56 protein-coding genes (2 of these 56 only partly in view) are annotated in these 55,793 nt (G+C 68.0%); 30 read left to right on the top strand and 26 right to left on the bottom strand.

Translation table 11 applies throughout. The annotated features are described in order from the left end of the window. The 4 genes in view from KIT25_24020 to KIT25_24005 are tightly spaced (at most 51 nt apart) and all read left to right on the top strand, a layout consistent with a single transcriptional unit that may run on beyond the window. Positions 1–120, top strand: partial view of a tetratricopeptide repeat protein gene (locus KIT25_24020; GenBank protein ID UYN95044.1) — the end only. It extends 1,056 nt beyond the left edge of the window; only the last 120 of its 1,176 coding nucleotides appear in the window; the start codon falls outside the window, past its left edge; it ends in the stop codon at positions 118–120. Between the two features lie 51 nt (positions 121–171). Further along, the gene (leuC, locus tag KIT25_24015; GenBank protein ID UYN95043.1) at positions 172–1,569 is read left to right on the top strand and encodes a 3-isopropylmalate dehydratase large subunit; all 1,398 of its coding nucleotides are present in this window, start codon (positions 172–174) and stop codon (positions 1,567–1,569) included. A gap of 13 nt (positions 1,570–1,582) precedes the next feature. After that, complete coding sequence (leuD, locus tag KIT25_24010; protein UYN95042.1) at positions 1,583–2,200, top strand: 3-isopropylmalate dehydratase small subunit; 618 nt, start codon at positions 1,583–1,585, stop codon at positions 2,198–2,200. A gap of 7 nt (positions 2,201–2,207) precedes the next feature. Beyond that, complete coding sequence (locus KIT25_24005) at positions 2,208–3,068, top strand: EamA family transporter (protein UYN95041.1); 861 nt, start codon at positions 2,208–2,210, stop codon at positions 3,066–3,068. Positions 3,069–3,201: 133 nt separating this feature from the next. On the opposite strand, the gene KIT25_24000 is transcribed toward KIT25_24005, so the two are convergent. The 3 genes from KIT25_24000 to KIT25_23990 form a co-directional block, all read right to left on the bottom strand. Further along, positions 3,202–4,497: an ArgE/DapE family deacylase gene (locus KIT25_24000; GenBank protein UYN95040.1), complete on the bottom strand. Its 1,296-nt coding sequence runs from the start codon at positions 4,495–4,497 to the stop codon at positions 3,202–3,204. A gap of 943 nt (positions 4,498–5,440) precedes the next feature. Then, entirely contained in the window at positions 5,441–7,027 is a 1,587-nt protein-coding gene (locus KIT25_23995) for a DHA2 family efflux MFS transporter permease subunit (protein ID UYN95039.1), read from the bottom strand. Then, on the bottom strand, positions 7,014–8,183 hold the full coding sequence (locus tag KIT25_23990) for an HlyD family secretion protein (GenBank protein ID UYN95038.1): 1,170 nt from the start codon (positions 8,181–8,183) through the stop codon (positions 7,014–7,016). Before KIT25_23990 ends, KIT25_23995 begins: the two co-directional genes overlap by 14 nt. 222 nt (positions 8,184–8,405) lie before the next feature. Here KIT25_23990 and KIT25_23985 point away from each other — a divergent pair, with 222 nt between their 5' ends. The 3 genes from KIT25_23985 to KIT25_23975 are packed head-to-tail and all read left to right on the top strand — an operon-like array spanning position 8,406 to position 11,825. Continuing rightward, positions 8,406–10,064 (top strand): NAD(P)/FAD-dependent oxidoreductase, encoded by a 1,659-nt coding sequence (locus tag KIT25_23985; protein ID UYN95037.1) that lies wholly within the window; start codon positions 8,406–8,408, stop codon positions 10,062–10,064. Beyond that, complete coding sequence (locus KIT25_23980; GenBank protein ID UYN95036.1) at positions 10,061–10,735, top strand: hypothetical protein; 675 nt, start codon at positions 10,061–10,063, stop codon at positions 10,733–10,735. The genes KIT25_23985 and KIT25_23980 overlap by 4 nt, the downstream gene beginning before the upstream one ends. A 49-nt stretch (positions 10,736–10,784) precedes the next feature. Further along, on the top strand, positions 10,785–11,825 hold the full coding sequence (locus KIT25_23975; protein ID UYN95035.1) for a lysine-2,3-aminomutase-like protein: 1,041 nt from the start codon (positions 10,785–10,787) through the stop codon (positions 11,823–11,825). Here KIT25_23975 and KIT25_23970 read toward each other — a convergent pair. Further along, positions 11,822–12,292: a copper chaperone PCu(A)C gene (locus tag KIT25_23970; protein ID UYN95034.1), complete on the bottom strand. Its 471-nt coding sequence runs from the start codon at positions 12,290–12,292 to the stop codon at positions 11,822–11,824. The genes KIT25_23975 and KIT25_23970 overlap by 4 nt on opposite strands. An 18-nt stretch (positions 12,293–12,310) precedes the next feature. After that, positions 12,311–13,231, bottom strand: coding sequence for a transcriptional regulator GcvA (gene gcvA, locus KIT25_23965; protein ID UYN95033.1), 921 nt, complete (start codon positions 13,229–13,231; stop codon positions 12,311–12,313). A 140-nt stretch (positions 13,232–13,371) separates the two neighbouring features. Here gcvA and KIT25_23960 point away from each other — a divergent pair, with 140 nt between their 5' ends. After that, positions 13,372–13,611 (top strand): DUF1127 domain-containing protein, encoded by a 240-nt coding sequence (locus KIT25_23960; protein UYN95032.1) that lies wholly within the window; start codon positions 13,372–13,374, stop codon positions 13,609–13,611. Positions 13,612–13,784: 173 nt separating this feature from the next. Beyond that, positions 13,785–14,912 carry a methylated-DNA--[protein]-cysteine S-methyltransferase gene (locus tag KIT25_23955; GenBank protein UYN95031.1) on the top strand — a complete coding sequence of 376 codons (1,128 nt, stop codon included), beginning with the start codon at positions 13,785–13,787 and terminating at the stop codon, positions 14,910–14,912. On the opposite strand, the gene KIT25_23950 is transcribed toward KIT25_23955, so the two are convergent. Next, on the bottom strand, positions 14,846–15,397 hold the full coding sequence (locus KIT25_23950; protein ID UYN95030.1) for a Smr/MutS family protein: 552 nt from the start codon (positions 15,395–15,397) through the stop codon (positions 14,846–14,848). The two genes, KIT25_23955 and KIT25_23950, sit on opposite strands and share 67 nt — an antisense overlap. 47 nt (positions 15,398–15,444) lie before the next feature. Between KIT25_23950 and KIT25_23945 the strand changes: the two genes are divergently transcribed. The 11 genes from KIT25_23945 (at position 15,445) to KIT25_23895 (ending at position 27,516) form a co-directional block, all read left to right on the top strand. Further along, positions 15,445–16,788 (top strand): tetratricopeptide repeat protein, encoded by a 1,344-nt coding sequence (locus KIT25_23945; protein ID UYN95029.1) that lies wholly within the window; start codon positions 15,445–15,447, stop codon positions 16,786–16,788. After that, complete coding sequence (locus KIT25_23940) at positions 16,785–17,474, top strand: YggS family pyridoxal phosphate-dependent enzyme (protein UYN95028.1); 690 nt, start codon at positions 16,785–16,787, stop codon at positions 17,472–17,474. The genes KIT25_23945 and KIT25_23940 overlap by 4 nt, the downstream gene beginning before the upstream one ends. Positions 17,475–17,478: 4 nt before the next feature. After that, positions 17,479–18,318 carry a bifunctional DNA-formamidopyrimidine glycosylase/DNA-(apurinic or apyrimidinic site) lyase gene (gene mutM, locus KIT25_23935; protein ID UYN95027.1) on the top strand — a complete coding sequence of 280 codons (840 nt, stop codon included), beginning with the start codon at positions 17,479–17,481 and terminating at the stop codon, positions 18,316–18,318. 9 nt (positions 18,319–18,327) lie between these two features. Next, on the top strand, positions 18,328–19,104 hold the full coding sequence (locus tag KIT25_23930; GenBank protein ID UYN95026.1) for an enoyl-CoA hydratase: 777 nt from the start codon (positions 18,328–18,330) through the stop codon (positions 19,102–19,104). A 74-nt stretch (positions 19,105–19,178) separates the two neighbouring features. Next, a complete protein-coding gene (gene rpsT, locus KIT25_23925) occupies positions 19,179–19,442 on the top strand; it encodes a 30S ribosomal protein S20 (GenBank protein ID UYN95025.1) in 264 nt (87 codons plus the stop codon). Positions 19,443–20,012: 570 nt separating this feature from the next. After that, complete coding sequence (locus KIT25_23920) at positions 20,013–20,477, top strand: rhodanese-like domain-containing protein (protein ID UYN95024.1); 465 nt, start codon at positions 20,013–20,015, stop codon at positions 20,475–20,477. 71 nt (positions 20,478–20,548) lie between these two features. Beyond that, positions 20,549–21,952: a chromosomal replication initiator protein DnaA gene (gene dnaA / locus KIT25_23915; GenBank protein UYN95023.1), complete on the top strand. Its 1,404-nt coding sequence runs from the start codon at positions 20,549–20,551 to the stop codon at positions 21,950–21,952. 211 nt (positions 21,953–22,163) lie between these two features. Further along, a complete protein-coding gene (locus tag KIT25_23910) occupies positions 22,164–23,282 on the top strand; it encodes a DNA polymerase III subunit beta (GenBank protein UYN95022.1) in 1,119 nt (372 codons plus the stop codon). After that, on the top strand, positions 23,279–24,496 hold the full coding sequence (gene recF, locus KIT25_23905) for a DNA replication/repair protein RecF (protein ID UYN95021.1): 1,218 nt from the start codon (positions 23,279–23,281) through the stop codon (positions 24,494–24,496). Before KIT25_23910 ends, recF begins: the two co-directional genes overlap by 4 nt. A gap of 19 nt (positions 24,497–24,515) precedes the next feature. After that, entirely contained in the window at positions 24,516–26,960 is a 2,445-nt protein-coding gene (gyrB, locus tag KIT25_23900; protein ID UYN95020.1) for a DNA topoisomerase (ATP-hydrolyzing) subunit B, read from the top strand. Beyond that, on the top strand, positions 26,953–27,516 hold the full coding sequence (locus tag KIT25_23895) for a hypothetical protein (protein ID UYN95019.1): 564 nt from the start codon (positions 26,953–26,955) through the stop codon (positions 27,514–27,516). The genes gyrB and KIT25_23895 overlap by 8 nt, the downstream gene beginning before the upstream one ends. Here KIT25_23895 and KIT25_23890 read toward each other — a convergent pair. Together KIT25_23890 and KIT25_23885 are read right to left on the bottom strand one after the other, a co-directional pair. Next, positions 27,513–27,908 carry a PaaI family thioesterase gene (locus KIT25_23890; protein ID UYN95018.1) on the bottom strand — a complete coding sequence of 132 codons (396 nt, stop codon included), beginning with the start codon at positions 27,906–27,908 and terminating at the stop codon, positions 27,513–27,515. The two genes, KIT25_23895 and KIT25_23890, sit on opposite strands and share 4 nt — an antisense overlap. A 13-nt stretch (positions 27,909–27,921) precedes the next feature. Continuing rightward, on the bottom strand, positions 27,922–28,341 hold the full coding sequence (locus KIT25_23885) for a hypothetical protein (protein UYN95017.1): 420 nt from the start codon (positions 28,339–28,341) through the stop codon (positions 27,922–27,924). A gap of 109 nt (positions 28,342–28,450) precedes the next feature. Between KIT25_23885 and KIT25_23880 the strand changes: the two genes are divergently transcribed. Next, positions 28,451–29,293, top strand: coding sequence for a helix-turn-helix domain-containing protein (locus KIT25_23880; protein UYN95016.1), 843 nt, complete (start codon positions 28,451–28,453; stop codon positions 29,291–29,293). A 47-nt stretch (positions 29,294–29,340) separates the two neighbouring features. Continuing rightward, on the top strand, positions 29,341–30,309 hold the full coding sequence (locus KIT25_23875) for a hypothetical protein (protein UYN95015.1): 969 nt from the start codon (positions 29,341–29,343) through the stop codon (positions 30,307–30,309). Between the two features lie 210 nt (positions 30,310–30,519). Here KIT25_23875 and nuoB read toward each other — a convergent pair whose 3' ends face one another. The 8 genes from nuoB to KIT25_23835 all read right to left on the bottom strand — a co-directional run bounded on the left by nuoB (position 30,520) and on the right by KIT25_23835 (position 40,218). Continuing rightward, positions 30,520–31,044, bottom strand: a complete 525-nt coding sequence (gene nuoB / locus KIT25_23870; protein UYN95014.1) for an NADH-quinone oxidoreductase subunit NuoB — start codon at positions 31,042–31,044, stop codon at positions 30,520–30,522. Continuing rightward, positions 31,041–32,525: a nickel-dependent hydrogenase large subunit gene (locus KIT25_23865; protein ID UYN95013.1), complete on the bottom strand. Its 1,485-nt coding sequence runs from the start codon at positions 32,523–32,525 to the stop codon at positions 31,041–31,043. Before KIT25_23865 ends, nuoB begins: the two co-directional genes overlap by 4 nt. Beyond that, positions 32,522–33,958: a hydrogenase 4 subunit F gene (locus KIT25_23860; protein UYN95012.1), complete on the bottom strand. Its 1,437-nt coding sequence runs from the start codon at positions 33,956–33,958 to the stop codon at positions 32,522–32,524. Before KIT25_23860 ends, KIT25_23865 begins: the two co-directional genes overlap by 4 nt. Further along, positions 33,955–34,572 carry a hydrogenase-4 component E gene (locus KIT25_23855; GenBank protein ID UYN98047.1) on the bottom strand — a complete coding sequence of 206 codons (618 nt, stop codon included), beginning with the start codon at positions 34,570–34,572 and terminating at the stop codon, positions 33,955–33,957. Before KIT25_23855 ends, KIT25_23860 begins: the two co-directional genes overlap by 4 nt. 38 nt (positions 34,573–34,610) lie before the next feature. Next, positions 34,611–35,579: an NADH-quinone oxidoreductase subunit H gene (locus tag KIT25_23850; protein UYN95011.1), complete on the bottom strand. Its 969-nt coding sequence runs from the start codon at positions 35,577–35,579 to the stop codon at positions 34,611–34,613. Continuing rightward, complete coding sequence (gene hyfB, locus KIT25_23845) at positions 35,576–37,573, bottom strand: hydrogenase 4 subunit B (protein UYN98046.1); 1,998 nt, start codon at positions 37,571–37,573, stop codon at positions 35,576–35,578. The genes KIT25_23850 and hyfB overlap by 4 nt, the downstream gene beginning before the upstream one ends. A 127-nt stretch (positions 37,574–37,700) precedes the next feature. Next, positions 37,701–38,636: a nitronate monooxygenase gene (locus KIT25_23840; GenBank protein UYN95010.1), complete on the bottom strand. Its 936-nt coding sequence runs from the start codon at positions 38,634–38,636 to the stop codon at positions 37,701–37,703. Between the two features lie 19 nt (positions 38,637–38,655). After that, on the bottom strand, positions 38,656–40,218 hold the full coding sequence (locus KIT25_23835; GenBank protein ID UYN95009.1) for an alpha/beta fold hydrolase: 1,563 nt from the start codon (positions 40,216–40,218) through the stop codon (positions 38,656–38,658). Positions 40,219–40,265: 47 nt separating this feature from the next. Between KIT25_23835 and KIT25_23830 the strand changes: the two genes are divergently transcribed. Beyond that, a complete protein-coding gene (locus tag KIT25_23830; protein UYN95008.1) occupies positions 40,266–41,510 on the top strand; it encodes an MFS transporter in 1,245 nt (414 codons plus the stop codon). 147 nt (positions 41,511–41,657) lie between these two features. Here KIT25_23830 and hslU read toward each other — a convergent pair whose 3' ends face one another. After that, positions 41,658–42,968, bottom strand: coding sequence for an ATP-dependent protease ATPase subunit HslU (hslU, locus tag KIT25_23825; GenBank protein UYN95007.1), 1,311 nt, complete (start codon positions 42,966–42,968; stop codon positions 41,658–41,660). Between the two features lie 2 nt (positions 42,969–42,970). After that, entirely contained in the window at positions 42,971–43,531 is a 561-nt protein-coding gene (gene hslV, locus KIT25_23820) for an ATP-dependent protease subunit HslV (GenBank protein UYN95006.1), read from the bottom strand. Positions 43,532–43,587: 56 nt separating this feature from the next. On the opposite strand from hslV, the gene KIT25_23815 reads away from it, so the two are divergent. Then, a complete protein-coding gene (locus KIT25_23815; protein ID UYN95005.1) occupies positions 43,588–44,838 on the top strand; it encodes an FAD-binding oxidoreductase in 1,251 nt (416 codons plus the stop codon). Positions 44,839–44,840: 2 nt separating this feature from the next. Here the strand turns inward: KIT25_23815 and KIT25_23810 are convergent, their stop codons facing one another. The 3 genes from KIT25_23810 to msrA all read right to left on the bottom strand — a co-directional run bounded on the left by KIT25_23810 (position 44,841) and on the right by msrA (position 46,802). Next, entirely contained in the window at positions 44,841–45,599 is a 759-nt protein-coding gene (locus KIT25_23810) for a M48 family metallopeptidase (GenBank protein UYN95004.1), read from the bottom strand. Positions 45,600–45,615: 16 nt separating this feature from the next. After that, positions 45,616–46,038 (bottom strand): hypothetical protein, encoded by a 423-nt coding sequence (locus KIT25_23805; protein ID UYN95003.1) that lies wholly within the window; start codon positions 46,036–46,038, stop codon positions 45,616–45,618. A 101-nt stretch (positions 46,039–46,139) separates the two neighbouring features. Beyond that, entirely contained in the window at positions 46,140–46,802 is a 663-nt protein-coding gene (gene msrA, locus KIT25_23800; GenBank protein ID UYN95002.1) for a peptide-methionine (S)-S-oxide reductase MsrA, read from the bottom strand. A 76-nt stretch (positions 46,803–46,878) separates the two neighbouring features. On the opposite strand from msrA, the gene KIT25_23795 reads away from it, so the two are divergent. Genes KIT25_23795 through KIT25_23785 form a run of 3 tightly spaced genes read left to right on the top strand, consistent with a single transcriptional unit; the run spans position 46,879 to position 49,576 of the window. Then, positions 46,879–47,262 (top strand): MAPEG family protein, encoded by a 384-nt coding sequence (locus tag KIT25_23795; protein UYN95001.1) that lies wholly within the window; start codon positions 46,879–46,881, stop codon positions 47,260–47,262. A 14-nt stretch (positions 47,263–47,276) separates the two neighbouring features. Beyond that, positions 47,277–48,692, top strand: coding sequence for a 1-acyl-sn-glycerol-3-phosphate acyltransferase (locus KIT25_23790; GenBank protein ID UYN95000.1), 1,416 nt, complete (start codon positions 47,277–47,279; stop codon positions 48,690–48,692). Between the two features lie 2 nt (positions 48,693–48,694). Further along, entirely contained in the window at positions 48,695–49,576 is an 882-nt protein-coding gene (locus tag KIT25_23785; GenBank protein ID UYN94999.1) for a YihY/virulence factor BrkB family protein, read from the top strand. A gap of 98 nt (positions 49,577–49,674) precedes the next feature. Here the strand turns inward: KIT25_23785 and KIT25_23780 are convergent, their stop codons facing one another. Beyond that, a complete protein-coding gene (locus KIT25_23780) occupies positions 49,675–50,670 on the bottom strand; it encodes a D-glycerate dehydrogenase (GenBank protein UYN94998.1) in 996 nt (331 codons plus the stop codon). Between the two features lie 173 nt (positions 50,671–50,843). On the opposite strand from KIT25_23780, the gene KIT25_23775 reads away from it, so the two are divergent. Both KIT25_23775 and KIT25_23770 read left to right on the top strand, forming a co-directional pair. Next, positions 50,844–51,338, top strand: coding sequence for an SH3 domain-containing protein (locus tag KIT25_23775; protein ID UYN98045.1), 495 nt, complete (start codon positions 50,844–50,846; stop codon positions 51,336–51,338). Positions 51,339–51,715: 377 nt separating this feature from the next. Beyond that, positions 51,716–52,423: an energy transducer TonB gene (locus KIT25_23770; protein UYN94997.1), complete on the top strand. Its 708-nt coding sequence runs from the start codon at positions 51,716–51,718 to the stop codon at positions 52,421–52,423. Between the two features lie 11 nt (positions 52,424–52,434). Here KIT25_23770 and KIT25_23765 read toward each other — a convergent pair whose 3' ends face one another. From KIT25_23765 to KIT25_23750, 4 genes are all read right to left on the bottom strand, one after another. Further along, the gene (locus tag KIT25_23765; GenBank protein ID UYN94996.1) at positions 52,435–53,022 is read right to left on the bottom strand and encodes a DUF3501 family protein; all 588 of its coding nucleotides are present in this window, start codon (positions 53,020–53,022) and stop codon (positions 52,435–52,437) included. A gap of 5 nt (positions 53,023–53,027) precedes the next feature. Beyond that, positions 53,028–54,377, bottom strand: a complete 1,350-nt coding sequence (locus KIT25_23760) for a glycerol-3-phosphate dehydrogenase (protein UYN94995.1) — start codon at positions 54,375–54,377, stop codon at positions 53,028–53,030. Positions 54,378–54,473: 96 nt separating this feature from the next. Beyond that, entirely contained in the window at positions 54,474–54,893 is a 420-nt protein-coding gene (locus KIT25_23755; GenBank protein UYN94994.1) for a rubrerythrin family protein, read from the bottom strand. A 108-nt stretch (positions 54,894–55,001) separates the two neighbouring features. Further along, the gene (locus KIT25_23750; protein ID UYN94993.1) at positions 55,002–55,409 is read right to left on the bottom strand and encodes a transcriptional repressor; all 408 of its coding nucleotides are present in this window, start codon (positions 55,407–55,409) and stop codon (positions 55,002–55,004) included. A 136-nt stretch (positions 55,410–55,545) separates the two neighbouring features. Between KIT25_23750 and fabA the strand changes: the two genes are divergently transcribed. Beyond that, positions 55,546–55,793, top strand: the 5' portion of a protein-coding gene (gene fabA, locus KIT25_23745) for a 3-hydroxyacyl-[acyl-carrier-protein] dehydratase FabA (protein ID UYN94992.1). The gene runs 286 nt beyond the window's last position; 248 of the gene's 534 nt are visible here — the first part of the coding sequence; the start codon lies at positions 55,546–55,548; its stop codon lies beyond the right edge, outside the window.

The following is a 55,793-nucleotide window of genomic DNA, read 5'->3' as shown; positions in this document are numbered from 1 at the left end:
CATCTCGCGGCGCGGCTGGGCATTCCGACGACGCTGACGGCCGGACCGCGGTGGGACTGGCTCTGGGGACCCGAGCCCGGCCCATCGCCCTGGTACGCCCGCCTGGAAGTCGTGCAATAGGCTTTCCCCGGCAGCGGGCGGATGCTCATATCGCCCCTCGCGGAGGAACCAATGGCCAGGACGCTGTTCGACAAGATCTGGGACGGCCACGTCATTGCCGATCTCGGCAACGGCTTCGTGCTGCTCCACATCGACCGCACGCTGCTGCACGACATGTCGGGCGGCAAGGCGCTCGCCGAGGCCGCCGAGAAGGGCTACGCGCCGCCCCAGCCGCGCCTGATCTACGGCACGCCGGACCACACGATGTCGACCCGGCCCGGCCGCACCGACAAGACCTATCCGCCGGGCGAGCCGCTGCTGAAGTCGATGCGCGAGACGACGTCGAAGTACGGCATCAAGCTGTTCGACCTCGGCCAGGACGGCAACGGCATCGTGCACGTCGTCGGACCCGAGCTTGGCCTCACCCTGCCGGGCACGACCCTGGTGTGCGGCGACAGCCACACCTCGACGCACGGCGGCATGGGCGCGCTCGCCTTCGGCATCGGCTCGTCCGAGCTGGTACATACGCTGGCCACGCAGACCATGGTGCAACGCAAGCCCAGGCGCTTCCGCGCCAGCTTCGAGGGCAGCCTGCCCGTCGGCGTGACCGCCAAGGACATGATCCTCCACCTGATCGGCGAGGTCGGCACGGCGGCCGGCACGGGCCACGCCGTCGAATATGCCGGCTCGGCCGTGCGCAGCCTGCCGATCGAGGCGCGGCTCACGCTCTGCAACCTCACCATCGAGATGGGCGCGCGCACCGGCATGGTGGCGCCCGACGACACGACCTACGAGTATCTCGCCGGCCGCGACTACGCACCCAAGGGCGCCCTGTGGGACCGCGCCGTCGCGCACTGGCGCACGCTCCCGACCGATGCCGACGCCGAGTTCGACCGCGAGCACACGATCGACATGAGGAACGTGGCGCCGCAGATCACCTGGGGCACCAGCCCCGAGCACGTGATCGCCGTCGACCGCGCCATTCCCGACCCGGCCAAGGGTCCGGAGGAGAAGCGCGCGGCGTGGGAGGCGGCGCTGCGCTACCAGGGTCTCGAGCCCGGCAGACCGATCGAGGGCACCAACGTCGACTGGGTGTTCATCGGCTCCTGCACCAACAGCCGCATCTCCGACCTGCGCGCCGCCGCGTCGATCGCCAAGGGACGGCGCAAGGCCGACCACGTCACGGCCTGGGTCGTGCCCGGCTCGGAGCGCATCAAGCGCCAGGCCGAGGCCGAGGGGCTCGACAGGATCTTCGTCGAGGCGGGCTTCGAATGGCGCGAGCCGGGCTGCTCGATGTGCCTTGCCTCCAACGGCGAGCGGGTGCCGCCCGGCAAGCGCAGCGTCTCGACCTCCAACCGCAACTTCGTCGGCCGCCAGGGTCCCGGCGCGCGCACCCATCTCGCCAGCCCGGCGATGGCGGCGGCGGCGGCGATCAAGGGTGCGATCGCCGACGTACGCAAGATCGGGTGAGGAAGCATCGACCATGGACAAGTTCACCAAGGTGACCGGCGTCGCCGTACCGCTGATGCGCCAGAACGTCGATACCGACCTGATCATCCGCATCGAGCGGCTGGTCGACAATGTCGGCCGCGAGGGGCTCGGGCCCTACTGCTTCGAGCAGATCCGCTTCAAGCCAGACGGCAGCGAGGATCCGGACTGCATCTTCAACCAGCAGCCCTATCGCGGCGCGCCGATCATCCTCAGCCGCGAGAATTTCGGCTGCGGCTCGAGCCGCGAGGGCGCGGTGTGGGCGCTCAAGGGCATGGGCATCAAGGCGGTGATCGCGCCCTACTTCGGCGACATCTTCAACAACAACTGCTTCCAGAACGGCATCCTGCCGGTGGCGCTGCCGATCGGCGAGGTCGAGCAGCTCGCCGACGAGATGAAGGCCTCGCCGGGCAACGCGCGGATCACGGTCGATCTCGAGAACTGCCAGGTGATCTCGCCGACCGGCCGCGCGATACCGTTCCAGGTCGATGCGCGCCGCCAGCACGCGCTGCTGAACGGCCTCGACGACATCGCCCAGACCATGACGGCGAAGGACCGGATCGAGGCGTGGCAGGCCAGGGACCGGACCGAGCGGCCGTGGGTGTGGCTGTGAGCGGCGCTTGACGCCGCTCCATTCGGCGGCGGCGCTGCTGATCGCCGCGACCTGGGGCCTCAACTTCACCGCCATCCGCTTCGGCCTCGACGAACTCACGCCCTTCGCCTTCGCCACCTGGCGCTTCGTGCTGAGCGCGCTGCCGGTGCTGTTCGTGCCGAAGCCGGCGATCTCGTGGGGCACCCTGGCCGGCATCGGCGGCTTCATGTTCACCGGCCAGTTCGTCTTCCTGTTCTTCGCCATGGAGGCCGGCCTGCCGCCCGGCCTGACCTCGGTGCTGGTCCAGCTCCAGGGCCCGCTCACCGTGGTGCTGGCCGCGCTGTTCCTCGGCGAGCGCGCCACGGCGGGACAATGGAGCGGGCTCGCCATCGCCCTGGTCGGCGTCGTGCTGATCGCCCGCTCGGTCTCGGACGCAGCGCCGCTGCTCGCGGTCGGGCTGGCGCTGATGTCGGCCCTGACCTGGGCCGCCGGCAACCTCTTCTTCCGCTCGGCGCGCGGCGTGTCGCTGTTCGCCGTGACGGTGTGGGCGAGCCTGATCCCGCCGCTGCCGCTCGCCGTCGCCGGCGTCGCGCTCGACGGCTGGCAGGCGACGCTCTCGCCGATCCTCGCGCCGACCTGGCTCGGCTGGGCCGTGCTGTTCTACACCGTCGTGCCCGTGATGTGGCTCGGCTACCTGATCTGGGGAACCCTGCTGCGCGCCTATCCCGCCGCCAAGGTCGGGCCGGTGTCGCTGCTGGTGCCGTGCTGCGCCCTGGTCTTCGCCGCGCTGCTGGTCGACGAGCCGCTGACGACCGGACGCCTGGCCGGCGTCGGTGTCGTGCTGGGCGGGTTGGCGATCGGCATGTTCTCGACCCTGCGTCGCGCCTGAAGACCAACCACGAAAAACGGGAGCCGCAACGGCTCCCGTTCTCCGACGTCCCCCCAAAACTCGTGCACGCAAGCTACGCGCGCGCCTCGGTCGGGGCAATGCGGCGGGGGCCGACTGACACGATTGAAACCAATTACCCGGCCGCCTCGAGGCCGCACCATTCGGCGATGAACAGCGCCGTCGCCTGCGTGATCTGGCGCACCGAGTCGAGATTCACCCGCTCGTCGAAGCCGTGGATGTCGTCCGATCGCGGCCCATAGACCAGCGCCGGGATGCCGGCATAGAGGCCGAAGAAACGATTGTCGGCGGTGCCCGTCGAGGTCTTGTCCTCGAGCGCCGACCCGAACACCGTGCGATGCGCATCGGCCAGCACCTCGCGCACCTGCTCGTGGTTGCGCAGCACGAAGGGCTCGGCCTGGAAGCCCTCCCACGTCACGGTCGGCGGGTTGTTGCCGAGGAAGGGATCGCCGGCGGCGGTGCGGCGGATCACATCCTCGACCTCCTGCCGGCATTCCTTCAGCGTCTGCGACGGCAGCACGCCGATCCGCATGTCGAAGGTGCACCACGCCGGCACCGAGCTCGCCCAGTCGCCGCCGGCGATCTTGCCGACGTTGAAGTTCACCGGGTGATGGTGGTCGCAGAAATGGGAGTCGTGCGCCTTCTTCGCGTTCCACTGCTTCTCGAGCGTGCGCAGCGCCTGGATCAGGCGATAGGCCGATTCGATGGCGTTCGAGCCGGCGTCGGCCTTGTAGACATGCACCGGATGGCCGGTGACCTTGACCTGGAACCACATCACCCCGACCTGCGCGACGGTCAGCGCGTGCGACGACGGCTCGGGGATCAGCGCGGCGTCGGCGCGATAGCCGCGCTGCAGACAGGCGAGCGCGCCGTTGCCCGTGCATTCCTCCTCGACCACCGACTGCTGGTAGACGTCGGCCGCCGGCACATAGCCCAATCGCCGCAGCGCGCGCATCGCGAAGAGATTGAGGATGAGCCCGGCCTTCATGTCGCCCGCACCGCGGCCGTACATCCAGCCGTCGCGGATCGCCGGATCGAACGGATTGCGCGCCCACATCTCGTGCGGCCCCTCGGGCACGACGTCGATATGGCCGTTGAGGATCAGCGAGCGGCCACCCTTGCCCGAGGATGGCGAACCGGGCCGCCAGGCGCCGACGACGTTCCAGGCATCGTCGTAGTCGAGACTGTGCGGCGAATAGCCCGGCAGGTGCTTGAGGTCGTCGATCCGGATTTGCCAGCGATCGACCGACAGCCCGTCCTCCTTGAACAGGCGGGCCATCATGTCCTGCGCGGGCGCCTCGCGGAACCGGGTCGACGGGATCCTCACCAGGTCGGCGAGCACCCGGGTCTGGTCGTCGAACGCGCGATCGACGGCGTCCATGATCCTGGTCTTGAGCTGGGGGTCGAGCATGGGACGGACTTTGGCGGATGCCGGTTCGGGCGTCATGCGGGGATTTCGCCCGTCGTCGGCGACGCGGACAAGGGGGCTCCGGACGCGAGATGTCGTGGCTGCCGAATTAAAAAACGGGAATCAATTCGGCCCTCCTCCAGATGTAGCGGTCGCTCCGCCGTCCGGCCGGGTGTCCTCCCGGGTGTCCCAAAGCGTCCCACTGTCCCGGCCGCGTGGGACACCTTCGATGACGATGGCACAAGGCTTCGAGACCCGAGTGTCCCACTTGGCCCCACCCCCGTCCCATGGACACACGGTGAGACGCTGCGTGGGACACCGACGTGGACGCTTTTCGGGACACGCCGTGAGACACTTCCCGGGACGCCTCGCCACGACGCAAAAGCCCGCTGCAGAAACTGAAGGAACTGCCGTAACCCACCCGGCCAGGTCGCCCGGAGCGAGGCATTGCCTGTACACGAACGTCTCACCCGTGCGGAAAAGCCGGAAAGGCCGGGAAGTCCCCTGCGCCCGACCGCCGGCGGCAGCAGCCGCGCCGATTTCGTATGACGACGAACGAAAAATCGCCGGCGGAAATGCCGCAAATACCGGAAACCCTCGGACGCACGGGAAGCAACACACGTTTGTACAAAATTCTTGATGCCGGCAGACGCCCTGTCGCCACTTCGACAGGCGCCGAAACGCCCCCTGCAGCAAAATGGGAACCGGGTCAGCTCGCGGAAAGATACGGGAGGATGCACAGATCGCACATATCAAGAACGCCAAAATTATACAACAGTTAATACACACCCCCTGCCGATGTCATCGCCTAAGGGCAGTTGTATATTTCACGATGAGCGCCGCTGAAAAATCAGTTTTCATGCAGCATCATTGAAATTCACGAAAATTCAGTCCTATTCGTAACGCAGCCCCGCCGGCGCCCCCGCTGCTGCGCGGGCGGCGTAAATCAACTCCACGCCAGCCGGCGGGCGCGGCGTTGCGAGCGCGAGAGCAGCGCGGCCGGGGCGAGCGCGGCGAGCGCCACCAGGGCGATGATGATGAAGGTGTCGGAGAAGGCCAGCATCTGCGCCTTGGCGTCGATCATGCGGCCGAGGAAGTCGAGCGCGCCGGCCTTCTGCTGCTGGTAGGTCAGGCCCTCGCGCTGCAGCAGCTTCTCGACCTGCTCGAGCAACCGCTCGGTGGTGCGGTTGTCCCAGCCCTGGGTGGCGGTCAGCGCGTCGGCGTGGAAGCGCGTGCGCACCTCGAAGAAGGCGACCATCAGGTTGATGCCGAAGGCGCCGCCGAGCTGGCGCATGAAGTTGGAGATGCCGGCGGCCTGGCGCAGCTTGTCGGCCGGCAGCGCCTTGAGCGAGGAGGCGTTGAGCGCGGGGTTGATGAAGCCGAGCCCGAGCCGCGACAGCATGATCATGCCGACCAGGGTCCAGAAGGTGGTGTCGACGTCGGCGCCGACCATCCACCAGAAGCCGAGCGCGAACAGCATCAGGCCGCCGATGATCATGGTCGAGGCCGGCATGGCGTCCGACATGCGGCCGGCCAGCGGGAAGATGAAGGCAAGCATCAGCCCGGCCGGCATCATCATCAGCCCGGCCTGCAGCGGCGTGAAGCCGATGCAGGTCTGCACGAACACCGGGATGACGTAGGTCGAGCCCATCATGCCGGCGCCGAAGATGAAGGCGATCAGCGCCGCCGCCGCGAACTCGACATTGGCGAAGGTGCGGATGTCGAGCATGGCGCGCGGCGTGTGGAGCTGCCACAGCACGAAGGCGACGGAGGCGGCCGCGCCGAGGGCGAGGCGGAAGACGATGGTGTCGGAGCCCCAGCCCTCGCGCTGGCCGTCGGCTATGCCGGTCATCAGGCCGAACAGCGCGGTGCAGAGCAGGAAGAAGCCGAGCCAGTCGAAGGGCGGGATGCGCGCCGGCACCGGCCGGGTCGGCATGAAGACGAGGCCCATCACGGCGGCGATGGCGCAGAACGGCAGCGACAGGAAGAAGACGTGGCGCCACGAGAAATACTCGATCATCAGCCCGCCCATGGTCGGGCCGATCGCCGGGGCGAACACCACGCCGAGGCCGAACACGCCCATGGCGAGGCCGCGCCGGTCGGCCGGGAAGACCGAGAAGATGGTCGCCATGACCAGCGGCTGGGCGACGCCGGCACTGAAGCCCTGCAGCATGCGGGAGAAGATCAGGATGTCCTCGTTGGGCGCCCAGCCGCCCATCAGGGCGCCGAGCGAGAAGACGACCTGCGAGCCGACGAAGGTGCGGCGCTCGCCCAGCACGCCCATCACCCAGGCGTTGATCAGCATGCCGGCGGTCATGGTCGCCATGTAGGCCGACGACATCCATTGCGCCTTGTCCTGGCCGATGCCGAAGGCGCCCATGACGTCGGGCACGGCGACGTTGACCGTGGTCATGGCGAGCACCATGGCGACGACCCCGATCATGCCGGTGATGGTGACCAGCCAGCGATAGGCCGGCCCGTAGCGCTCGGTCAGGACGGCAGCGGTCTGGATCGGGGCGCTATCGGACGTCAATTTCGACTTCGACCATCATGCCGGGCGACAGCGGCCTCGGCATCTCGACGAGGTCGATCTTCACCGGCACGCGCTGGGTGATCTTGGTGAAGTTGCCCGACGGGTTGGGCGTCGGCAGCAGCGCGAAGCGCGCCGTGGTGGCGCTGCCGATGCGGGCGACCCTGCCGACGAAGCGGTCGCGCGGCCAGGCGTCGACCGAGACCTTCACGGTCTGGCCGAGGCGGAGGCGGCCGACCTGGGTCTCCTTGATGTTGGCCTCGACCCAGACCTCGTCGGGATTATGCAGCAGCAGGATGCGCTGGCCGGCGGCGACGTACTCGCCGGGCAGCATGAAGGTGCGATCGATCACCGCCGGCACCGGGCTGCGGATGGTGCGGTCGTCGATGTCGACGGTCTGCTGCTTCATCTGGGCGGCGAGGTTGGCGACCTTGTGGTCGAGCGCCGAGATCTGGGCGTCGATGACGCCGAGCTTCTCGCGCTCGGCGCGCGCCTCCTCGAGGCTGCCGATCGCCTCCTGGTGCTCGGCCTGGGCCTGCTGGAGCTGGCTCTCGAGCCTGACCACGGCGGCCTGGGCCTGCTGGAGCTGGCGCTCGTTGATGACCTTGCTGTCGAACAGCGAGCGGGTGCGCTGCAATTCGAGACGGGCGAGGTCGAGATCGGAGCGCAGCGCGCCCAACGCGTTCTCGCGCACCTGCACGGCCGAGCCGCGCGTGCGCTCGAGCGCCTCGGCCTGGCCGAGGATGAGGCGGCGCTCGGCCCGGAGCCGCGTGCGCTCGGCGCGCACGCCGTCGATCTCGGCGCGGAAGGCGTCGACCTTGAGCCGGGCGGCGCGGTCGTCGATGCGGGCGACGATCTCGCCGGCGCCGACGCGCATGCCCTCGCGCACCGGCATGTCGACCAGCCAGCCGTCGGTGCGGCTCGAAATGGTGACGATGTCGGCGGTGACGCGCGCGTCGTATTCGTAGACGTGGGTGAAGCGCAGATAGAGCTCGCGCCCGCCGTAGCCCACCACCAGCAGGGCGACGACCAGGAGGGCGAACAGGCGCGGACCGAAACGGAAGCGGCCGGCCAGGCGCTCACGCCATCCCGGGCGACGGGTCGAGACGCCCGCGGCGGGATTGGCCGTCGCTGGAGGGGGAGTGACCGATTGGTCCACGTGTCCTGTCCGACGATCCGGCAAAAATGCGGGCCGTCATTGAAAAACCATAGGCCTGAAACAGGAAGTTTACATGAGCCCGCTGCGTTTTTCTGCATCGCGTGAAGCGCATGCCGACCTGCGGGCCGGGACGGCGACGGGCCTTGCCAAGAGGCATCGGTCGGCCGACCGTTCATCAGGCCCCGCGCCACGACCCGCATTGCAAAATATCAGAGAGACGCCATGCCCGACGCCTCCCGCACGCCCGCTCCGCATCAGCCTGGCCGCCAGCTCGACGTCGCCATCGTCGGCGGCGGCCTCGCCGGCCTCTACGCCATCCATCGCCTGCGCGGGCTGGGGCTCGCGGTGCGCGCCTACGAGGCCGGGTCGGGGATCGGCGGGACGTGGTTCTGGAACCGCTATCCCGGCGCGCGCTGCGACGTGGAGAGTCTCGAATACTCCTACTCCTTCGACGAGGCGCTGCAGCAGGAGTGGAAGTGGCCGGAGCGCTACGGCACGCAGCCCGAGATCCTGAAATACATCGACCACGTCGCCGACCGCTTCGACCTGCGCCGCGACGTGCAGTTGAACACGCGCATCGTGTCCGCCGTGTTCGACGGCGAGGCCAACAAGTGGACGCTCGCGACCGACTCGGGTGAGCGCATCGAGGCGCGCTACTGCGTGATGGCGGCCGGCAACCTGTCGACGCCGCGCGTGCCCGACTTCAAGGGGCTGAAGGACTTCGAGGGCAAGTGGTACCACTCGGGCCTGTGGCCGCAAGACGGCGTCGATTTCAGCGGCCTCAGGGTCGGCGTGATCGGCACCGGCTCGTCGGGCGTGCAGATGATCCCGCTCATCGCGCAACAGGCGAAGCACCTGCATGTCTTCCAGCGCACGGCGAATTTCAGCCTGCCGGCGCGCAACATGCCGATGCCCGAGGAGAAGGAGCGGCGGCACAAGGCGGAGTATGCCGCGCGCCGCGCCGCCGCGATGGACACGCCCTTCGCCATCGCCGGACACGCCAGGCCGACCCAGTCGGCGCTCGACGTGCCCGAGTCGGAGCGCAACGCCTCCTACGAGGCCAAGTGGCAGGAGGGCGGCTCGATCAGCTACCTCTACGCCTACACCGACCTGCTGGTGAACAAGGCGTCGAACGACACGGCGTCGGAGTTCGTGCGCAACAAGATCCGCGGCATCGTGAAGGATCCGGGGACGGCCGAGCTGCTGGCGCCCAAGGATCATCCGATCGGCACCAAGCGGCTCTGCCTCGACACCGACTACTACGAGACCTACAACCGGCCGAACGTGACCCTGGTCGACGTGCGCAGCGATCCGATCGCGGAGATCACGGCGGGCGGGCTGCGCACCGTCGGCGGCCAATCGTTCGAGCTCGACGCCATCGTGTTCGCCACCGGCTTCGACGCCATGACCGGCGCGCTGAACGAGATCGACGTGCGCACGACGGACGGCCAGGTGCTGCGCGAGCACTGGGCAGGCGGGCCGCTCACCTATCTCGGTTTGATGGTGGCGGGCTTCCCCAACATGTTCGTCGTCACCGGGCCGGGCAGTCCGGGCGTGAAGACGCAGATGATCGCCTCGATCGAGCAGCACGTCGACTGGATCGCCGGCGCCATCGACCATCTGCACAAGCACCAGCTCGACCGCATCGAGCCGTCCGCCGAGGCCGAGGGCGCGTGGGTGGCGCACGTCAACCAGGTGGCCGACGGCACGCTCTATCCGCTGGCCAACTCGTGGTACGTCGGCGCCAACATCCCGGGCAAGCCGCGCGTGTTCATGCCCTATGTCGGCGGCTTCGACCGCTACAAGCGCCATTGCGATGCGGTCGCCGCCAACAACTACGACGGCTTCCTGCTGAGCCGCCACACCGCCGTCGGGGTGTGACGCTGCACTTCGTCCATCATCGCCTCGAGACCGTGCCCCGGCGCTGGCGGGAGGTGGCAGCGCGCATCGCGGCGCGGCCACTGGGCGACGGCGCGCTCTACGGCGTGTGGCGCAGCCAGATCGGGCGGCCGCGCGACGAGCTGCAGGCGATGAGCGTGTGGCCGCGCACCATCGCCGCCGGCGACGCCGAGGCCGCGCTGATCGGCGGCGATGTCGACGTGCGCGCGGCGAGCAGCGAGGCCCTGCGGCCGACGCTGCGTCCGACCGATGCGGCGCCGCCGACGCGGCAGGGCAACTACGCCTTCCGCTGGTTCGCCACGCCCGAGCCCGATTGGCCCGAGTTCCTCGATCTGTGCGCGGCAGGCTGGCCGGGCTTCGAGGGCGCCTACGATTCGCAGGTGATCGGGCTGTGGCGTGCGACCGGCGGGCGCAGCGCCGCCTCGCCCGATCCGGCAACGGGGGCCGGCCTGCAGACGGGCGTGCGCAGCCTGCTGCTGACGCGGCGGCCAAATCTCGCGATGTGGGAGCGCTCCAAGCTGCCCGAGGGCGGGGCCGAGCAGGCGGTGCGCGACACGCTCAGCCGGCGCTACGATCTCTGCGACTGGACGGTGGTGTCGACGGCGACGCTCCTCACCGCGGCCGACCGGCCCGACACCGCGCGCTGGGCCTGACGCGAAAGGACTCGTCAGGAACGACCGTCCGCCCTATGTGAGCGGCGGCATGCCGACCCTGCGGACCCTCGAGGCGCTCGAGCGCGACGGCCTGGTGCGGCCCGATCCGCGGCTGGCCGAGGCGGCGCAATCGATGGCGATCGCCATCACGCCCGAGATGCTGGCGCTGATCGATCGCGACAGGCTCGCCGACGATCCGCCTACTGACCCCATTGCGCGGCAGTTCGTGCCGTCGGCGGCGGAGAGCGTCGTGCAGCCGCACGAGCTCGCCGACCCGATCGGCGACGCGGCGCGCTCGCCGGTGAAGGGCATCGTGCATCGCTATCCCGACAGGGTGCTGCTGAAGCCGTTGCACGTCTGCCCGGTCTATTGCCGCTTCTGCTTCCGGCGCGAGACGGTCGGACCGGGCGGCGAGGCGCTGTCGGCCGGCGAGCTCGACGCGGCGCTGCGCTACATCGCCGAGCGGCCGGAGATCTGGGAGGTGATCCTGACGGGCGGCGATCCGCTGATGCTGGCGCCGCGCCGGCTGGGCGAACTGGTCGCCGCTCTCGACGCCATCGTGCACGTCCAGGTGATCCGGCTGCACAGCCGCGTGCCGATCGTCGATCCCGGCCGGGTGACCGACGAGCTGGTGGCGGCGTTGCGGCCGCGCCGCGCCGGCCTGTGGATCGGCGTGCATTGCAACCACGCGCGCGAGCTCGAGGGCGGCGCGCCGGAGGCGCTGGCGCGGCTTGCCGATGCGGGCTTCCCGCTGCTCGGCCAGACGGTGCTGCTGAAGGGTGTCAACGACGACGTCGCGACGCTCGAGCGGCTGATGCGCGCGCTGGTCGCGGCGCGGGTCAAGCCCTACTACCTCCATCATCCCGACCTGGTGCGCGGCACGAGTCATTTCCGGGTGTCGATCGAACACGGCCAGGCGCTGATGAAGGCGCTGCGCGGCCGGCTGTCGGGCCTCGCCCAGCCGACCTACGTGCTCGACGTGCCGGGCGGCCATGGCAAGGTGCCGATCGGTCCTTCCTATCTCGCCGACGACCCCGATGCGCTGCGCCTCGAGGATGCCTTTGGCGGCAGCCACCGCTATCCGGGCTAAGGTTTCTCCAGCAGGGTCTCGTCGCCGACCGGGCCCGGATCCTCGACTTCGAAGTCGAGGGTGACGCTCGCGCCCGACGCGAAGGTCAAGGTGACCGGCAGGCGTGCGCCCTTGCCGAGCGACATGCCGACGCCGCGCAGCAGCAGGTGATAGCCGCGCGGTTTCAAGGTCATCGGCGTATCGGGCGGCAAGGCAAGGCCCCCCTCGACAGGGCGCATAACGATGCCGTTGCCGACGACCTTGATGGCGTGGATCTCGACCGCCTCGGCGCCCGAGCAGGCGGCGGCGACCAGCCGGTCCGGCGTGGCGGCCCGGTTGGTGAGAAGGCAGTAGCCGCCGGCCAGACCCTCGACGTTCGCCGAGCGACGCGCCCAGGGACGGCGGATCTCGATCGCGCCGCAGACATGCAGGGGGACGGGCGCCGATTCGGGCGCTTTCCGACGAAGCAGTCGATCCAGAATGCTCATTAGATTTTCTGAGGCTCCTTATCGGCGCGCGCCCGAGGCGAGCACGGGTTTGGACCGCACCTGCGGCGCGCTCACTTCCTCGACCAGCCAATCCTCGAACGCCCGCGTCTTGGGACGATTGACCGAGGCGGGCGGACAGACGAACCACCAGGCCTTGCCCGAATCGACGATCTGCGGGAAGGGCTGGAACAGGCGGCCCTCGGCCAGTTCCTCGCGGAAGAGCTGCGGCGGTCCGACCGCGACGCCGGCGCCCTCCATCGCCGCCTCGACGGCGATCATGGTCGAATCGAAGGTGACGACACGCTTGGGCTTGAAGTCGCCCATGCCGACGGCGCGCAGCCAGATCGACCATTCGGGATCGTAGGTCATGTCGATGAAGGGCACGCGCTTCAAATCCTCGAGCGTCTTGAGCTTGTCCCTGTAGCGGCGCCCGCACAGCGGCGTCAGCACGTCGCTGAACAGCCGCGTGGCGTGGAGATCGGGGTCGGGCTGGACGGCGAAGCGGATGGCGCAGTCGAAATCCTCGCGCGCGAAGTCGATGCGGCGCTGGCTCGTCGTCATGCGCACCTCGATCTCCGGGTGCTTGGCCTGGAAGCGGTGCAGGCGCGGCGCCAGCCAGCCGAGTGCGAAGGTGGTGACGAGGCTGACATTGAGCGTGCCCGAGTTGGCCTTGCGGCCGACGCGCTCGAGCGCGTTGGTCATGCGATCGAAGGCGTCGCGCAGGTCGGGCAGCAGGGCCTGACCCTCGCCGGTGATCTCGAGCCCGCGCGGGCGGCGGACGAACAGGGCGACTCCGAGCCGTTCCTCGAGTGCCTTCACCTGGTGCGACACCGCGGCCTGCGTGACGTGCAGCTCCTCGGCGGCATGGGTGAAGCTCGCGTGGCGGGCGGCGGCCTCGAAGGCGCGCAGCGCGTTGAGGGGCAGCTGGGAGCGACTCATGACGGCAACCAATACATAGTTTTTCTAGGTCTCCCCCGAGCTTTCATCCTTTGAAAGGTGGCGCATCATACCGCAAATTGGGCATGTAAACGAGGTACCCGTCACCGCCACGGTCCGGCCGCCTCAAACGGAGCTAAGCCATGACGACCCTGACCAGCGTGCGGGAAATCACCCGCGCGGAAACCCCCTCCTTCTCTTTCGGCCGCGCCATGGCGCTTCTGGCCGGAGCCGTCGTGGTCGGCGCCGAGACGCTCATGGCCCGCGCCGAACTGCACCGCTCGCGACGCCAGCTCGCCGAGCTCGACGACCGGCTGCTGCGCGACATCGGCCTCGACCGGGCGCGCGCCCGGGCGGAAGCCGACAAGGGTTTCTGGTCGTAAGGCCGGGCTTTCAGAGAGCTTCCCGGACCGCGGGTCCTCAGCCCCGCTCTCCCCCCAACGCCGATGCCCAGGCATCGGCCGTCTGGCGGCCCGCGGTCCGGGATTTCCCCTTTCGAGAATTGCCGGCGGCGGCCGGATAGAGCAGGTTGGACAGGCCGCCTATGTCAGGCGCCATGACCCGACACACCTCCGCCTCCACCTTCTCGACCGTGGCCCTCGCCACCTCTCCGACCCCCGATGCCGACACCTGCTGGCAGGCGGTGCAGCGTCGCGACCGGACCTATAACGGCCGCTTCTGGTTCTCGGTCCGGTCGACGGGCGTCTATTGCCTGCCGTCCTGCGCCGCGCGGCCGCCGCTGCGCCGCAACGTCGATTTCCACGCCTCGCCGGAAGCGGCCGAGACGGCGGGCTTCCGGGCCTGCAAGCGCTGCAAGCCGCGCGACTGGCAGGCCGACCTCGGCCTCAGCAAGATCGTGGCGCGGGCCTGCGCGCTGTTCGATGCGGCGGCCGCCGACCGGCCGCCGACCCTCGCCGAGGTGGCGCGCCGGGTCGGCGTGTCGTCGAGCGCCCTGTCCAAGCGCTTCGTCGCCGAACTCGGGGTCAATCCGCGCGACTGGCTGGTCGCGCGCAAGCGCCAGCGCTTCCGCAAGGCGTTGCGCGACGGCGAGAGGGTGGCCGAGGCGCTCTACGGCGCGGGCTACGGTTCGCCGAGCCGCGTCTACGAATCGAGCGACAAGGCACTCGGCATGACTCCGGCCACCTATGCCAGGGGCGGCGCGGGCGCGCATATCGACTTCACGACCGTGGAATCGGACTATGGCCGGGTGCTGGTCGCGGCGACCAGCAAGGGCATCGCCGCGGTCTTTCTCGGCGACAGCGACCGCGCCCTGGAGCACGACCTCAAGCGCGACTTCCCGGCCGCCACCATCCGCCGCAACGATCCGGCGCTGGCGCCGCGCGTGAAAAGCGTGCTGGCGCGCCTCTACGGCCGCAAGCCCTCGGCCCTGGATGCCGCGGACGTTCCGCTCGACATCGTCGGCACCGCCTTCCAGTGGAAGGTCTGGAAGGCGCTGACCGAGATCCCGCCCGGCCAGACGCGGACCTACGGCGAGATCGCGCGGTACATCGGCGCGCCCGCATCGGCCCGCGCGGTCGGTCGCGCCTGTGCCACCAACCAGGCGGCCGGCGTCATCCCCTGCCATCGAGCGGTCGGCGCCGACGGCGCGATCACCGGCTATCGCTGGGGCGTCGCGCGCAAGGAGCGGCTGCTCGCCGACGAACGGCGGCGCAGCAGCACGTAGAAGGCGCCGGTGCCGCCGTGTCGCTGGTGCGCGGGCTTCACGCCGCGCACCGACGCACGGATGGGCGGTCGCTCGAGCCAACCGGGAAATTCGCCGCGTATCCTGCCCTCGACGATGCGGCCGCCCTCCTCGCGCCAGCCCTTGCCGGTGACGACGAGGACGATCCGCAGGTCGCGGTCCGCGGCCTCTTCGAGAAAGCGCACGACGGCGCGCTCGGCGGCGGCCAGGGTCAGGCCATGCAGGTCGAGCCGCGCCTCGGGCTCGCGGCGGCCGCGCGACAGGGCGCGGTCGATGTCGCGATCGAAGGACGGGCGTTCGTCGCGCCGCGCCGGCCGGATCGTCTGACGCGGCGGCGTGGCGCGGGACGAATTGCCGACGGACTTCGCCATGTCGGGAAGTCGGCCAGCCCGCGCAACGGGCCGGCGACCGCGCAGAGGCGCCACATCCTTCATCGCCGCCTTGAAGAGATCGACGTCCTTGGCCATGGCGTTTGATGTAGCGTCGACCCCGGGCCGGGTCTACACAGCCCGCCATGGCAAGCCCCGCGAGACAGGCCCCGCAACCCGATCCCGAGCTGCAGACCGGCGTGCAGTATCTGCGCGCCGGCTGGTTCGATCGCGCCGAGCCGCTGTTCCGTTCCGCCCTCGGCCGTCACGGCGAGCGGCCCGACATCCTCCACTATCTGGCGGTGTGCCTGTCTCAGCGCGGCGCGCTGCCCGACGCGGTCCAGCTCTGGCGCAAGGCGATCGCCAAGGATCCGAACGAACCGATCCTGTCCTACAATCTCGGCCTCGCGGCCCGGCAGATGGGCCAGCTCGACGAGGCGGCCAAACGCTTTCGCGACACCATTCGCCGCGCGCCGGCACACGTGGAGGCGCGGCTGGCGCTCGCCTCCCTCCATATCGATCAGGGCCGCTTCACCGCCGCCGAGCGCGAGTTGGCGGAAGTCGTCACCAATCTCGACCGCGCGCTGGAGCAGCCCGGCAGCGAGGGCCTGAAGCCGCTGGCGGCGCGTACGCGCAACATGCTGGGCCATGTGCTCTATCGCCTCGGCCACTTCGATGCCGCCATCGGTGTGCTCGACCGTGCGCTGGCCGACGCAGGCGCCGAAACCGAGCGGCAGGGCCAGATCCTGGGCGACCGGGCGCTCGCGCTCATGGGACTGGGCCATCACGGCGAGGCGATCGCCGAGGCCGAGCGCGCACTGGCGCTGGCACCACAGAGCGCCAGCCTGAACCACGTGATGGGCTTCGTCCTCCATTTCATCGGCCGCCCCACGGACGCGATCGCGCCCTTGCAGAAGGCGATCGAGCTCGACCCCCACTTCAGCGCGGCGCTGCGCACCTTGGCGCTCGCGCGCACCGCGGCGGGCCAGACCGATCAGGCGATCGAAGCCCTGCGCGCGGCGCTCGCGCGCAATCGCCTCGATCGGAATGCCGTGCTTCAGCTCTCCTTCCTGCAGATCACGCGCGGCGAGTTCGAGGCGGCCCGCGAGACCCTGGCGGCCTATCTCCAGGCAGCGCCCCAGGATGTGGGCGCCCTCAACAACGAGGGGCTGGCCTTGCGCGGCCTGGCGCGGCCGGAGGAGGCGCGGCGGGTGTTCAAGCGCGGCCTGCGCCTGGAACCGGACGATCCGCTCCTGCTCAACAATCTCGGCGAAGTACTGGTCGATCTCGGCCGCGCCGGCGAGGCCCGGTCGTTGCACGAGCATGCGCTGCGCGGCCTGCCGGGCGACGTGCGGCTGCTGCTCGGCTACGGCAGGTGCCTGATCGCCCTGGGAGAGCGCGACCTTGCGCGCGACACGCTCGATGCCGCCCTCGCCGCCGATCCCGGCAACACCAAAGCGCTCGAGGCGCGGGCGAGCCTCGACGCATGAGCGAGGGCGCAGAGCGCTTGGCAATTGACGGCGCAGAGCGCCTGGCCGAGGTCCGCCGGCGCATCGCCGAGGCGGCGACGGCGGCGGGACGCGAGCCGGCGGCCGTCACCCTGGTGGCGGTCTCCAAGACGCATGGCGCCGAGCGCGTGCGCGAGCTGCTGGCGGCCGGCCAGCGCGTGTTCGGCGAGAACCGCGTGCAGGAGGCGGAGGAGAAGTTCCCGTCCCTCAAGGCCGAATGCCCCGACCTCGAGCTGCACCTGATCGGCCCGCTGCAGACCAACAAGGCGCGCGATGCGGTGGCCCTGTTCGACGTCATTCAATCCGTCGATCGCGAGAAGCTCGCCGCGACCCTCGCGAAGGAGATGGAGCGCGCCGGCCGGCGGCCGCGCTGCTTCATCCAGGTCAACACCGGCGAGGAACCGCAGAAGGCCGGAATCCTTCCCGCCGATGTCGATGCGTTCGTCGCCTCCTGCCGCGACACCCACAAGCTCGACGTCGTTGGCTTGATGTGCATTCCGCCGGTCGACGAGGCGCCGGCGCTGCATTTCGGTCTGCTCGGCAAGATGGCGGCGCGCAACGGACTGCGCCAGCTCAGCATGGGCATGAGCGCCGACTACGAAACGGCGGTGCGCCTCGGCGCCACCCACGTCCGCGTCGGCAGCGCCCTCTTCGGAGCCCGTCACTAGGCGCATGCCCGAGCTTCCCGAAGTCGAAACGGTCCGCCGCGGACTGCTTCCCAGGCTGGTCGGGCATCGCATCGCGCGGCTGGTGCAGCGGCGCCGCGATCTGCGCGTGCCGCTGCCGGCACGCTTTGCCGCGCGCGTCGAGGGACGCACCGTTCGGGCGATCGACCGGCGCGCCAAGTATCTTCTCATCCGGCTCGACGACGACCATACCCTGATCGCCCATCTCGGCATGTCGGGGCGGATGGTGCTGCACGACGCCGCCAGCGCCAGCGAACATCCCTATGGCCGACACGACCATGTGGTCATCGAGACGGACGAAGGCTGGCAGATCCGCTTCAACGATGCGCGCCGCTTCGGCCTGATGCTGTTGGTGGCGGATGAGAAGCTGGCCGGCCACAAGCTGTTCAAGGGTCTGGGGCCCGAGCCGCTGGACGACGGCTTCACCGGTGCGGCGCTCGCCGCCCGGCTGAAGGGCCGCAGGACGCCGATCAAGGCCGCGCTGCTCGACCAGAAGACCCTGGTGGGCATCGGCAACATATATGCGTGCGAGGCGCTGTTCCTCGCCGGCCTGTCGCCGCGTCGCTCCGCCCACACCGTGCAGGGCGACCGCGCCGGGCGTCTCGTTGCCGCCATCAAGCAGGTGCTGCTGCGGTCCATCGCCGACGGCGGCTCGACCCTGCGAGACCATGTGCAGCCCGACGGCGAGCTGGGCTATTTTCAGACCCGCTTCAATGTCTACGACCGCGAAGGAGCGACCTGCCCGACGCGGGCCTGCGGACATACGGTGCGCCGGCTCGTCCAGTCCGGCCGCTCGACATTCTATTGCGCGCACTGTCAGCGCTAGGAGGGATCCGTGGCCTACGAGAACATCCAGACCGAAACAAAGGGGCGGGTCGGCATCATCCGCCTCAACCGGCCGAAGGCCCTGAACGCACTGTGTGCCGACCTCGTGCGCGAGCTCGGCCAGGCGCTCGACGGCTTCGAGGCCGATCCCGGCATCGGTTGCATGGTGCTCACCGGCAGCGACAAGGCCTTCGCCGCCGGCGCCGACATCAAGGAGATGAAGGAGAAATCCTACCAGGACGTCTTCCTGCAGGACTTCATCACGGTCGGCTGGGAGAAAGTGAGCCAGGTTCGCAAGCCGATCGTGGCGGCGGTGGCGGGCTACGCGCTGGGTGGCGGCTGCGAGATGGCGATGATGTGTGATTTCATCGTCGCTGCGGACAACGCCCGGTTCGGCCAGCCGGAGATCACGCTCGGCACGATCCCCGGAGCGGGCGGCACGCAGCGCCTGCCGCGCTTCGTCGGCAAGTCCAAGGCGATGGATCTGGTGCTGACGGGCCGCATGATGGATGCAGCGGAAGCCGAGCGTTGCGGCCTGGTGAGCCGCGTGGTTCCGCTGGCGCAGCTCATGGACGAGGCCGTCGCCGCCGCCGAGAAGATCGCGTCGATGTCGTTGCCCGCCACCATGGTGGCGAAGGAAGCGGTGAACCGCGCGTTCGAGACCACGCTGGCCGAAGGCGTGCGCTTCGAACGGCGCACCTTCCATGCCACCTTCGCCTTCGACGACCGCCAGGAAGGCATGAGCGCCTTTGCCGACAAGCGCAAGGCGGCCTGGAAACACCGTTGAGGCGGGGCTTTTGGCGGGGTTGACCGCCCTCCGGCCGGCCCGTATAAGCGCGCCCTTCCGAGGACGAGGATCAGATGGCGAATCACAAGTCGGCCGAGAAGCGGGCCCGTCAAACCGAGCGTCGCACCGCCGTCAACGCGGCACGGCGAAGCCGAGTCCGCGGCTCGGTCAAGAAGGTCGAGGAGGCGATCTCCGCGGGCGACAAGAAGGCGGCGCAGGCCGCCCTGCGCGCGGCGCAGCCCGAGATCCAGCGTGGCGCCGGCAAGCGCGTCGTTGCACCCAACGCCGCGGCACGACAAGTCTCGCGACTGAACGCGCGCATCAAGGCGATGGCGTGAGGCCACCGACCTTCGTGTGATACGAACGCCGCTCCGCTCGAGCGGCGTTTTCTTTTTCCGGCGAGGTCGCTCAAAAAAATATTCGGAGCGCCGCGACGAAGATTGCTAGGCGGCTATTTGGGCGAACGACATACGATTCCACTTTATCGCATCGCGCCGCGCCTCGGGCGCTAGATGTTGGATTGCCTCGATGCATTTGATCGACGGAAGAATCGAATCGCCGGGCTTGTCAATCGACTCGCGTACGGAAGAGTCTGAATAGCGTGCTTCATTGGCGCGCCGCGTCGTTTGCGCCAATGGTCTTCTCTGCTAAGAGTCGTTGCATCGCGACGGGGCGTGGGGCGCTGACGTCGCGGGCCCAGGCGAAGACGAGGGGCTTCCTCTTCGCCGATCGACGAACGAGGGAGACGGTCACAGGAATCCGGCGGCGACGATTTCGATCCCGGCAGCGCCCCACCAACGGCGCGCATCGAACGGGGATCTGCACCGTCACCGTCGCTCCCTGTGCCTGCCGATCGGTCGCTGGCCCGCCTTCTGCGTCCCGCCATCGAACAATGAAGAGCGGGGGCTATGGCGAGAGACAACAGGAGTGCCGGCACGTACGAAGTGTCCCCCGCCGCCGGCTACACCGGTGACGTGGCGCCCGCGACGGCCTGGAAGATCCTGCAGGACGACGCCAAGGCCGTGCTGATCGACGTGCGCACACGCGCTGAATGGAACTATGTCGGCCTGCCCGACCTCGCCGCGCTCGGCAAGAAGCCGGCGCTGGTCGAATGGCAGGTCTTCCCGAGCATGCAGCCCAACGCCGAGTTCGTTGCCGCCCTCGCGGGGGCGGTCGCGGACAAGGATGCGCCGTTGCTGTTCATCTGCAGGAGTGGAGCCCGATCGGCCGCGGCGGCGAAAGCCATGACCGCGGCCGGCTACAGTAGTTGTTTCAACGTAGCGGACGGTTTCGAGGGTCCGCTCGACGCGCAGGCGAGACGCGGCGCGACGGCGGGCTGGAAGGCGGCAGGGCTTCCCTGGAGACAGACGTGACGCGGACACAAACACCAATGACTGGCAATAAAGAAGCGAGTTTGGGTCAAGAAAGTGCGGCGGGGGTTGTAATGGAAGAAGGCCGGAAGGAGTTGGAAACGCACTGGGTGCGCGTCTGCGACCGGCTTCGCAAGGAGATTGGCGACAAGGCCTTCAAGACATGGTTCGGCGAGGTCGAGCTGGGCGAGCTCAAGTCCGGCCGCCTGCGTCTCTATGCACCGACCCGTTTCGTGCGCGACTGGGTGGGCCGTCACTACGGTGACCGCGTGCTCGCCTATTGGCAGGCCGTCGCGCCCGACGTGACCCATGTCGAGGTCAACCTGGTTCCGCCGCCGACGCCGCGCCGGCCGCACGACATCATCGCGGTGCCGCCGCTGCCCGCGCCGCAGAGCTATCAGCCGCCGATGCCCCGCCTCGGCCCGTCGATCGGCCGCGGCGTCGACGAAATCTTCCAGAACCCGGAAGCGCGCTACACCTTCGCCAACTTCGTGGTCGGCAAGCCGAACGAGTTCGCCTATGCGGCGGCGCGCAACATCGCCGAGCAGGACCGCCCCCTGCCGGAGCGCAATCCGCTCTACATCTTCGGTGGCGTCGGCCTCGGCAAGACGCACCTGATGCACGCGGTTTGGCACGCCATCCGCGAGCGCGACCCCAAGACCCGCGTCCTGTACCTGACGGCCGAAAACTTCGTGAACCGCTTCATCACGGCGCTGCGCACCAAGAACACCGGCCAGTTCAAGGAGATGTTCCGCAACGTCGACGTGCTGATGGTCGACGACGTGCAGTTCATCTGCGGCAAGGAGGCGAGCCAGGAAGAGTTCTTCTTCACCTTCAATTCGCTGGTCGAGCAGAACAAGCAGATCGTGCTGTCCTCGGAGAAGCCGCCCAGCGAGCTGCAGGACATCGAAGAGCGCATGCGCTCGCGGCTGGGCAGCGGGTTGGTGGCCGACATTCATTCGTCGACCTACGAACTCCGCCTCTCGATCCTGCAGATCAAGGCGGAGAATGCGCGCGTGCCGGTCCCAATGGCGGTGCTCGAGTTCCTCGCCCACAAGATCAACACCAACATCCGCGAGCTCGAGGGCGCGCTCAATCGGGTGGTGGCGCACGGCCAGCTGATCGGTCGCGAGATCACGGTCGAGATGGCGCAGGACGTGCTGCACGACCTGCTGCGCCAGGCCGACCGCAAGGTCACGGTCGACGAGATCCAGCAGCGTGTCGCTGCGCACTACAACATCAAGCTCGCGGAGATGAGCTCGCCCAGGCGCGCACGCTCCGTCGCGCGGCCGCGCCAGGTGGCGATGTACCTCGCCAAGCAGCTGACCACGCTCAGCCTGCCGCAGATCGGCAAGCGCTTCGGCAATCGCGATCACACCACGGTCATGCACGCGGTGCGCAAGATCGAGGAGCTGAAAGTGTCGGATCTCTCGATTGCGGAAGACGTCGAGATGCTCAAGCGACAGTTGCAAGGATAGGGTATCAGCCGCGCCGATTGTGGAACGGGGCCGGACAGGCCCCGTTTTTCATGCCGATTCATGCCTCTAAGAGCCTAATATTGCGGGCGAAATTGCTTCCCGCCGTGGGGCCGCGTGGTATACTTTTCAACCGTTCCCCGAAGGCTTCCTGCCGGCGTCGGGACGGGCCAAGAATCCAACCCTTTCGGCCCCTGGTTACAGCGACCAAAACATGAAACTGACGATCGAACGGGCAGCCCTCCTGAAGGCTTTGGCCCATGTCCAGAGTGTCGTCGAACGCCGGAACACCATCCCGATCCTGTCCAACGTCCTGATCTCCGCCCAGAAGGGGCGGCTCAGCCTCGCGGCCACCGACATGGATCTCGCCATCACCGAATCGGTCGAGGCGAGCGCGGCGAAGACGGGCGCCACGACGGCGCCGGCCCACACGCTCTACGAGATCGTGCGCAAGCTGCCGGACGGGGCGCAGGTCGAACTCGAGGCGGCGAGCGACGGCGGCAGCCTGGTGATCCGCGCCGGCCGGTCGCGCTTCACCCTGCAATGCCTGCCGCCGGCCGATTTTCCGGCGATGAACGAGGGCGACCTGCCGCATCGCTTCCAGCTGCCGGCGACCGATCTAAAGGGCATCATCGACCGCACCCGCTTCGCCATCTCCAACGAGGAGACGCGCTATTACCTGAACGGCATCTATTTCCACGCAGCCAACGCCGGCGGCACGCCCGTCCTGCGCGGGGTGGCGACCGACGGCCACCGCCTGGCCAGGGTCGAGGTGCCGCTGCCCAAGGGCGCCACCGACATTCCCGGCGTGATCGTGCCGCGCAAGACCGTGGGCGAGGTGCGCAAGCTTCTCGACGAGAGCGACGGCTCGGTCGAGATCGAGCTTTCCGACACCCGCATCCGCTTCGCTTCCGGCAACGTCACCTTGGTCAGCAAACTGATCGACGGCACCTTCCCGGACTATGAGAGGGTCATCCCGACCGGCAACGACAAGGTCCTGAACGTGCCGTGCAAGGAGTTCGCCCACGCCGTCGATCGCGTCTCGACCATCTCGACCGAGAAATCCCGCGCCATCAAGCTCGCCGTCGCCAAGGGCGTGGTGACGCTGTCGGCGACCAGCCCCGACGCGGGCAGCGCCACCGAGGAGATCGAGGTCGAGTACAAGGCGGCCGCGCTCGAGATCGGCTTCAACTCGCGCTATCTGCTCGACATCACCGAGCAGATAGCGGGCGCCGAGGCGCGCTTCCTGATGGCCGACGCCGGATCGCCCACCCTGGTGCGCGACGGCGCCGACGAGAGCGCGCTCTACGTGCTCATGCCGATGCGGGTATGATTGGCTCGGCGACCAGCGCACCAACCTACCCTTCCGACGCCGTGACCGGTGCAGCGCCGGCGAGCCTCGCCGTGCGCCAGCTGCGGCTGACCGACTTTCGCAACTACCGCCAGCTCCGCCTCGAGTGCGGGGCGGCGCCTGTCGTCCTGGTGGGTCCCAACGGCGCCGGCAAGACCAATCTCCTCGAGGCCCTCTCCTTCCTGTCGCCCGGCCGCGGCCTGCGCCGCGCCCGGCTGGACGAGGTCGGCCACCGCGAGCCGTCGCGGCCACTACCCGGTTCGGCCTGGGCGGTCGCCGCGACGCTCGACACGCCGGAGGGCCGACTCGCGGTCGGAACGGGTCTCGAAGCCGGCAAGGGCGAGGGCGGGCTGCCGCGCCGCATCGTGCGCATCGACGGCCGCACGGCGCCCAGCCAGACGGCGCTCGGCCAGCACGTCGCCTGCGTATGGCTCACGCCACAGATCGACCGGCTGTTCCTGGACGGGCCCGGCGAGCGACGGCGCTTCCTCGACAGGCTGGTGACGGCGCTCCATCCCGAGCATGCCGGCAACGTCGCCGCCTACGACAACGCGCTCCGCCAACGCGCCCGGCTGCTGGCAGATGGGCGCCAGGGCGGCCAGCGAGATCCGCACTGGTTCAGCGTCCTTGAGGATACGATGGCGCGGCATGGCATCGCCCTGGCGGCGGCCCGCGCCGATACCGTGCATCGCCTCGATGCCGCCGCCCGTCTCGGCGTCGGGCCCTTTCCGCGCGCCTCGCTGGCCATGTCGGGAGAGGTCGACGGCTGGGTGGCCGACATGGCGGCGCTCGATGCCGAGGATCTGATGCGCGGCCAGCTGGCCGCCCACCGGGCGCGCGACGCGGAGGCGGGCACGACGTCGCTCGGGCCCCATCGCAGCGATCTCTGCGTCCGCCACCTCGATCTCGACCTGCCCGCGGCCGAGGGCTCGACGGGGCAGCAGAAGGCGCTGCTGGTGTCGATCGCTCTCGCCCATGTCCGGCTGGTCGCGCTGTCGCGGGGCCGCCCGCCGCTGCTGCTGCTGGACGAGATCGCGGCCCATCTGGACGCCGAACGGCGCCACGCGCTGTTCGACGAGGTCGTTGCGCTCGGCGTGCAGAGCTGGATGACCGGAACGGACGCACAACTCTTCGAGCCGCTCGCCGGCCGCGCGCAGATCCTGCGCGTCGCGGATGGCCGGGTCGCGGCGCATTGAACGCATTGGAACACCGACGATGAGCGACAACGAACCTGTTTCCCTGAACGGCGACGACTACGACGCCGATTCGATCAAGGTGCTGCGCGGACTGGAGGCCGTGCGCAAGCGGCCGGGCATGTACATCGGCGACACCGACGACGGCACCGGCCTGCACCACATGGTCTACGAGATCGTCGACAACGCCATCGACGAGGCCCTCGCCGGCTACTGCGACCGCGTCGACGTCGTGCTGCACGGCGACGGCTCGGTGACGGTCCGCGACAACGGCCGCGGCGTGCCGGTCGACATCCACAAGGAAGAGGGCATATCGGCGGCCAACGTCATCTTCACGCAGCTGCACGCCGGCGGAAAGTTCGACCAGAACTCGTACAAGGTCTCGGGCGGCCTGCATGGAGTCGGCGCCGCCGTCGTCAATGCGCTTTCGGAGCAGCTCGACCTGCACATCTGGCGCAACGGCAAGGAATATTTCCTGCGCTTCCGCATGGGCGATGCCGAGAGGGATCTCGAGCTGGTCGGCGAGGCGCCCGAGGGAAAGCGCGGCACCGAGGTGACCTTCCTGCCGTCCAACAGGATATTCACCAGGACCGAATTCGACTTCGCCACGCTGGAGCATCGGCTGCGCGAGCTCGCCTTCCTGAACTCGGGCGTGCGCATCGTGCTCAGCGACGAGCGCGGCGCCGAGCCCAAGGTCTCCGAACTGTTCTACGAGGGCGGCGTCGAGGCCTTCGCCAAGTACCTCGACCGCAACAAGCAGGTGCTGCACAGCCCGCCGGTGTCGATCCGGGGCGAGAAGGACGGCATGTCGGTGGAGGTCGCGCTGCAGTGGAACGACAGCTATCACGAGACGATGCTGTGCTTCACCAACAACATCCCGCAGCGCGACGGCGGCACGCATCTCGCGGGCTTTCGCGGCGCGCTGACCCGCACCGTCAACAAGTACGCCGACGAATCGGGCATCTCCAAGAAGGAGAAGGTGAACCTGACCGGCGACGACATGCGCGAGGGCCTGACCTGCGTGCTGTCGGTCAAGGTGCCCGATCCGAAGTTCTCGTCGCAGACCAAGGACAAGCTCGTCTCGTCCGAAGTCCGTCCGGTCGTCGAGTCGGTGGTCGCCGACAAGCTCGGACAGTGGTTCGAGGAGCATCCCGGCGAGGCCAGGAAGATCCTGACCAAGGTGGTCGAGGCCGCCGCCGCGCGCGAGGCCGCACGCAAGGCGCGCGAGCTCACGCGGCGCAAGGGCGCGCTCGACGTCAGTTCGCTGCCCGGCAAGCTCGCCGACTGCCAGGAGCGCGATCCGGCACTTTCCGAACTGTTCATCGTCGAGGGCGATTCGGCCGGCGGCTCGGCCAAGCAGGGCCGCAACCGCGCCAACCAGGCGATCCTGCCGCTGCGCGGCAAGATCCTGAACGTCGAGCGCGCGCGCTTCGACAAGATGCTGAGCTCGCAGGAGATCGGCACGCTGATCACAGCGCTCGGCACCGGCATCGGTGCCGACGATTTCGACCTCGGCAAGCTGCGCTACCACAAGATCATCATCATGACCGACGCCGACGTCGACGGCTCGCACATCCGCACGCTCCTGATGACGTTCTTCTATCGCCAGATGAAGGCGCTGATCGACGGAGGCTATCTCTACATCGCCCAGCCGCCGCTCTTCAAAGCGGCCAAGGGCAAGTCGTCGATCTACCTCAAGGACGAGCGCTCGCTAGACGACCACCTGATCGACAGCGGCCTGGAGGGCGCCTCGTTCCGTCTCGGCGACGGCTCGGTGCAGGCCGGCGCCGACCTGCGGCAGACCGTCGACATCGCCCGCTCGGTGGCCAACCTCGTGAAGCCGCTGTCGCTGTCGCGCCGCGTCACCAGCCAGGCCGTGATCGAGCAGGCGGCGATCGCCGGCGCCTTCAAGCCCGACGTGCTGGCCGACGCCGAGCTGGCCCGCCAGGCCGCCGACTACATCGCCCGCCGCCTCAACGCCGTGAGCCCCGCGCTGGAGCGCGGCTGGGCCGGCGAGCCGACCCCGGATGGCGGCCTCGCCTTCGTCCGCCGCGTGCGCGGCGTGCAGGAACGCCACGTCATCGACGGACCGCTGATCAAGAGCGCCGAGGCGCGCCGCCTCGACGCCCTCGCCGATCCGCTGCAGGCGGTCTACCTGAAGCCCGGCGCGTTCGTCGTGAAGGACAAGGAGACGCCGATCGCCTCGCCGACCGCGCTGTTCGCCGCCGTGCTCGACGCCGGCCGCAAGGGCGTCACCATCCAGCGTTACAAGGGTCTGGGCGAGATGAATCCCGATCAGCTCTGGGAGACGACGCTCGACCCCGAGGCGCGCACCCTCCTGCAGGTCAAGATCAACCACGTCGACGAGGCCGACGAGATCTTCTCGACGCTGATGGGCGACGTCGTCGAACCGCGCCGCGACTTCATCCAGGACAACGCCCTCAAGGTGGCCAATCTGGATGTCTAGACGGCTGGCGATGCTGGTCGCGCTGGCGTTGGCCGCACCCTCGGCCACCGTCGCCCAGGCGCCGGCGCCGGCAGTACATCCCGGCACCCGGCTCGAGTTCCCCGGCACGCTCGGTCCCGCCCAGTTCGCGAGATCCTTCACCTATCCGATCGGACGGGCCACGGCCTATCGCTACAATTACGTCGCCGGCGGCATGGAAATTTCCGTCCAGCTCTACGACGAGGGCCGGCGCGTGCCGGCCGGCGGCGACAATCCGGCCGTGGTCAACCAGTTCGCCGAGGAGATGCAGGGAACCGATCGGAGCTTCAGGTCGAGCGGCTTCGCCAACGTCGACCGTCCGACCGTTCCGTCGCAGTGCACCTACGGAACAGCGCGCTTTCGCTGCATCGTCTACACCGTCTCCGGTCAGAGCGGCCGCCTGTTCAGCAAGATGCTGCTCACCGGCTATCGCGACCAGTACCTGAAGATCCGGATCGACTGGCCGCAGGCCTCGCGCCAGACGGTGGCCGACGCCGACAAGACACTGGCGGCCTTCATCGCCGCCCTGTTGCGCTAAAGCACCATCTGGGTCTGCGTCACCACCGCGACCAACTTGCCCTCGACCGTCGTGATGCGCGTCTGCCAGACCTGGGTGCGGCGGCCGCGATGGATCGGCGTGGTTTCGCCGATCACGGTCGTGCCGACGGGCGCGGGCCCGACGAAGTTGGTCTTGCTCTCGATGGTCGTCGTGCCCTTGCCTTCCGGCAAGTTGAGCACGGTGGCGGCGGCGCCCAGCGTATCGGCGAAGGCCATGACCGCGCCACCGTGCAGGATGTCGGGCCGCGTGCAGAGCTCTGGCCTGACGACCATCTCGGCCTTCACGCCCGTCTCGCTCGCAGCGACGAACCTCAGTCCCAGGACCTCGGCGAACGGCAGCTTGCGGTCGTTCAGGAACTGAAGCTTGTCCATCGGTCGTTGTCCTTCACTGGGGGGCGGCGAGTCGGCGCAGGCCGAGATACTCCAGAATGGCGAGGTCGGCCACGATCAGCGCCAGAACGACGATGCCGATCACGCCCGCCAGGGTCCACGAAGCCGGAAGAGCCAGCACGAGGACACTGCCGGCCACCCAGGCGAGGTCGGCCGCAAAGACCGCCCGGGCCCATACTTCGGGTAGTTTCGGCCTCGACGCGATCCAGGCACAAAGCACGCCGAAGGCCACGACACCGAGGCCAAGCAGGCGGATGACGAGAGCGAAATCCAGGCCCAGGACCTCGATCGGCTCGCGGGCCGCCGCCGCCGCGAAGGGCGTGGCGAACACAGCGAGACCCAACCCCGACAGGACGGAAAAGGCGGCGTTGGCCCACAGGGTGCAGCGCAGCAGGCGATCGGAAGTTGCATTCATGGCGTCCTCCTTGGTTATCGGACGTGCCAGAAATCGCCCGGGCCCGAGCCGGCAGCAATTACGCGAGAGGTAATCGGTCGGACGGCGGCACGGTGCTACCTTCCGCGGCATGTCGAACGCATCTTCCGCCGCCCCCTCTTCGCCGCCCGACCTGTTCGGCCCGATGTTGCGCACCTGGCGCCGCCGCCGGGGCGCCAGCCAGCTCGCGCTCGCGCTGCAGTCGGGCGTGTCGCAACGTCACGTCAGCTTCCTCGAATCGGGCCGGGCGCGGCCGAGCCGCGAGATGGTGGTACAGCTCACCACCGCCCTCGACGTACCGCTGCGCCAGCGCAACGCCATGCTGCTGGCCGCGGGCTTCGCCCCGGTCTATCGCGAATCCAACCTGGCGGCGCCGGAACTCACGCCGGTCCGGCATGCCATCGAGCGCCTGCTGAAGCAGCAGGAGCCCTATCCCGCCGTCGTCGTCGACCGCCTGTGGAACCTGCTGCAGGCCAACGAAGCTGCCAGCGCCTTCACCGTATTCCTGTTCGAGGGACCGCCGCCGGCACCGCCACCCGGCAAGGGCCCGAACCTGCTGCGCTGGCTGCTCGATCCCACCGCGTTGCGTGCCAAGATCGCCAACTGGGAGGAGGTCGCGCGCTACCTCGTGTCGACGACCTATGCCGAGATCCTCGCCGACGGCGGCGAGCCCAAGGCACTGGCCTTCATCGAGGAGATCATGGCCTATCCGGACGTGCCGGGTTCGTTCCGGAAGCTGCGCTTCGACGACCGGCCGCCGCCGGTGCTGACCATGGACTACATCGTGGGCGGCAAGACGCTTTCGGTGTTCACCACCATCGCCACCCTGGGCACACCCCAGGACGTCACCCTGCAGGAAGTGCGCATCGAGTGCTTTTTTCCCGCCGACGATCGCAGCGACGCCCTGTTCAAGAGCCTCGCCGCCAAGGGTTGAGCTGGTCCAAGGTCCCTCAGGCGCCGTATTCTCGCCAAGGGGAGCACATGAGGGAACCGAGCACCGCTTGGCGCGAGCAGATCGCGCCGGATGAAGCAACACACCTGCAACGCGTGGCGATGGTGGTCGCCGAACTGCAGCGCAGCCGATCGGCCCGTTTCGGAAAGGGCCGTACGCTGCACCGCAAGCAGCTCCTGGCCGCGCGGGGCACGCTCGAGGTGCTGTCCGACCTGCCCGCGCACGCACGGCACGGCCTGTTCGCGGCGCCGGGCGCGCATCGCGCGCTGGTCCGCCTCAGCAACGGCGCGCCCGACGTGCAGGCCAACCGCCGTCCCGACATCAGGGGATTCGCGCTCAAGGTGTTCGACGTCGCGGGTGAAGCGGCGCTGGGCGGCGCGACCGAGCATCAGGATTTCCTGATGATCAACCAGGATCGCGGGCCGTCGGCCAACAGCCGGGAGTTCATCGACTTCCTCGAGGCCATGACCCGCGGTCAGACCGCCGGAATCCTGCACCTCTTCAAGGCCCATGGCATTGGCGGGGGATTCGCGCGGGTGAAGCTCTTGCTGTCCATGCTCGGCCGCAAATTCAGCGGCTTCGCGACCGAACGTTTCGACACAGTTGTCCCGCACGCCTGCGGACCCTACGCCGTCCGCGTCCGGCTGCGACCGATCGGCAATCCGCTGCTGCGCCTGCGCTCGAAGGATCTCGCGCTCGACATGCGCGAACGCCTGGCGACCGGGGCGCTCACGTGGGAACTCGAGCTGCAGTTCTTCGTCGACGAGGCGACGACACCGATCGAGGACTCGACCAGGCCCTGGCCGGACGATCAGGCGCCGGTCGTCACCGTGGCCCGCCTCACCTTGCCGCGTCAGGACGTCGCCGAGGTTTCGGCCGAGGCCGAGGCGGCGGCCTTCGATCCGTGGGGCGGACTGGCCGCCCACAGGCCCCTGGGCGAGGTCATGCGGGCGCGCAAGGTCGCCTATCTCACGAGCCAACACGGACGCACCGCCTAGAGTCTTGCCGGCTGGAGCCGACCCCCTCGGCCTTCGGCGCTCGCGGCGTCCTCGCCGCGTCCACCCGCTGAGGACTGGTCCGATGCCGGTAGTATCGGCATCCAAGACGATTCGTCCTCGACTCCGCGCAGTCCTCGCCGTCCACTCACCCACAGGGGCGTGCCGCACCGAGGTCCCACCCGGTGGCGATCCGGAACCCGCCGGGAAACCCTATCGAGGCAAAACAGGCGCTTCCATCAGCGCCAACAGGCCCTTCACCATCTCGATGGGTGGCGGCGGACAGCCACCAACGTGCAGGTCGACGGGCAGGATATCGGCGAGCCGACCGACGATGGCGGGGGAGCCGGCGAACACGCCGCAGTCGACCGCGCAATCGCCGACCGCGACGACCCACTTGGGCGCCGGCGTGGCGTCGTAAGTTCGCAGCAGAGCCTCGCGCATGTTCCAGGTCACCGGGCCGGTCACCATCAACACGTCGGCGTGCCGCGGCGAGGCGACGAACTTCAGGCCGAAGCGCTCCACGTCGTAGACCGGATTGTTGAGCGCATGGATCTCGAGCTCGCAGCCATTGCACGAGCCGGCATCGACCTCGCGGATCGACAGCGACCGGCCGAGCCGCCGCCGCGCCCGCTCGGCCAGCGCGCGCGCCACCTCCTCCAGGGCCACGCCATCGGGCGCCGGCGCCGCGACGGTCGCCTTGCCCTTGAGAAGCGCATCGCGCAGGAAAGTCCTCACAGGTCGTGCCCCGAGTAGGAACAGTTGAACGACTTGTTGCAGAGTGGGAAGTCCGCGACGATGTTGCCCTCGACGGCGGCCTCGAGCAGCGGCCACTGGAACCAGCTCGCGTCGCGGGCGTGGGCATGGGCCACCCGCCCGTCGACGCCGAGGCGGACCGCGACGAACACGTCGCCGCGGAATGCCTCGACCAGCGCGGCGCCCTCGCCCTCCGCCACGGGCGGGCGTTCGCCCCGCACCGGACCCGGCGCCAGGCGGCTCAGCAGCCGCTCCACGATGGCGACGCTGTCCTCGATCTCGTCCAGCCGTACCAGCAGACGGGCGTCCACATCGCCGGCCGTGCGGGTGCGTATGGCGAGAGCGACGTCGTCGTAGGGCGCATAGGCGAAGCTCCCACGCACGTCGAAGGCACGGCCCGACGCGCGGCCGACGAAGCCGCCCGCCGCATACTGCCGCACCAGCTCCGCGGAAACGATGCCGGTTGTCACCGTGCGGTCCTGCAACGATGGCATCGACTCGTAAACCCGCAGGATTTCGGCACGCGTCTCCGCCAGGCGCCGCAGCAGGCCACGCACCTGTCCGATGCCTTCGGCCGACAGGTCGGCGGCAACGCCGCCCGGCACGACGCGGTCCATCATCAGGCGATGGCCGAAGCACGCGGCAGAGGTCGCCAGAACGTCCTCGCGCTGGACGGCGCACTGGGCATGGATGGCAAGCACGCTGGCATCGTTGCAGATGGCACCGACGTCGCCGATGTGATGGGCCATGCGTTCGAGCTCGGCCATCACACCCCGCAACAGGATGGCGCGCGGTGGCACGCTCCAACCCAGGGCCATCTCCACGGCGCGCGCGAAGGCCCACGCATAGGCGACGGTGCTGTCGCCCGAGATGCGTCCGACGATGCGGGCGGCCGTCTCGACCGGCGCGCCCGCCATCAGGCTCTCCACGCCCTTGTGAACGTAGCCCAGACGTTCCTCCAGCCGCACCACCGTCTCGCCGTTGGCGGTGAAGCGGAAGTGTCCCGGCTCGATGATGCCGGCATGGACCGGACCGACCGGGATCTGGTGCAGCCCCTCGCCCTCGGCCGGCAGGAAGGCGTAGGCGGGCCGGTCGCCGCGGCCCGGCCAACGTCCGTGATCGAGCCACGGTCGCATGTCGGCAAGGCCGAGCGGGCGCGTGCCGTAGAGATCGCGCATGGCCCGCTCGAGCCGCACCGCCGGCGCGTGATGTCGCCCGACCGAGGGGTAGGCGCCCTGTTCCGTGGCGAGCGCCGCGATCGCTCGCAGCCCGCGGTCGGCATCGTTCAATGCCATGCACATGCGGTCGCCATCGGCCCACAACGCCGACAGATCGTGCGAGCCGGCGGCGCATCCCGCGGCGAGGCCCTCCCACGCGGCGGCATCGACGGCGGCGCGGACGTAGCCGTCGGGACCGGCTGACCGGCCGCCGAGCCAAACGGAAAGCAGCAGCGGTGCGGTCATCCGAGCAGCTCCGCGGCGCGCTGGAACCAGGCGACCAGCACCGGCGGCAGGTAGATGCCGGCGCCCAGCACCAGCAGCAGATGCAGCACCATCGGCACCGATGAGCCGTCGACACGGTGTGCCGGCCCGACCGGCTCGCCGAAGATCGTGTCCTGCAATCGCAGCAGAAGGGCACCGAAGCCGACCAGCAGGCCGAAGGCGGGAAGCAGGGCAAGCCACGGCTCGCGCGCGAAGGTCGTCGTCAGGATGAGGAACTCGCTGGCGAACACGCCGAACGGCGGCAGGCCGGCGATCGCCAGCACCGCCAATGCGAAGCCGACGGCCAGCCGGGGATGGGTGACGCTCAGCCCCCTGATGTCGGCGAAGCGCTGGCTGCCCCTGGCCTGGGCGATGTGGCCGACGGCGAAGAAGATGCTCGACTTGGTCAGGCTGTGCATGGCCATGTGCAGCAGGCCCGCGAAGTTGGCCAGCGGCCCGCCCATGCCGAAGGCGAACACCATCAGGCCCATGTGCTCGATGGACGAGTAGGCGAAGAAGCGTTTGATGTCGCGACGCTGGTAGAGCATGAAGGCCGCGAAGATCAGCGACACCAGCCCCATGACAATCATGACGGGGCCGGGATCGAGCGCGGCGGGCTGGCCCGCGATCAGCATCTTGAAGCGCAGCAACGCGTAGAGCGCCACGTTCAGCAACAGGCCCGACAGCACGGCCGAGATGGGCGTCGGCCCCTCGGCATGAGCGTCGGGCAGCCAGGCGTGCAACGGCGCGAGGCCCACCTTGGTGCCGTAGCCGATCAGCAGGAAGATGAAGGCGAGATCGAGGATGGCCGGATCCATGGCCGCGGCCGCGTCGTGCAGCAGGCTCCAAGTCATGGCGGGCACCCCCTCGCCCAGCACGGGCTGCCCGGCGAGATAGATCAGGATGGTGCCGAAGAAGGCGAGAGAAATGCCGACGCTCGCCAGGATGAAGTACTTCCAGGCCGCCTCGATCGCCTGCGGTGTGCGATAGAGGCCCACCATCACCACGGTGATCAGCGTCGCGAGCTCGAGCCCGACCCACATCAGCCCGATGTTGTTGGCGACCAGCGCCAGGTTCATCGAGCCCATCATGGCCTGAAACATGGCGTGGTAGAATCGCAGGAAAGGCGGCGACAGCCGGCCGGTCTCGATCTCGTGACCGATGTAGGAGGCGCTGAACAATGCCGTCGTGAAACCGACCAGCGTATTGATGGCGACGAAGACGATGTTGAACTCGTCGACAATGGCATAGTCGCCCACAGTGCGGCTGCCCAGCATCAGCCACAGGCCGGCGGCGAAAGTGGCGAGCGAGGCGACGACATTGGCCTGCGCGCCGACGCGATAGCTCGGCACGGCGACCAGCACGAGCGCCGCCCCATAGGGGATGACGACGACGGCCTGATAGGCCTCGATCATCTTCGGTCCCCGCGCATGCGGTCGAGCGCCTCGATGTCGATCGTGTCGAAGCGCTCGCGGATCCTGAACACGAACACGGCAAACACGAACAGTGCGATCAGCACCGAGAAGGCGACGCTCACCTCGACGACAAGCGGCATGCCCTGGGCGCCGGTGGCCGCGAGGATCAGACCATTCTCCATCGACATGAAACCGACGACCTGCGTCACGGCGTTGCGCCGCACGATCATCATCAGGAAGCCGAGCAGGACGACGGCGAGCGCCAGCGCCAGCTGGTCACGGCCCAGCCCCGGCAGGCCGGGGGCGACTTTGACGATCAACGCCTGGGCGAGGCCGCTGAGCGCCAATCCGACCAGCAGCGCGATACCCACGCCCACCACCTTCTCGACTTCGCGATGGATGCCGAGCCGCGCGACCGTGCGGTGAAGTGCCAGGGGGATCACCACGCCCTTCAGGCCGAACGCAATGGCGGCGGTGATGTAGAGGTCGGGCCGGCTCTCCGACCAGGCGGTCCAGGCGACGGCGAGCGCCAGGGTCACCGACTGGGCGGCGAATGCGTTGAGCACCGCCGCGACACGCTGCTGGTAGAGCAACGCGAAACTCGTGACCAGCATGATGCCGGCGAGCAGATGGGCGACTCCCTGGGCGAGGCTCACTCGAGGCCTCCGCGGGCGAGGTAGGACAGCAGGATGGCGATGAAGGCGAACACGAAGGCGACACCCAGGAAATCGGGCAGGCGGAACACCCGCATCTTGGCGATGCTGATCTCCCACACGCCGAGCACCACCGCGCCGGCCAGCAGTTTCGCCGACCAGGCCGCGAGGCCGATCAGCCAGCCGCCGACCGAGGCGGAGGCCGGCGCCATGCCGAAGGGGAAGAACAGACAGACCAGCAGCGAGAGGTAGAGCGTGAGCTTCATCATGCTCGCCGCCTCGATGAGGGCGAGATGCCGGCCGGAATACTCGAGCACCATGGCCTCGTGGACCATGGTGAGCTCGAGATGGGTCACCGGGTTGTCGACCGGGATGCGGGCGTTTTCGGCGAGCGCGACGATGACCAGGGCGACCAGGGCGAGAGCCAGCGACACGCGCACGGCCAGCGGCTCGGCGATGAAGAAGTCGGCGACGCCCGCCAACCGCGTCGTGCCGGCGGCGATGGCGAGCGCGAGCACGATCAGCATCATGGCGGGCTCGGCCAAGGTGGCGATCATCATCTCGCGCGAGGAACCGATGCCGCCAAAGCTGGTGCCGACGTCCATGCCGGCGAGCGCCAGCAGCGCGCGGGCGGCGCCGAGCAGGGCAACCAACGCCACCACGTCGGCCGCCCAGTTGAACATCAGGCCCGAGGCGAAGGTGGGCACCAGCGCCGCCGCCACCCAGGTGAGGGCGAAAACCAGAACCGGCGCGCTGCGGAACAACCAGGAGGCGTTCTCCGCCAGCACCGACTCCTTGCGCAGGAGCTTGGCGAGATCGCGATAACCCTGCAGCAGCGGGGCACCCTGGCGACGCGTCAGCCGCGCCTTGACCCGCCGCACCACGCCGATCACCAGCGGCGCGATCAGCAGCACGAGCAACATCTGCACGCCCTGCGCCAGCAGTTGGACGATCGGATCGGCGGTCATGCCGTCACCGCGATCAGCGACAGCAGGATCACCAGCGCCGAAAACATCAGCACGAGGTAGCGTCGGATGGTGAGGAACTGCAGCGCGTTCAGCCGCTCCGCCAGCCGCAGCAGGGCGCGCCCCGGCGCGACATAGAGGACCTGCCAGGCATGGTCGACAATCGTGACATCGAGCCGCGCCGGCCGCGGATCGCCAGGTGGCGGCATGGCAAGCGTCTCGCGGGCGGAGAAGGCCACCGTCCCGTAGACGCGGCGCAGCGGCTGGGCGAAGCTCGATGCCGTGTACTGCGTGCCCGGCGAGGGGTCGGGAAAGCCGCAGTCCCAGGCCGGCCCGCGGCGCGTCCTGCGCTCCGACAGGCGACGGACGATGAGCAGTGCAGTGATCGAGGCAACGGCGACGAACAGGGCGATCACCGGCGCGTCGTAGACGCTGCGCGCCTCGTCGAACGCCACCAGCGACAGCGGCGTCGGGCCGGCGCCCATGCCCGGCAGCGCGCCGCCGGTGTAGCCGTGCACCAGCGCGCCGATCCCCTCGCTCAGCGGCGCACCCAGCAGGCCGCCGAGGACGCAGAGCAGCGCCAGTCCGCCCATGGCGATCTGCTGGACGAGCGGCACGTCGTGCGCCTGCGCGGCCTCGGTGCTGCGCGGCCGGCCGAGGAAGGCCGTGCCATAGACGCGCACGAAGCAGGCGGCGGCCAGCGCCGCCGCCAGCGCCAGCATGGCGCCGATCGCCGGGACGGCGAAGCGCAGCGACGCCTGGGGCAGGCTCGGCCCGGCCAGCACCGACTGGAACAGCAGCCATTCGGAGACGAAGCCGTTGAGCGGCGGCAGCGCCGAGATCGAGAGCGCACCCACCAGGAAAAACAGCGCGGTGCGCGGCATGCGCCGGATCAGGCCGCCCAGCCCGTCGAGGTCGCGCCGCCCGGTGGCGTGCAGGACCGCGCCGGCGCCGAGGAAGAGCAGCGACTTGAACCAGGAGTGGTTGAGCGCGTGCAGCAGGGCCGCCGTCATCGCCACGGCGGCGGCCTGCGCGAAGCCGTTGGCGCGGAAGGCCAGCGCCAGGCCGAGGGCGACGAAGATGAGGCCGACATTCTCGATGGTCGAGTAGGCCAGCACGCGCTTGAGATCGCGATCGAGCACGGCGTACAGCAGGCCGATGACCGCCGTCACCGCCCCCAGCGCGATGGGTGGCAGCGCCCACCACCAAGCCGGCGGGCCGAGCAGATCGAAGGCGATGCGCACGAAGCCGTAGATCGCCACCTTGGTCATGACGCCGCTCATCAGCGCCGAGACGTGGCTGGGCGCCGCCGGATGGGCGAGCGGCAGCCAAGCGTGCAGCGGGAACAGCCCGCCCTTGGAGCCGCAGCCGACCAGTGCGGCCGCCAGCACCAGCGCGCCCACCAGCGGCTCGGGTGACAGCGCGCGCATGGTGTCGAAGGCATAACCGCCCGCCGGCCCGGCGAGGCCGCCAAAAGCGAACAGCAGCGCCATCGTGCCGCCCGCCGCCATCAGCAGATAGACGTGACCCGCCTTGCGGACCTCCGGGTCGAGGTGGCGCGCCACGACCAACGCCCACGAGGCGAGCGACATCAATTCCCAGGAGAACAGGAAACCGTACGCATCGTCGGCCAACAGGACGAGATTCATGGCCGCCGCGAAAGCAGGGAACAACGGCTCCACGCGATGGCTGAGCTCTTTGGCGCGGTCGAGCCCCATGCCGTAGACGGCGGCAGCGACGACGCCGCCATTCACGACGATGCCGAAGAACGCGGACAAGGCATCGAGCCGCATATGCAGGCCGATGGTCGGCAAGCCGAGCGCGAAGGTGGCCGAAACCTCGGTGCCGGACAGCAGGGCGTGCAGATCGACGGCAACCACCAGCAGCGCGGCGAGGGCCGTCACGGGATAAACCAGCGCCAGGGCAGCGCCGCGCACCAGCGTCGCGAGAATCGCGGCGGCCGAGAGTGCCCCGAGAGCGACGCTTAACGCATACAGTGAAGGCACAACCGCCTTGGCCTCATCGCTATGAGTTCATATTACTGCTTTTTTGTGTCTATTCTACCGGTACGTCCACGCAAGCCTAGACACTGTAGCACAGGGTGTGTCGGGACTACGGGACCCGTCAGAAGGTGCCGGCCAGCGATCTGTCGCCCTGAGCGCGGCGGATGCTGTGGAAGCCCTCGATCGTGCGCTTGACGATCTCGGCCACCGGCAGGACCTCGTGGATCAGCCCCACGGTCTGGCCGGCCAGCGCCAGCGACGCCTCCATGTCGCCGCCGAAATAGACGTCCTTCACCGATCCGAAGATCGCGCGGTCGAAGGAGCCATCGCGATCGATCTGTCTTGCCCGCTCGGTCTTGAGCGCCCGCACGCAGGGCGACGATTTGCGGTTCAGCATCACCGTGCCGGTATCGTCGGCATCGACGATGGCCTGCTTGTAGTTGGCATGCACCGGGCTTTCCGCGGCGCTGACGAAGCGGGTGCCCATCTGGATGCCCTCGGCGCCGAGCGCGAAGGCGGCCGCCATGCCGCGGCCGTCACAGATGCCGCCAGCGGCGATCATCGGCACGTCGGTGCGTTCGCGCACGGCCTGCAGCAGGACGAGCGTCGAGACGTCGTCGGGATTCTTGAAGCCACCGCCCTCGCCGCCTTCGACGATCAGCCCGTCGACCCCGGCGTCGACTGCCTTGAGCGCCGAGGAGAGATTGGGAACCACGTGATAGACGACGAGGCCGGCCGCCTTGAGGGTCGGCAGCAACTTCGCCGGCGAGCCGGCGGAGGTCGTGACGAACTTCACGCCCGATCGGGCGACCAGGTCGACGATTCGCGGATCGCGGATGAAAAGCAGCGGCAGGTTGACGCCAAACGGCCTGTCGGTGAGCTCGCGCATCCGGGCGATCTCGGCCAGACACGCATCGACCTCGCCGCTCGAGGTCTCGATGACGCCGAGGCCGCCGGCATTCGACACGGCCGAGGCAAGCTGGCTGCGCGCGATCCAGCCCATCGGTGCCTGCACGATGGGATAGGTAACGCCCGTATGGGCCAGTACGCGATTCATCGTCGTCCCATCCTCCGGATCAGGGCAGTGCCTGCACGCGCTCGTGGGCGAGCGCGAAGTCGGGCGGCGTGTCGAAGCGGCAGCCGGGCACCGCACGAGGATCCGGGTTCTTGATGAATTCGTCGCGCAACTTGGCGGCACAGGGGTCCTGGCTGGTCACGCCATGGCCGAGCGCGCGGAAAATGACATGCCGCGACACCGACAGATGCCGGGCCGCCTCGCGTCCCCATGCCGGCGGCGTCAGCCAATCGTAGCTGCCGCTGAGCAGGAGAGTGGGGATATCCGAACTCACAGGCCGGCGCTCCGAAGGCGCTGCGGGTGGAACGTTCCAAGCCGGACACACGGTCGGCAGCCGGCTGAGCTTGGCGGTCAACCCGTAGATGCCGCCGATCAGGATGTTGCGCTCCCGCGCCGCCAGGTCGATCGCCGACCAGCTTTCGCGGCACTCGATCGTGTTGAACAGGCCGCCGAACTGCTGGGCGTTCTGCTCGAGCAGCCCGCCATCCTCGATCTCGAAATCCTCGGCGAACTGCCGCAACAGCCGGTAGTCCTTGTTGCGGATCATGGTGACCAGTTCGGGCACCATGGCGGCGTCGCCCTGACGCATCAAGTGCAGCAGGATCATCATCAGCCGCGGCCCGTCGATGCGCACCGGCAGCGGCCCGTCGTCGAGCTGCAGTGTGAGCGCCAGCGGCTTGCGCGCCGTCTCTTCGATCAGGTTGCGCAGGTCCTTGCTGAAGTCGGGATGGCGCTGCTTGCACAGAGCGTCCATGGCGCACTCGCCGTAGAGCTTCTCGAAGACGCCGCGGATGAATTCGGGCTCGTTCTGCTCGCCATTGACCTGCGGCGGATAGACCCCGTCGAGCACGGCGGAGCGAATCAACCGGGGATGGCGCCGCATCACTTCCAGTGCCCAGCGCGTGCCGTAGGAGATTCCGTAAAGATTGATCCTCTGCGCCCCGAGGACACGGGCGAGGTCGGCCACGTCGTCGGCGAGCGCCGGCGTCGTGTACATGGCGAGATCGATCCGGCGGCGGTCCAACTCGACGCGACAGCGGATCAGGATGTCGCGCTCCTGCGGCTCCGTGATGGCACGACGGCGCGCGCGGGCGGCTTCGGTGTTGCGGGTGTCGAAGCAGTCGAGGTCGGGTGAAGAGCCACCGGCGCCGCGCTGGCTCAGGATGACGACATCGCGACGTCGGCGAATGTTGGCGGTGTCATTCCACCAATCCCCCTCGGAGAGGGGGTCGGCGCCGGCGTTGAAGGCGATCAACGGTGCATCGCCCGGGCCGCCGGCCAGATAGACCAATGGATCGCGGTCGAGAGCGCGCTTGGCCTTCAGTACCGCAACCTTGAGACGAACCTCCCGACCCTGGGGCTTCTCGCGATTCTCGGGAACGACCAGGCTGTAGCATTCCAGTCGGTCGGTGCGCGGCGCCTTGAACACGCACCGCTCGCGCTCCAGCCGCGGCGGCCCGGCGAGCGCACTGCCGGCGATCAGCAGCCCCAGGGCCGCCGTCGCCATCCGGACCATCAGACGTCTCATGCCCTTCTTGTGCCACATCGCGGCTTTTGACGGCATGAACAATTTCTATGCGCGCCCGGGAGGGCGAAGCCCTATCCTGCGCCATGACTTCCCGCTCCTATTGGACCGCCGTCTGGTGCGGCTTCCTCGTCCTCACCATCGGTCTGGGCGTCCGCCAGAGCTTTGGCATCTTCCTCAAGCCCGTGTCCGCCGAACTGGACGTCGGGCGCGAGCTCTTCTCGTTCGGCACCGCCCTGTCGATGCTCCTGATGGGAGCGGTCGCCCCCTTGTCGGGCCGGCTGTGCGACCGTTTCGGCTCGGCCTGGACCATCGCCGGCGGCAGTGCGCTCTATGTGGTGGGCATGGTGGTCACGGCCCTGATGCACGACGGATTCATGTTGATCCTGGGCAACGTCCTGGTCGGCATCGGCCTGTCGGCGGCGAGCTTCGGCCCGGTGCTGGGCGTGATCCTGCGCGTGGCGCCGCCCGCCAAGCAGGCACTGGCGATCGGCATCTGCTCGGCCGGCGGCTCGTTCGGCCAGTTCTTCATCGTGCCGCTCGCCGCCATCCTGCAGACTTGGTTCGGCGACTGGCGCCCCACCGTCTGGGCGCTGACCATCATCGCCATCCTGATGATCTTCCTGGCCGCCGGTCTCAACGACAGCCGCGAGATCGCCGCCGCCCGCAAGACACAGGGTGGCCGGCAAAGCGCACGCGAGGCGCTCGGCGAGGCCTTCGCCCAGAAGAGCTATGTGCTGCTGGTCACCGGCTACTTCGTTTGCGGCTTTCATGTCGCCTTCGTCGGCGGCCACCTGCCGGCCTACATTTCCGACAAGGGCATCGGCCTGTCGCTGTTCGGCGTCGAGCTCACCCCGGCCGAGCTGGGCGGCTGGGCGATCGGCATGGTGGGCCTCTTCAACATCGTCGGCGCCGTCCTGTGGAGTTCGCTCGGCGCGACGTACAAGCGCAAGAACCTGCTGTCCCTGCTTTACCTGTTGCGCTCCCTCGTGTTCCTGGCCTTCGTAGTGACGCCGCTATCGGCCGCTTCGGTACTGGCTTTCGCTGGCGCGTTGGGCTTCCTGTGGCTCGGCACCGTGCCGCTGACCACGGCGCTGGTCGGATTCATTTTTGGCCCGGTCCATGTCACCATGCTGAACGGTATCGTCTTCTTCAGCCATCAGGTCGGCAGCTTCTTCGGTGGCTGGGGCGGCGGGCGGCTGTTCGACCTGCAGGGCAACTACGACATGATGTGGTGGATCTCGATCGCGCTCGGCCTCGTCTCGGCACTGCTGCACTGGCCGATCGTCGAGGAACGCCTGCAGCGGCCGGCCACGGCGCAGCCGGCGTGAGCATGGCCTGGCAGCCCCTGCTGCTCTGGGGATCGGCCGCGTTGGTGGCGGCGGCGACCGCGGTGTCGTTCGTGCTGTGGGGCGCCAATGGCCCCGCCTATCTGGTCGACCTGATCGCTGCCTACTGTTTCTAGGGCCCGCCCTTCCCTACAGCACGAACTTCGAGAGGTCGGCGTTCTTTGCCAGCGGGCTCACGCGGTCGCGTACATAGGTCGCGTCGATCTCGACTTTCTGGCCGGGCCGATCGGAGGCGCTGAAGCTCACTTCTTCGAGCAGCTTCTCCATCACCGTGTGCAGCCGCCGCGCGCCGATGTTCTCGACCGTATCGTTGATCTCCGCCGACAGCTTGGCGAGCTCGTCGATGGCGTCCTGCTTGAAGTCGAGCTCCACCTTTTCGGTGCCCAGCAAGGCCTTGTACTGTTTGACCAGACTCGCCTCGGGTTCGGTGAGGATACGGCGAAAATCCTCCTGGGTGAGCGATGCGAGGCTGACACGGATCGGCAGCCGGCCCTGGAGCTCGGGCAGCATGTCGGACGGCTTGGCGAGATGGAACGCGCCGGAGCAGATGAACAGCACGTGATCGGTCTTCACCGGCCCATGCTTGGTGTTCACCGTCGTACCCTCGATCAGCGGCAGCAGGTCGCGCTGCACACCTTCGCGGCTGACGTCGCCGCCGCCGCGGAACTCGCTGCGTGCCGTGATCTTGTCGATCTCGTCGATGAAAACGATGCCGTTCTGCTCGACCGCCTCGCGGGCCTCGCGCACCGCGCGCTCCTGGTCGAGCAGGCGGTCGCTTTCCTCGCGCAGCAGGGTCTCGTAGGACTGCAAAACCGTCATCTTGCGCTTCTTGGTGCGGCCGCCGAAAGCCTTGCCCAGCATGTCGCCGATATTGATCATGCCGACCGACGCGCCGGGCTGACCGGGCACCTCGAACTGCAGCGGCGAACCCGAATCGGCGACCTCGACCTCGATCTCGCGATCGTTCAGTTCGTTGTTGCGCAGCTTGTGGCGAAAGCGCAGGCGCGTCTCCTCGCTGGCGCTCGCGCCGCACAACGCATCGAGCACGCGATCCTCGGCGGCGAGTTCGGCCTTCGCCTTGACGTCCTTGCGCAGCCGCTCGCGGGCCATGTCGAGCGACACCTCCATCAGGTCGCGGGCGATCTGCTCGACGTCGCGGCCGACATAGCCGACCTCGGTGAACTTGGTCGCCTCGACCTTGAGGAAGGGCGCGTCGGCGAGCTTGGCCAACCGGCGCGCAATCTCGGTCTTGCCGCAGCCGGTCGGGCCGATCATCAGGATGTTCTTGGGCAGGACCTCCTCGCGCAGGGCCTCGGGCAGCTGCAGGCGCCGCCAGCGATTGCGCAGCGCCACGGCGACGGCGCGCTTGGCCTCGAGCTGGCCGACGATGTGCTTGTCGAGTTCGGAGACGATCTCGCGCGGGGAAAAGTCGTTGCCCATTCCTAGAGCTTCTCGATGACCAGATTGTGGTTGGTGTAGACACAGATGTCGGCGGCGATGTCCATCGCCCGGCGCGCGATGGCCTCGGCGTCGAGGCCCTCGACGTCGATCAGCGCCCGCGCAGCGGCCAGCGCGTAGTTGCCGCCCGATCCGATGGCGATGATGCCGCCCTCCGGCTCCAGCACGTCGCCGGACCCGCTCAGCAGCAACGACACGTCCTTGTCGGCGACCGCCATCATCGCCTCCAGCCGGCGCAGGTAGCGGTCGGTGCGCCAGTCCTTGGCGAGCTCGATGGAGGCCCGCAGCAGCTGGCCGGGATGACGCTCCAACTTCGATTCGAGCCGCTCGAACAAGGTGAAGGCGTCGGCCGTCGAACCGGCAAAGCCGGCGACGATCTGGCCGCCACCCAATCGGCGGACCTTCTTCGCATTGCCCTTGACGATGGTCTGACCCATCGAGACCTGGCCGTCGCCGGCCATGACGACCTGGCCCGCCTTGCGCACCGAGAGGATCGTGGTGGCGTGCCAGCCGGGCGAGGCGGCCGCGTCGGATCGTGCAGACATGGGGGCCTAGATAGTCATTCGCGGCGGCAAATCAATCGCCATGCTAACCTCGGACCATGGCAAGCGAACCCCCCGTCATCGTCATTGGCGCCGGTATCGTCGGCGCAGCCACCGCCCGCACCCTGCAGCGCGAGGGCCGCAGCGTCACCCTGCTCGACAGCAACGAGCCCGGTCGCGGCACTTCGTTCGGCAATGCGGGCTTCCTTTCCGTCGACAGCCTGATCCCGCTCGCCCGGCCGGCGACCCTGAAGAAGGTCCCGGCGATGCTGATGGACCCGAGCGGCCCGCTCACCGTCCATCGCGCCAGCATCCCCGCCCTGCTGCCGTGGATGGCGCGTTTCGCCTGGGCCTCGATGCGCGACAGCGAAGTGCAGAAGGGCAAGCGTGCCTTCAAACCGCTGATGCTCGAAGCCGACGTGGCGTGGAAGGCCGAAATCCAGGCCTCGGGCCTGGGCGAGCTCTTTCGCAGCAAGGGTGCGCTCTACGTCTACGAGAGTGAGGCGTCTTTCCAGGCAAGCGACGAAATGCGCGAGCTTCAGAAGGACAAGGGCACCGAGTTCGAGGTCGTGAGTGGCGACCAGGCGCGCGAGCTCGCGCCCGGCCTCAGTCCGCACATCGTGCGCGGCATCCTCTATCCGAAGGGCGTGCATACCATCGACCCGTACAGGGTGGTGGCGACGCTCGCCGAACGCTTCGCCGCCGACGGCGGGACCATCGTGCGCGGCCGCGTACGCGGCTTCCGCCGTGACGGCAATCGGGTCGTCTCCGTGCAAGTCACGGACGGAGAGCTGCCGGCAGATGCCGTGGTCATCGCCGCGGGCCGAGCCTCGGGCGAGTTGACCCGCCTGCTCGGCTTCAATGCGCCGCTGGTCGCCGAACGCGGCTATCATGTCATGCTGGCGCCCGACAACGTGCGCTTCGAGCTGCCGGTCAGCCCCGTCGATCGCGGTTTCTTCGTCACGCCGATGGCGGACGGCCTGCGCCTCGCCGGCACGGTGGAACTCGCGGCGCCGCACAAGCCGCCTTCCTGGCATCGCGCCGACATGCTGGTGAGACATCTCAAGGACATCTTCCCGGGAGTCGGCGGCGCGGAGATCAGCCGCTGGATCGGCGAACGCCCGACGTTGCCGGACTATCGGCCCGCCATCGGACGGGCGCCGCGGCTCGCCAACGTCTATTGCGGCTACGGCCATCAGCATCTCGGCCTGACGCTCGCCACCGCGACCGGCCGACTGATCGCCCGGCAAATGGCCGGCGAAACATTGCCCGAGGCGCTGACAGCCTGCGATCCTGGCCGCTTCGGATAGGATTACGCTCCGTATTGGAGCAGCGACTCGCCGTTGGCCTTCAGCCAGGCATGCGCCTGCTCCATGGGCCCGTCGCAGAGTTCTTCCGCCAGCGCCCAGAAGCGCGGCCCATGGTTGAGGTGCACGAGATGGGCGACCTCGTGCGCAACCAGATAGTCGACGACGTGCAGCGGTGCGAACACCAGGCGCCAGGAGAAACTCATCGAGGCGTCCGGGCCGCAGCTCCCCCATCGAGAGCGCGTATCGCGGATGGTGATGCGCTTGACCGGTCGATCCACCCGCGCGGCCTTCACACGAACCCTCGGCGGCAGTTCCCGACGTATCTCGGCAGCCAGCCAGTCCTTCAGGCGCCGCGGCAAGTGCTCCTGTCGGCCGGCGACATGGATCTCGTTGCCTTCGCGCCAGACGGTGCCCCGGCTCTCCGGTCGATGACGGATCAAATGAGGTGCGCCGAACAGCGGTAGCTCGCCGCCATCGACGAACGGCCGACGGATCGGCAGACGCTCGAGGCGCGCGGCGATCCATCCGGCCTGGGCCTCGGCGAAACCCACGGCCGTCGCGCGCGACATGCGCGGCGGCGCCGTCAGCACGATACGGCGACGCGCGGCGTCGACCCGAAGCGACGCCCGCCGGGCGCGCGGATTGCGCACGAAGGTCACCGGCAGACTCTCGCCGGCATGGACGATGACAAGTTCTTCCGGATCAGCCAGTGGCGTCGACAAGACGCGATGAAGTCGGAGCACGCCGTCGGCAAAAGCCATGCTCCATTTTACCGTGTCACGCGGCCTTCGGCATCTCGTTTGCCGCGTCGATCATGGTCTGGGAAAGCACACCGTAGGCGATCGTCCAGGCCTCCTTGACCTCGGGCGTGAAGGCTTCGCCCAGTCCCTGCTCCAGGGTCCAAAGCAGCGCCGCGCCGACCGGCGCGAAGTGTTCAGCCTTGACGCCGTAGCCCGCATGGCGCTGGCCGAGGGCACGCACGGCCGGCAGCAGCGTCTCGATGCGGTTCAGGCCCGCGACCACGGTGCCCAGCATCGCCATCAGCTTCTTCTTCTGCTCCGACAGGTCGTCGGGGAACATGGCGCGCACCTGCGGTGCGATCTCGAACAGCCGGCCGTAGAAGAGGTCGGCGGCGGTAGCGGCGATCGGGGCGACCGTGGCGAAGCTCGATTGCACGAGCCTGATCTGGTCCGGTGTCACATGGCTCTCCCTGGGCGTTTGATGACGCCATGTGACTACGCCCGACGGACTTCCCGGCGATTTCGCCGGGACCGTGAAATGATTCGTGGGTTTCGCGGGCGCTATTCCGCCGCGACGCCCAAGCCGATCGGACAACTCACGCCCGTGCCGCCGAGGCCGCAATAGCCGTTGGGATTCTTGGCAAGATACTGCTGGTGGTAGTCCTCCGCGTAGTAGAACGCGGGCGCGTCGAGGATTTCCGTCGTGATCGGGCCCATGCCGTGCTTGGCGAGCTCCTTCTGGAACAGGACCAGCGACTCGCGGGCCTCGCGTTGCTGTTCGAGCGAGAAGGTGTAAATGCCGGATCGGTACTGCGTGCCGACGTCGTTGCCCTGGCGCATGCCCTGGGTCGGGTCGTGGCTCTCCCAGAAGACCTTGAGCAGCGCCTCATAGGAGATCTTCTTCGGATCGAACCACACCATCACCACCTCGTTGTGGCCGGTATAACCCGAGCAGACCTCCTCGTAGGTCGGGTTGGGCGTGAAGCCCGCGGCATAGCCGACCGCTGTCGAATAAACGCCCGAGGCCTCCCAGAACTTGCGTTCGGCGCCCCAGAAGCAGCCCAGGCCGAACATCGCCGGCTCGAGGCCTTCGGGAAAGGGCGGCTGGATGCGGTGGCGGTTGACGAAATGCTCGGTTGGCACCCGGAACGCCTGAGAGGGGCGGCCGGGAAGAGCACGGTCGGCGGTCGGCATCTCGGCCTTCTTGCGAAGGATCTGCCACATGGCACGGCTCCTCTTCTTTTGTCCCGAGCCAATATGGCCATAGAATGCCATGGAATCGAGGGGGAGCGCCCAGCACATGACGGTGTTTCTGGTATGTGCCGGCCTGATCGGCCTGTTGGCGGCCGGGTTGACCGGATACATCGGGCGGCTGCGCGGCGCGAAAAGAATCTCGCTGGGCGACGGCGGCGATCCGGAAATGCTCGCCGCCGTCCGGGCACACGGAAACCTGATCGAGTTCGCTCCGCTCAGTCTTCTGCTGATCTACTTGCTGCAGGGACCGTACGGTGATGGCTGGATGGCGGTCCTGTCCGTCCTGCTGGTGGTTGCCCGTTTCGCCCATGCCGGTGGCATGCTCGGTCTGGTGAGGCACGGACGCTTCATCGGCGCAGCGACGAACAGCATCCTTCTCGTCGTCACTTCGGCGCTGCTCGTCCTCGCCGGATTCGGCGTCCGCTTCTGACCGCACGACGCCCGATGGACGAACCGGTCACCGTCCCGCTCTGGCTGTTCCTGCCGATTGCCGCCTTTGCGTTGTGGTCGCTGCTCGATCGGCTGCTGATCCCGGGCGGGCGGTGGTTCCTGCGGCGACGGCTCAATCGCCTGATCGACCGGGTGAACCGCCGGCTCGCCGTCGAGATCAAGCCTTTCCAGCTCACCAAGCGGCAAGTGCTGATCGATCGTCTGGTCTACGACCCCCAGGTCGTGGCGGCGGCCAACGACCATGCCCGAGCGAACAATATCCCGCGCGAGGCGGCCATGGCGGAAGTCTATCGCTACGCCCGCGAGATCGTGCCGACCTTCAATGCCTATCTCTATTTCCGACTCGGATACTCGCTCGCCCGCGCCGTGGCCCGCTTCTTCTATCGCGTCCGCCTGGGGTTCGCCGACCAGACGACCTTGGCCGGCGTCGCGCCCGGCACCGCGGTCGTGTTCGTCATGAACCACCGCAGCAACATGGACTACGTTCTGGTGGCCTTTCTGGCGGCGGAGCGCACGGCGCTTTCCTATGCGGTCGGCGAATGGGCGCGGATCTGGCCGCTGCAACAGCTGATCCGGGCGATGGGGGCGTATTTCGTGCGGCGCCGTTCGAACAACCCTGTCTATCGGCGGGTCCTCGAGCGTTACGTTCATATGGCGACCGAAGCGGGCGTGGCGCAGGCGATGTATCCGGAGGGCGGCTTGTCGCGCGACGGACGGCTGGGCGATCCCAAGCTGGGGCTGTTCGACTACATGCTGAAGTCGTTCGATCCAGGGAGTGCCCACGACATTGTGTTCGTGCCGGTCGCCTTGAACTACGACCGCGTGCTCGAAGACCGCTCCTTGCTGCGCTCGCGCGACCGCGACCTGCCGCGGCAGGGGGCAATGAAGACCGTCGGTGTCACTCTACGCTTCCTGGCCGGCCAGATCGGCCTGATGCTGCGGGGCCGCTGGTACCGGTTTGGCTACGCCTGCGTCAATTTCGGGCCGTTGATCTCGGCTCGGCAATGGCTGGCGGCGAATGCCGCCGACTGCGGCGGCGACCTGCGCTCTCTCGACAAGGACGCACGTTTCTCGGTGATCGACCGTCTCGCCCGCGACGCCATGGCGGAAGTGGCGCGGCTCGTGCCCGTGTTGCCGGTATCGCTGATCGCCACCGTTCTGCTGGAGGCCGAAGGACCGCTCGACGAACTGGAGCTGAAGGTGCGGGCTGCGGCCTTGATACGGCATTTCGAGCACCGCGGTGCCAAAGTCTACATCCCCCGCGACGATCGCGACTATGCCTTCCACGTGGGCGTGCGCATGCTGGCGCTACGGCGCCTGATCGAGCAGGCCGACGGCGCCTACTCGATCGTGCCGGCCGAGCGGCCGCTGCTCGCCTACTACGCCAACGCCATCGCCCATCTGCGCTGACGATGATCGGCAAGCTCAGGCAAATCGCCGTCTCGGTCTTCACCGGCTTTTTCGTGAACCGCCTCTCGACGTCGGCGGCGGCCATGGCGTTCTACACGATGTTCGCACTCGGCCCGATCCTGATCGTCGTCATCGCGGTCGCCGAACCCTTCGTCGGTCGATTGATGGCGCAGGAGGCCGTCCTGAATGCGCTGTCGACGGTCGTGGCGCCCGATCAGCTGCAGGTCATCCAGCGCTTCGCATCACAGGAGCTCTTCAGCGGCGGCGGCGTCGCCGCGGCGATCAGCGTCGGCGTCCTGCTCTACACCGGCAGTCGCGTCTTCGTCGAACTCGACGAGAGCATCAACGTGATCTGGCGCGGGGCCAACGCCAGCGAGATCCATCCCGTGCTCGCCAGCCTGCAATCGCGCGGCCTCGCCCTGCTGATGATGGTGGTGCTTGGGCTGCTGCTGATCGCCGTCATCCTGACCAGCGTCCTGCTGTCGGCCTACAGCGGGGCGATCCAGGCCTTTCCCGTCCTCGGCGACTGGATCGGGCCGGCGATCTCCGGCACGGTGCACTATGGCACGCTGACGGCATTCTTCACCCTCGTCTACAAGTGGCTGCCCGAGGGCGGCATGCCGTGGCGCTTCGCCCTGGTCAGCGGCGCCGTCAATGCGCTGCTGTTCGCGACCGGCAATCGGGCGCTGGTGTATTATTTCGAAGTCGTGCAGCTCAGCTCGGCGTTCGGCGCCACGGCGGGCATCGCCGCCATCATGGTCTGGATGTACTGGACGGCTCTCACCATCCTGATCGGCGCCCAGGTCGGCCGCGCGGCGCGCGACGCCATCGAGTCGGAGAATGCCGCCGCAGGGGACGCCACCGCCGACGACATCGACGCCTAAGGCGCGATGACTTTTCATTGAATCAACTCGCCGGCCCGGCACATGCGCCGCTTCGCTGCGAGCACCGGGCCGACGAGCAAAGCAAAAGTCATCGCGCTCTAGAACATCGTCGCCAGGACGCGGTCGGGCGGCTTGTGACCGTCGGCGAAGGTCTTGATGTTGATCAGCACCTTTTCGCCCATCTCGATGCGACCTTCGAGCGTCGCCGAGCCCATGTGCGGGAGCAGCACGACATTGTCGAGCTCGAGCAGCTTGGGATTCACCTGCGGCTCGTGCTCGTAGACATCGAGGCCGGCGCCGGCAATCTCACCGGCCTTGAGCATCCGCACGAGCGCGTTCTCGTCGATCACCTCTCCGCGCGCGGTGTTCACGACGATCGCGGTGGGCTTCAACAGCTTCAGGCGCCGCGCCGACAGCAGGTGGTAGGTGGCCGGCGTGTGTGGACAGTTGACCGAGACGATGTCCATGCGGGCGAGCAGCTGATCGAGGCTTTCCCAATAGGTCGCCTCAAGCTCGCGCTCGAGCTCGGGATGGACGCGCTTGCGGTTGTGGTAGTGGATGGCGAGGCCGAAGCCGAGAGCGCGGCGTGCCAGGGCCTGGCCGATCCGCCCCATTCCGACGATCCCCAGACGCTTGCCCTGCAGGCGGCTGCCCAGCATCGAGGTGGGGCTCCAGCCCTTCCATTTGCCGTCGCGAACCAGGCGCTCGCCAGCACCCATGCGCCGCGCCGTCGCCAGTACGAGCGCCATCGACATGTCGGCGGTGTCTTCCGTCAGCACGCCCGGTGTGTTGGTCACGGTGATCCCGCGTTGGCGCGCCGTATCGAGGTCGATGTGGTCGACACCCGTGCCGAAGGAGGCGATCAGCTTCAGGCGCGGCCCCGCTTGAGAGAGTACGCGGCTGTCGATGCGATCCGTCACCGTCGGCACCAGCACGTCGGCCGTCTTCGCCGCTTCGACCAGTTGAGAAGCGGTGAGCGGCACGTCATCGGAATTGAGGCGCGTGTCGAAGAGTTCCATCAACCGCGTCTCGATCGCATCGGGCAATTTCCGGGTGACGATCACCAGCGGCTTCTTCTTCGAACTGGACGGCATGCCTGCCCGCTTAGCAATTCCATTGCCGCCTTGTCCAGCCAACGCACCGACTGCCCAATCGCGCCGAAATTCCTTTTTCTTCAACTACTTGTCGAACAAAGCGAAGATATGCTCTAAACTGATCATCGATGCAATTGAGATGGTCGACCCTGTTCGTGGCTGCAACCATGGTGATGTCCGGCCTGCCCTTGGACGTGGCCGGGCCGGGCTCGGCGCATGCCGCCGATAATCCCGCCAATGCCCAACGGCGGGGGTCGGGCCTGCCGATCCCCCGGTTCGCCTCGCTGAAATCCGACGAAGTGAATGTCCGCACGGGGCCGGGAACCCGATATCCGATCGAATGGGTGTTCAAGCGCAGGGGAATGCCTGTCGAGATCGTCGCCGAGTTCGAGAACTGGCGCAAAATCCGCGATTGGCAGGGAGCCAGCGGGTGGGTGTACCAAGGCCTTTTGACGGGCAAGCGGAGCTTCATCATCGCCTCCAGGACTGCCAACCTGCACAAGACGCCCGGTCCGACGACCGAGATCGTGGCCCGCCTGGAACCCGAAGTGCTGGGTGAGATCAGGACGTGTGCCGGCGATTGGTGTCGCGTACGGGTGTCGGGCGTCAGTGGCTGGGTACAGCGCTCCGGCCTGTGGGGCGTCTATAAGTCCGAGCCGATCAACTAGCGGCAGGACGTCCAGCGTCCTAAAAGGGCGGCATCGTGGTCCACGCGGTCAGCGCCACCTATCTTCGTTTCGAGCACATGTCACCGGCAGCCGTGGGGCTGGCCGTACTCCTGCATGCATCGGTTGCGTGGGCACTGTGGTGGGCGACCCCGCTGAAATCGCATGACGCCGAAGAAAGCGCCATCGAGGTCACGATGGAGAGACCGGAAGCAGCCCTCCCCGCGCCCGCTCCGCCTCCGACACCGCCTGCCGCACCCGAGACGCAAGTTGCCGTCGCACCGCCGCCGCCGCCACCGCCGCCAACGCCGCCATCCGGCATGCGAACACCCCTTGGCCTTCGCGCGCCAGCGGCGGAGACGGCCGAGAAATCACAGGACATGCAGGACCATCCGAGGCCCGCCGAGATCGAGGAAAAGCAGCAACAACAGGAGCCGAGTCGACAGGAGGCACTTGCCGCCCCGCCCTCACCGCCGCCCGAGCCCAAAGTCGAGCCGAAGCCCGAGCCCAAAGTCGAGCCGAAGCCCGAGCCCAAAGTCGAGCCGAAGCCCGAGCAGGCGCTGCCGCCGGTCGAGCCACCGCCGGCACCGCCACGCGCCCAGGATCTCGCAGCCGTCGCGCCGAAGCCGCCGCCGCATCCGCCCCAGCCTCCCCCACCCAAACCGCAGCAGCCCCGACCACCGGCCGCGAATTCCGCGCTTCGTCCATCTCCTCTGTCGGAACATTCTCGTCCGTCGCCGGACCCACGCGCCGCCGCCGCGCCGTCGGCCACTTTCGTCAATCCCGCCGATCAGGCCCATCGGACGCGCGTCACCGACCAGTATGTCTGGCAGGTCGTGCGGAAGATGTCGCAGTATCTTCCCGACCTCCGGGTCAAGGGCCAGGTCGGCACGGTCGTGCTGCGCCTGGTCATCGACCGCAGCGGCAGGCTGATCGATGCGTCGGTCGCGCAATCGAGCGGGCACACCGTTCTCGACAAGGCACTGCTGGAAACCATCCGGGCCGCGGCCCCCTATGCTCCCTTGCCGCCGGAATTGCCCGGAGACCGCGTCACGCTGAACGTGCCGGTCGGATCGGCATATCGATAGCCGGAGCAAGCTCAGGCGAAGTCGACGGCGAGGGCCCGACGCACGGCGGGTGACATCACCGTCATATGACCATAGTTGGCGTGGTCGAAGCCGACGACGACCTCGCCCGAGTCGCCACGAAAAGCGACAATTTGTGCCGGCGCAAAGGCGAAGCGAATGAACTGAACCGACGAGGCCTTTCCGTCCTCGCGCGTTCGATCCTGATCTTCTTCGGGCCGCCCCCTGACCGTTTCGCCGCCGATGCGGATGAACGCGTGGTTCTCGATACCGCCCAATCCGCCGAGCACGCGCGCGCGACGCACAGGATCGTCGATCTCGAACATCACCGTCGCCACCAGCTCGTTGCCCTGCGGGATCAACGGGTTGTAGGCGGCGAGTTCGTCGGGCAGCTGCTCTTCGCCGCCTTTCTCGATGAACAGCATCTCCTGCACCTGATGCAGCATCGTGTCGTAGCACTCGAAGTAGAAGGTCGCGAAGGGTCCGACTTCGAGGCGGCGGTTCTTCTTGAGCTCGGTGATGCGCCGGCGGCGCTCCGGTCGCTGCTTGGCATATTCGGCGAGCGGCACGATGACGGATGGCTCGATGCGGCGAGGCACCATGGTCGCTACTCCATCAATCCATAGGCGCGCGCCAAGAGTTCGATCGGATGGTGCGCGCGGTTGGGCCTGGGCTTCTGCTCTTCCTCCAGAATCTCCATCACCTGCAGCAGGTGGTCCGCAGCCAGTGGACACTCGGAGGCGACAAAGCCCGTGTTGTTCTTGAGAGCTGCTTGTGCCGCCGGTTTGCCGACCTTGACGGCGGTGTCGAAGTTCTCGGTACGCGCCCCCCAGATGCCGCCGTGCCCACTGCAACGCTCGATCACGGCAACGCGCGTGCCGGGCACCAACCGCAGCATCTCGGCTGCTTTCGCACCCATGTTCTGGGCACGCGCGTGACAGGCGAGATGGACACTCACGCCGCCTTCGAGCGACTGAAGGCCGGGCGTCAGGCCTTCGGTCTTGGCAATGTCGACGACGTACTCGGCGACATCGAACGTCGCCTGCGCGAGCTTTTCGATGGCGGGATCCCGGGGCAGGATGAGCGGCCACTCGAACTTGAGCATCAAGGCGCAAGACGGCGTGAGGGCGACGACGTCGTAGCCCTTGTCGACCCAGGGCAGCAGCTCGGCGGACACCTTTCTCGCCTGTTCGGCGACGCCCTGAATATCGCCCAACTCCAGCTTGGGCATACCGCAACACGCCGGGTAGACCACTTCGGTCGCGACGCCGTTGTGCGCCAGCACCGCGCGCGTCGCCGCGCCGATGTCGGTCGCATTGTAGTTCACGTAGCAGGTCGAATAGAGCACGGCCTTGCGCCTGCCGTAGGCGGGCGCTGCTTCGTTGACGGTCGCACCTTCCCGAGCGGCCCGAAACTCGAAGGTCTCTCCCGCATAGCGCGGCAGGCGCGCACCGTGATGAATGCCCGCAAGTCGCTCGAGTGTGCCACGCGTCGTGGCATTGCGCTCATCCGTCGCCCAGTTGGCAAGTGCCGCCGTCATGGTGCCAAGACGGCCGGTTGCGTCGGTATCGGCAAGTTGCTTGCTGACGAAGTCCGTGCCGTGCTTCCTCGCCTGGACCGCACGATGCCGTAGCATCAGGTGCGGGAAATCGAGCATCCATTCGTGCGGCGGCACGTAGGGACACTTGGTCATGAAGCACATGTCGCACAACGTGCAGGCCTGCTCGACCCTCGCGTAGTCCTCTTTCTTGACGCCGTCGAGTTCCCCGGTCGGGCCATTGTCGATCAGATCGAACAGGCGCGGAAAGGAGTCGCACAGATTGAAGCAGCGCCGACATCCGTGGCAGATGTCGAAGACGCGCTCCATTTCCTTTTCGAGAGCGGCTTCGTCCCAGAACCACGGGTTCTGCCAATCGAGAACCTGGCGGACGGGGGCTTCGAGACTGCCTTCACGCATGGTCGTATCTGTCGTCGGGGAAGTTTTGCGGATGAAAAAGGGGACCCGGCGGGTCCCCCTTCAGCAGGTCAGAGGGCGATAGCGCCTTCCCCTTCGTCAGGACATCGTGTCCAGCGCCTTCTGGAAGCGGCCGGCGTGGCTTTTCTCCGCCTTGGCCAGCGTCTCGAACCAGTCGGCGATTTCGGCGAAGCCCTCTTCGCGCGCCGTGCGGGCCATGCCCGGATACATGTCGGTGTATTCGTGCGTCTCGCCCGCGATCGCAGCCTTGAGGTTGGCCGAGGTCTCGCCGATCGGCAGGCCAGTTGCCGGATCGCCGCTCACCTCGAGGAACTCGAGATGGCCATGGGCATGGCCGGTCTCGCCCTCTGCGGTCGAGCGGAAAACGGCAGCGACGTCGTTGTAGCCCTCGACGTCCGCCTTCTGAGCGAAATAGAGATAGCGGCGGTTGGCTTGGCTTTCGCCGGCAAACGCCGCCTTGAGGTTGCCTTCAGTCTTCGAGCCCTTGAGGTTGGCCATGGTCCTTCTCCCTATAAGAAAACCGGTGGCGGATATTGGGCCGCTGGTTACAGGCCCGTCAAGCTTTTTAGAATAATTCTAAAAATTGCAAATGAATCGCAGCAAGCGTCAGCGGCGGACGCGGACGATCACATCGACGCGAGACAGTTTGGTGCCCTTCGGCGGTGTCGGCAGTCCGGCGATGGTCACCTTGTCGGACGGAAAATCGTGCAACTCGCCGTCGGTCTCGACGAAGAAATGGTGGTGATGTCCCGTATTGGTGTCGAAATAGGACCGGCCGGGCGAAACAACCACCTCGCGCAGCAGGCCGGCGTCGCGGAACTGATTCAGTGCATTATAAACAGTGGCTAGCGAGACCGGAATACGAGTCGCCTTGACCTCGGCGTGCAAATTCTCCGCCGTGACATGTCGATGGCCGCGCTCGAAAAGGAGTTGGGCAAGAGCAACTCGCTGGCGCGTGGGCCGAAGTCCAGCCTGACGGAGACGGGCAACCAACTCGGGACTGGTGGAAGTCATCGTGAGTGCCATATGTAAGCAGCGAAAGAGCGGCTGGAAAGGGCTGAATTGGCCCGATTCGACGGTTTGCGCAACCGGTTAAGGCTCCCTATTCTGCAGCCGATTCGCGGGTCGGACGGCCGCGGGACGGTGAACGGTGAGTGAAAAGAAGCACAACTACACCTTCGACGATCTGATCGAGTGCGCCAAAGGGCGGCTTTTCGGTCCCGGCAACGCGCAATTGCCGCTGCCGCCGATGCTGATGTTCGACCGTATCGTCAAGATCGACGAAACCGGCGGCAAGTACGGCAAGGGCGAAGTCGTGGCCGAACTCGACGTGAAGCCCGACCTCTGGTTCTTCGCCTGTCACTTCAAGGGCGATCCCGTCATGCCGGGTTGCTTGGG

The organism is Enhydrobacter sp. (genome assembly GCA_025808875.1).
Classification (GTDB): Bacteria; Pseudomonadota; Alphaproteobacteria; order Reyranellales; family Reyranellaceae; genus Reyranella.
The sequence above is the reverse complement of the archived record's forward strand: the minus strand, read 5'-3'. Positions and strand labels throughout refer to the sequence as shown.

Bases quoted from the DNA above. Each gene is read 5' to 3' on its own strand.
- leuC (UYN95043.1), top strand. From the start codon at position 172: ATGGCCAGGACGCTGTTCGACAAGATCTGGGACGGCCACGTCATTGCC.
- leuD (UYN95042.1), top strand. From the start codon at position 1,583: ATGGACAAGTTCACCAAGGTGACCGGCGTCGCCGTACCGCTGATGCGC.
- KIT25_24000 (UYN95040.1), bottom strand. From the start codon at position 4,497: ATGCTCGACCCCCAGCTCAAGACCAGGATCATGGACGCCGTCGATCGC.
- KIT25_23985 (UYN95037.1), top strand. From the start codon at position 8,406: ATGCCCGACGCCTCCCGCACGCCCGCTCCGCATCAGCCTGGCCGCCAG.
- KIT25_23975 (UYN95035.1), top strand. From the start codon at position 10,785: ATGCCGACCCTGCGGACCCTCGAGGCGCTCGAGCGCGACGGCCTGGTG.
- KIT25_23970 (UYN95034.1), bottom strand. From the start codon at position 12,292: ATGAGCATTCTGGATCGACTGCTTCGTCGGAAAGCGCCCGAATCGGCG.
- gcvA (UYN95033.1), bottom strand. From the start codon at position 13,231: ATGAGTCGCTCCCAGCTGCCCCTCAACGCGCTGCGCGCCTTCGAGGCC.
- KIT25_23960 (UYN95032.1), top strand. From the start codon at position 13,372: ATGACGACCCTGACCAGCGTGCGGGAAATCACCCGCGCGGAAACCCCC.
- KIT25_23955 (UYN95031.1), top strand. From the start codon at position 13,785: ATGACCCGACACACCTCCGCCTCCACCTTCTCGACCGTGGCCCTCGCC.
- KIT25_23950 (UYN95030.1), bottom strand. From the start codon at position 15,397: ATGGCCAAGGACGTCGATCTCTTCAAGGCGGCGATGAAGGATGTGGCG.
- KIT25_23945 (UYN95029.1), top strand. From the start codon at position 15,445: ATGGCAAGCCCCGCGAGACAGGCCCCGCAACCCGATCCCGAGCTGCAG.
- KIT25_23940 (UYN95028.1), top strand. From the start codon at position 16,785: ATGAGCGAGGGCGCAGAGCGCTTGGCAATTGACGGCGCAGAGCGCCTG.
- mutM (UYN95027.1), top strand. From the start codon at position 17,479: ATGCCCGAGCTTCCCGAAGTCGAAACGGTCCGCCGCGGACTGCTTCCC.
- rpsT (UYN95025.1), top strand. From the start codon at position 19,179: ATGGCGAATCACAAGTCGGCCGAGAAGCGGGCCCGTCAAACCGAGCGT.
- KIT25_23920 (UYN95024.1), top strand. From the start codon at position 20,013: ATGGCGAGAGACAACAGGAGTGCCGGCACGTACGAAGTGTCCCCCGCC.
- dnaA (UYN95023.1), top strand. From the start codon at position 20,549: ATGGAAGAAGGCCGGAAGGAGTTGGAAACGCACTGGGTGCGCGTCTGC.
- KIT25_23910 (UYN95022.1), top strand. From the start codon at position 22,164: ATGAAACTGACGATCGAACGGGCAGCCCTCCTGAAGGCTTTGGCCCAT.
- recF (UYN95021.1), top strand. From the start codon at position 23,279: ATGATTGGCTCGGCGACCAGCGCACCAACCTACCCTTCCGACGCCGTG.
- gyrB (UYN95020.1), top strand. From the start codon at position 24,516: ATGAGCGACAACGAACCTGTTTCCCTGAACGGCGACGACTACGACGCC.
- KIT25_23895 (UYN95019.1), top strand. From the start codon at position 26,953: ATGTCTAGACGGCTGGCGATGCTGGTCGCGCTGGCGTTGGCCGCACCC.
- KIT25_23890 (UYN95018.1), bottom strand. From the start codon at position 27,908: ATGGACAAGCTTCAGTTCCTGAACGACCGCAAGCTGCCGTTCGCCGAG.
- KIT25_23885 (UYN95017.1), bottom strand. From the start codon at position 28,341: ATGAATGCAACTTCCGATCGCCTGCTGCGCTGCACCCTGTGGGCCAAC.
- KIT25_23880 (UYN95016.1), top strand. From the start codon at position 28,451: ATGTCGAACGCATCTTCCGCCGCCCCCTCTTCGCCGCCCGACCTGTTC.
- KIT25_23875 (UYN95015.1), top strand. From the start codon at position 29,341: ATGAGGGAACCGAGCACCGCTTGGCGCGAGCAGATCGCGCCGGATGAA.
- KIT25_23865 (UYN95013.1), bottom strand. From the start codon at position 32,525: ATGACCGCACCGCTGCTGCTTTCCGTTTGGCTCGGCGGCCGGTCAGCC.
- KIT25_23860 (UYN95012.1), bottom strand. From the start codon at position 33,958: ATGATCGAGGCCTATCAGGCCGTCGTCGTCATCCCCTATGGGGCGGCG.
- KIT25_23855 (UYN98047.1), bottom strand. From the start codon at position 34,572: ATGCTGGTCACGAGTTTCGCGTTGCTCTACCAGCAGCGTGTCGCGGCG.
- KIT25_23850 (UYN95011.1), bottom strand. From the start codon at position 35,579: ATGACCGCCGATCCGATCGTCCAACTGCTGGCGCAGGGCGTGCAGATG.
- KIT25_23840 (UYN95010.1), bottom strand. From the start codon at position 38,636: ATGAATCGCGTACTGGCCCATACGGGCGTTACCTATCCCATCGTGCAG.
- KIT25_23835 (UYN95009.1), bottom strand. From the start codon at position 40,218: ATGCCGTCAAAAGCCGCGATGTGGCACAAGAAGGGCATGAGACGTCTG.
- KIT25_23830 (UYN95008.1), top strand. From the start codon at position 40,266: ATGACTTCCCGCTCCTATTGGACCGCCGTCTGGTGCGGCTTCCTCGTC.
- hslU (UYN95007.1), bottom strand. From the start codon at position 42,968: ATGGGCAACGACTTTTCCCCGCGCGAGATCGTCTCCGAACTCGACAAG.
- hslV (UYN95006.1), bottom strand. From the start codon at position 43,531: ATGTCTGCACGATCCGACGCGGCCGCCTCGCCCGGCTGGCACGCCACC.
- KIT25_23815 (UYN95005.1), top strand. From the start codon at position 43,588: ATGGCAAGCGAACCCCCCGTCATCGTCATTGGCGCCGGTATCGTCGGC.
- KIT25_23810 (UYN95004.1), bottom strand. From the start codon at position 45,599: ATGGCTTTTGCCGACGGCGTGCTCCGACTTCATCGCGTCTTGTCGACG.
- msrA (UYN95002.1), bottom strand. From the start codon at position 46,802: ATGTGGCAGATCCTTCGCAAGAAGGCCGAGATGCCGACCGCCGACCGT.
- KIT25_23795 (UYN95001.1), top strand. From the start codon at position 46,879: ATGACGGTGTTTCTGGTATGTGCCGGCCTGATCGGCCTGTTGGCGGCC.
- KIT25_23790 (UYN95000.1), top strand. From the start codon at position 47,277: ATGGACGAACCGGTCACCGTCCCGCTCTGGCTGTTCCTGCCGATTGCC.
- KIT25_23785 (UYN94999.1), top strand. From the start codon at position 48,695: ATGATCGGCAAGCTCAGGCAAATCGCCGTCTCGGTCTTCACCGGCTTT.
- KIT25_23780 (UYN94998.1), bottom strand. From the start codon at position 50,670: ATGCCGTCCAGTTCGAAGAAGAAGCCGCTGGTGATCGTCACCCGGAAA.
- KIT25_23775 (UYN98045.1), top strand. From the start codon at position 50,844: ATGTCCGGCCTGCCCTTGGACGTGGCCGGGCCGGGCTCGGCGCATGCC.
- KIT25_23770 (UYN94997.1), top strand. From the start codon at position 51,716: ATGCAGGACCATCCGAGGCCCGCCGAGATCGAGGAAAAGCAGCAACAA.
- KIT25_23765 (UYN94996.1), bottom strand. From the start codon at position 53,022: ATGGTGCCTCGCCGCATCGAGCCATCCGTCATCGTGCCGCTCGCCGAA.
- KIT25_23760 (UYN94995.1), bottom strand. From the start codon at position 54,377: ATGCGTGAAGGCAGTCTCGAAGCCCCCGTCCGCCAGGTTCTCGATTGG.
- KIT25_23755 (UYN94994.1), bottom strand. From the start codon at position 54,893: ATGGCCAACCTCAAGGGCTCGAAGACTGAAGGCAACCTCAAGGCGGCG.
- KIT25_23750 (UYN94993.1), bottom strand. From the start codon at position 55,409: ATGACTTCCACCAGTCCCGAGTTGGTTGCCCGTCTCCGTCAGGCTGGA.